Below are 57,095 nucleotides of genomic sequence, written 5' to 3'. Positions count from 1 at the left end.
TCGGTAAGATCCTGCTAAAAGTGAACGCTGACGGTTCACAAGTTCGTTTGCGAGACGTGTCGAAGATTGAACTGGGCGGCGAAAGCTATGACGTAGTCGCGCGCTATAATGGCCAACCGGCTGCGGGTCTCGGTATCAAGCTGGCAACCAGCGCGAATGCGCTCGATACCGCCAAAGCGGTACGCGATACCATTGCCAAACTGGAGCCGTACTTCCCGCATGGCCTGAAGGTGGTTTATCCGTATGACACCACTCCATTCGTTAAGATCTCGATTAACGAAGTGGTGAAAACATTGGTTGAAGCGATCATACTGGTATTCCTGGTTATGTACCTGTTCCTGCAAAACTTCCGCGCAACGCTGATCCCAACGATCGCAGTGCCGGTGGTACTGCTCGGGACGTTCGCGATACTCGCCGCCTTTGGCTACTCCATCAACACCCTCACCATGTTCGGTATGGTGTTGGCGATAGGTCTATTGGTGGACGACGCCATCGTGGTGGTGGAAAACGTCGAACGTGTGATGATGGAAGAAGGCCTGCCGCCAAAAGAGGCGACGCGCCGTTCCATGGGGCAGATTCAGGGAGCGCTGGTTGGTATCGCGTTAGTTCTGTCGGCAGTATTCATACCGATGGCCTTCTTCGGCGGTTCAACCGGGGTAATCTATCGCCAGTTCTCCATTACTATCGTTTCTGCGATGGTGCTGTCTGTGCTGGTCGCATTGATCCTGACGCCAGCGCTGTGCGCCACGATTCTGAAGCCAGTTGCCAAAGGCGATCACGGTGAAGGCAAAAAAGGCTTCTTCGGCTGGTTCAACCGCATGTTTGAGAAGAGCACGCATCACTACACTGACAGCGTGGGTAACATTCTGCGCAGTACCGGTCGTTACTTGCTGCTCTATATCGTTATCGTTGCGGGTATGGCGGTGCTGTTCGTGCGTCTGCCAAGTTCGTTCCTGCCGGACGAAGACCAGGGCGTACTTCTCACTATGGCCCAGTTGCCTGCGGGCGCGACGCAAGAGCGTACGCAGAAAGTGCTGGATCAAGTGACAAAATACTATCTGGAAAATGAGAAAAACAACGTTAACTCCGTCTTTACCGTTAACGGCTTTGGCTTCTCTGGTCGCGGTCAGAACACAGGTCTGGCATTCGTATCGCTGAAAAACTGGGACGAACGTCCTGGTGAAACGAATAAAGTAGCGGCAATCGCAGGCCGTGCGAGCGGGTACTTTGCATCGATCAAAGATGCGATGGTCTTCGCTTTCAACCTGCCAGCGATTGTTGAACTCGGTACGGCAACCGGCTTCGACTTCCAGTTAATTGACCAGGCGAACCTGGGGCATGAGAAATTAACCCAGGCGCGTAACCAACTGTTTGGTGAAATCGCTCAGCATCCGGATCTGCTGGTGGGCGTGCGTCCTAACGGCATGGAAGATACGCCACAGTTCAAGATCGATATCGATCAGGAAAAAGCACAGGCGCTGGGCGTGTCGATTAGCGACATCAACACCACACTGGGTGCAGCCTGGGGCGGCAGCTACGTTAACGACTTTATCGACCGTGGTCGCGTGAAGAAAGTGTACGTTATGTCACAGGCTAAATACCGTATGTTGCCAAGCGATATTGGTGACTGGTATGTGCGGGCGAGTGATGGAAAGATGGTGCCATTCTCCGCCTTCTCCAGCACACACTGGGAATACGGTTCACCGCGTCTGGAGCGTTACAATGGGCTGCCGTCAATGGAAATCCTCGGCCAGGCAGCACCGGGTAAAAGTACCGGTGAAGCGATGACGATGATGGAACAACTGGCCAGTAAGCTGCCGACCGGTATCGGTTATGACTGGACGGGGATGTCCTATCAGGAACGTCTCTCCGGCAACCAGGCGCCGGCGTTGTATGCTATCTCGCTGATCGTGGTATTCCTCTGTCTCGCAGCGCTGTATGAAAGCTGGTCGATTCCGTTCTCGGTCATGCTGGTTGTACCGCTGGGTGTTGTGGGCGCATTGCTGGCTGCCACCTCTCGCGGTCTGAGCAATGACGTTTACTTCCAGGTGGGCCTGCTGACAACCATCGGCTTGTCGGCGAAGAACGCGATACTTATCGTCGAATTCGCCAAAGATCTGATGGATAAAGAAGGTAAAGGTCTGGTAGAGGCGACGTTGGATGCGGTTCGTATGCGTCTGCGTCCCATTCTGATGACCTCACTGGCATTTATCCTTGGGGTACTGCCATTGGTTATCAGCACTGGCGCGGGTTCTGGCGCGCAGAACGCAGTAGGTACTGGCGTAATGGGCGGGATGATCACCGCAACCATTCTGGCTATCTTCTTTGTTCCGGTGTTCTTCGTGGTGGTGCGCCGCCGCTTTAGCAGCCGTACTGAGGATATTGAGCACAGCCATAAGATTGAGGAACATTGATCGTTTCTCTACAGAAAAGGCCGCACTTAGCGGCCTTTTTCATATCAACACATCCACAATTAAAAGCATTTATTGCCTGTTCGCTAATTTTGAACCGCCGATATAAGGCTTATAATAACTATGTATTTTGAAATCAGCGATCCTCTGCCGTTTATAAACTTTAATTATCTGGTACAATCAGTTTCACTAAGACGATTCCTGGTATAAAAATACCTTTCAGGCTGGAATAATCTCTTCCATGCTAACTTAATGAATCTCAAGGGTGAACAAGCAATAATGCACACAGGCGTAACAGGCCCCATCCCGACGTTATGTTCCTATTTTGTGCATTTTTCTCAAAAAAAACATTATTTGTAATTTTTCGTGATAGCACAATGAAATCCCATTCAGACTAGCTTATAGTTATATTGGCAAACATAAAGCAGCGTCAGTCTCTGGTCAGAGCAGAAGTTCCCATCCTGAAACAGCAGTCGGTCAGTAAAAAAATTACCACTCAGAAGGGGATGCGTTATGGACGAATACTCGCCAAAAAGGCATGATATCGCGCAACTCAAGTTTCTCTGCGAAACGCTGTACCATGACTGCCTTGTTAATCTCGAAGAGAGCCATCATGGGTGGGTTAATGATCCTACATCAGCGGTCAATTTGCAGTTAAATGAGCTGATTGAACACATAGCGACCTTCGCACTTAATTATAAAATTAAGTATAATGAAGACAATAAACTGATTGAACAGATCGACGAATATCTTGACGATACGTTTATGTTGTTCAGTAGCTATGGCATAAATACACATGACTTACAGAAATGGCAAAAAACAGGCAACAAGCTGTTCCGCTGCTTCGTCAATGTAAGCAAGGCTAATCCAGTCAGCCAATCTTGTTAATTTTTCAACACTAAGGTGAAGGTATGTCCGAAAAACCATTAACAAAAGTTGATTATTTGATGCGTCTCAGACGTTGTCAGACAATTGATACCCTTGAACGCGTAATTGAAAAAAATAAATACGAACTTCCGGATGAGGAACTCGCGGTCTTTTATTCAGCAGCCGACCATCGTCTGGCAGAGCTGACCATGAATAAGCTGTATGACAAAATCCCCTCCTCCGTATGGAAATTTGTACGATAATTTTGCTAACTATTTTCCTACGCAAACAGAACCTTCAGATTCCGTGACGAGTGTCTTCGAATCAGATGAATGATGAAAAGCAAAACATGATTGCCGGATTGCCCTATCTTTCGGCAGATGAAACCTTGCGCGCCGATCGTCTACGAGCCAGGCAGTTGCTGCATCGTTACAATCATTCGGCGCCGGAAGAAAAAGCCGAGCGTAAAGATATTCTCGCCAACCTTCTCGGCCGGGGTGAAGGGGCCTATATCGAACCCAATTTTCGCTGTGATTATGGCTACAATATTTTTCTTGGCTGCAATTTCTACGCGAATTTCGACTGCGTCCTGCTCGATGTTTGTCCAATTCATATCGGCGATAACTGCATGCTGGCACCCGGCGTCCATATCTACACCGCAACGCATCAGCGGCGTAGAATATGGCAAACCTGTCACCATTGGTCACAACGTCTGGATAGGTGGCCGCGCCATTATCAACCCGGGCGTAACGATTGGCGATAACGCCGTCATCGCCTCCGGCGCGGTCGTCGTGAAAGATGTTCCGGCGAATGTTGTGGTCGGCGGCAACCCAGCGCGTATCATCAAATCCCTGACTGACATCTAACTGTTATTATTTTTTGCGGCAAAACTGTTACTTTTCTCATACAAAATGGCAACTTAAAATAGCCTGTCTACCTGCAAAACAGTATCAGTAAAGGCGTAAGATGACAGAGATACAGAGGCTGCTCAGCGAAACGATTGAAGAGATCAACCAGCGCGAGAAACGGGATAACCGCCCACGATTCAGCATCAGTTTCATTCGCAAACACCCCGGCCTGTTTGTCGGCATGTATCTGGCCTTGCTTGCTACGCTGGCGGTGATGCTTCAGTCCGAAACCCTCTCCGGCTCCGTCTGGCTATTGATTGTGCTCTTCGTGGTTCTGAACGGTTTCTTCTTTTTTGATGTTTATCCTCGCTACCACTATGAAGATATCGATGTGCTCGATTTCCGGGTCTGCTATAACGGTGAGTGGTACAACACACGATTTGTTCCATCAGGTTTGATTAACGCGATCCTGCAATCCCCGCTGGTTGAGGAAGAGAGTAAGTCCCGGTTGGAAAAAATGGTAGCGCGCAAGGGCGAACTCTCGTTTTACGACGTCTTCACCCTCACCCGCCCCGAGACTGCTCAATCAGTCGGTTAATCGTACGTACCGCAGCCGTAAACCGGCTGGCGGACGTGTTGCCGTAACCCAGAACCAACCCGCTGGATGCAGTACTCTTATGCAGCCAGAAACGGCTTAATGCATGGGGTGCCAATTGCCATTGCCTCGCAGCGTGGGCTACCGCTTCATCATCAATCCCCGGGATCGCCAGCGTTAAGTGCAGCCCACCGCCGCCGCCATAGACCTGATGCGCAACATGCAGCTCGTTGTGAACGGCTTCCAGCAAATGCGCTTGCCGCTTACGATACAGCCGACCCATCGCGGCGAGATGACGTGCATAGTGCCCATCTTCAATAAAACGCGCCAACGTCAGTTGCTCAGCACGATGACCGCCACGTAACAAACTACCGATTGCCGGTCCTGCAGCCAGGGCCAATGCGGGCGGCATTACCATAAAACCGATACGCAACGATGGAAACAAGGTTTTACTAAAAGTACCAAGATAAACCACGGGTGGATTCGCCACCATACCTGACATCGCCGGAATAGGCTCGCCCGGATAGCGAAACTCGCTATCGTAATCATCTTCCACAATCCAGCTTCCCATTTGCCGGGCATAGTCCAGCAGCGCCAGCCGCCGGGCAGCGCTCATCACCTTGCCCAGCGGATATTGATGTGACGGTGAGGTGTAAATCATACGCGGCGGCCGGGCCGCAGAGTTCAGCACCATCCCTTCGTCGTCGATCGGCATTCCCACCACTTCCAGACCTGCCGCCAGAAAAGCGCTTTTAGCACCACCGTAACCCGGCTCTTCCACCCATGCATGGTCGCCCACGTCACTGAGCAAGTGCACACAAAGCATCAACGCTTCCTGCGCACCTTCGGTGATCACTATCTGTTCAGCGTCGCAATCCATGCCGCGAGATATAGCCAGATGGCGGGCTATCGCTACGCGTAACCGCCATTCACCAGCGGATTCACCATAATTCAATAACAGACTGCCTTCATCGCGCCACACTCGTTCAGCCAGCCGTCGCCAGACAGCCAGCGGGAAGTAATTTGCCGCCGGAATTCCCGGCGTCAGCGCCAGTGCTGGCGAATGACGTAAAACCCCACCAGGCAGTTGCTGTACGCGCTGAGCGAGCGTTACCGACGGTGCAGGATCCGTTCGCTCAACTGTAGCCAATTTTGCTACCCGTGTTCCCTGCCGATCGCGCAACACATACCCTTCAACGGCCAGTTGTTCCAGCGCGGCATTCACGGTATTACGCGAAATATGCAACATTTCCGCCAGTACGCGCGATCCCGGTAACAGGCTACCGTGCTTTAACCTCCCCTGCCGTACCGCATCGCGCAGCGCCACATAGAGCGTGCGCTGGCGCGTCAGGCTGGCGCGGTCCTCCAGCGCCCGTCGCAGCAGAGCGTATAGTCCATCCTCAGGAATATTCATTATTTTCTCCACGTGGATCCATAAGACTATACCTCTATGGTTCTTTTTATGGAACCAGTGCTGCGTTACGCTGCCCCGCATACACAAGGAGGCACAATGAGCCAATTCAATCAATATCAACAACCCATCGGCGATGCGCTGCCCGACTGGCAGCCGCGTCCTTACCCGCAGCGCGTTACGCTAGAAGGCCGTTATTGCCGTCTTGAGCCGCTGGACACTCAGCACGCGAGTGCGCTGTTCCAGGCACATCAACACGCAGGCGATAACAGGAGCTGGACATGGTTGCTGCGGGAGCCGGAAAAAAATGAAGCAGCGTTTCGCGACTGGATAGCGAGCATCTGCACACGACGCGATCCGCTGTATTTTGCCGTCATAGACAACAAAACTTTACAGCCGGTCGGTAGCCTCGCATTAATGCGCATTGATGAGAAAAACGGTGTCATGGAAGTGGGGAGCGTACATTTCTCGCCGTTACTGGCGCGTACGCCCGCCTCGACAGAGGCACAATGGTTATTGATGAAGTATGCCTTTACAGTACTGGGATACCGACGCTACGAGTGGAAGTGTAACAGTCTGAATGAACCGTCACGCCAAGCGGCACTCCGTCTCGGTTTTCAGTATGAAGGGCGTTTTCGCCAGGCGCTGGTACTCAAAGGCCATAATCGCGATACCGACTGGTTTTCAATTATTGACAGTGAATGGCAGCACATTGATCGCGCACTGCAACGCTGGCTTGCCGCCGACAACTTTACGGCCGATGGCAAGCAGCGCCGATCCCTGGCATCACTTCGCGCTTAACGTTTTTTCTTTTTACCTTGCACCGCCTTGAATCGCGGATTGGATTTACAGATCACATATAAACGCCCCTTGCGCCGGACAACCTGGCAGTCAGGGTGGCGTTGTTTCGCACTACGCAATGAATTCAGCACCTGCATCACTTACTCCTTTTTATCGCTAAAAAAGCGACCATAACGTTGCTGGAAACGTGCTGCGCTGCCTTCGTTAGCAATCACTTTTTGTTTACCGGTGTAATAAGGATGCGATGCCGACGAAACGTCGATGATGATATACGGATAGGTCACGCCTTCCAGTTCGATTTCGCGTTCCGTTTTAATGGTTGAACCCACTTTAAAGTATTCGTTGGCACTGGTGTCGTGGAATACCACTGTACGATAGTGAGGATGGATATCAGGTTTCATGTTTCACTCATATGTTTTGTTATAACATAACAAAAGTCTATCGAAGTTATTTCTTCATTTCAAGCGATCTGCGTTATGCGTTTTTCGCAAATGCACGTGATCCTGTGCGGACATAAATTAGAAAGGAACGTTATTGGTTGAATTATTGCTGTTAAGGCAAGCTGTCATCACACCTGACGAAGAGGAAAAAGAAAATGCGCTGTTGTTGTCCCCGAACACTGAACCTGACCAGAACACGATTATTGACTGCCTTCGGAGAACACAATGAACGCAACGACGTTACCGATCCTCGATCTTTCCCGTTACACGCACGGCGCTGAACGCGAACACTTTCTTGCCGATCTGCGCCACGCTGCGCGCGATATCGGCTTCTTTTACCTGATTAACCACGGCATCGACGATGCACTGCAACACGCTGTCCAGCAAGAGTCCCGACGTTTTTTCGCCCTCACTGATGAGCAAAAACAGCAAGTCGCGATGATCCACTCTCCCCATTTTCGTGGCTATAACCGTGCCGCTTCAGAGATAACCCGCGGACAGCCGGACTGGCGTGAGCAGTTCGATATTGGTGCGGAACGCCCGGCGCTGCTGCTCAGCGACAGCGATCCCGGCTGGCGGCGTTTACAAGGCCCGAATCTTTGGCCGCGAGCCTTGCCAACGCTGAAAGCCGCCCTCCTCGCCTGGCAAAAGGCGATGACAGGTATGGCCATTACCCTGCTGCGGGCGTTTGCCGAAGCACTGCAACTGCCTGCAGACGCCTTTGACGCGCTCTATGGCAATAAACCAAATGAGCACATCAAGCTGATCCGCTACCCAGGCCAGCACTCTACCCAAAGCGCACAAGGCGTAGGCGCCCATAAAGATTCCGGCTTTCTCAGTTTTCTCCTGCAGGATGAGCAAAAAGGACTGCAGGTGGAAGTCGAACCTGACCACTGGATCGATGCCGCGCCGCTGGCGGGCAGTTTTGTTGTCAACATTGGCGAACTGCTGGAACTGGCCACCAACGGCTATCTGCGCGCCACCATTCACCGCGTGGTATCACCCCCTGCGGAACAGCAGCGTTTGTCGATTGCTTTCTTCCTCGGCGCCCAGCTTGATGCTGTGGTTCCGTTGTACACCCTGCCACCGAAGCTGGCGCAAGAGGCGCGCGGGCCGGAGAGCGATCCGCACAATCCACTGCTGCGCGACGTCGGCTGGAACTACCTGAAAGGCCGCCTGCGCTCCCATCCGGACGTGGCGGAACGTTATTACCGCGATGTGCTGCGCGAACGTACTGAACAATTGATCGTCTGACCATAACAACACAGGAACACACATCATGAAACATGCCGCTTTTACTCTGGCAGGGGTAGCACTGTCTCTTTCTCTGGTATGGACTTCCGCTCAGGCAGAAGCACTGCGTGTCGCTGCCGACCCGGTGCCGCACGCGGAGATCCTCAACTACATCAAAAAAATCGATCCGAAACTGGATCTGAAAGTCATTGAATTAACCAACGGCGCCAATGCTAACGAGCTACTGGCGAACGGCGATGTCGATGCCAACTACTTCCAGCATGTGCCTTACTTGAAGGATCAGGAAAAGGCGCTAGGCAAGACTTTTGCCATCGCCGCGACAGTGCACATTGAACCGCTCGGCATCTATTCACATAAATACAAGGATCTCAAATCGCTGCCGAATAACACCAAAGTGGCCGTACCGAACAATGCCACGAACCTGAGCCGGGCCCTGTTCCTGCTGCAAGCCCAGGGATTGATCAAACTCGACAGTAAGTTCACCGATCCGGCCACCACGCTGGCGACACCGAAAGACATCGTGCAAAACCCGAAACATTTGCAGATCCTTGAGATAGAATCGCCGCAAATCCCGCGCTCGCTGGATGATGTCGATCTGGCGGTGATCAATGGCAATTACGCGCTGGAAGCAGGGCTGAGCCCGGCAAAAGATGCGCTAGGTCTGGAGAGCGCCAGGCACAACCCCTATGCCAATATTCTGGTCACTAACACGCAACTGGCCAACGATCCGCGCATCAAAGAACTGGTCAAAGACCTGACATCACCGCAGGTCGCGGAGTTTATCCGCAAACAATATAACGGTTCCGTGATCCCGGTGGTACCGCAGTCATGATTGAGATTGAAGGGCTGAGTAAAATCTACGCGGGAGCAGGCCGACCGGCGTTAAAAGAGGTATCGCTAAGCGTACCAAAAGGCGCGATTTACGGCATCCTTGGACGCAGTGGCGCAGGGAAAAGTACGCTGATCCGTTGCCTTAATCTACTGGAGCGGCCCACTGCGGGCCGCATTATCGTTAACGGTAATGACATTACCCAACTGGATAAGGCCGGTCTTCGCGAGCACCGCCTGCGCACCGGCATGATTTTCCAGCACTTCAATTTACTGCATGCGCGTACGGTCGCCGATAATGTCACCGTGCCATTGGAAATCGCCGGTGTAGCGAAAGCTCAGCGTCAGGCGCGCGTGGAAGAACTGCTGTGGCTGGTGGGATTAAGCGAAAAAGCGCACGCCTTCCCGTCACAGCTTTCAGGCGGGCAAAAGCAGCGTGTCGGCATTGCCAGAGCGCTGGCGGCCCATCCGGATGTGCTACTGTGCGACGAAGCCACCAGCGCACTGGATCCAGAAACTACCGCGTCCGTGCTGGAGTTACTGGCGGACATCAACCAAAAACTGCAACTCACCATTGTGTTGATCACCCATGAACTGGAAGTGGTCAAAACGCTATGTGATCACGCGGCGCTGCTGGAAAATGGTGAAGTCATCGAGAGCGGTAAAATCGCTGATTTGCTGGTCGCTCCGTGGTCGCGGCTACGCCAGGCGCTGTTGCACGATCCCAAGGCAGAGCAGGCATTTCTTGCTCGTCATGGTTTTACCGGGGGGCCGTTATGTGGGGTCGCATGAACTGGGAAGATCTCTGGCCGCTGCTGTTAAACGGCTCGCTGGAGACCATTTATATGGTCGGTCTTTCAGCACTCTTTACCGTGCTGATTGGTCTGCCGCTGGGCGTACTGCTATTTATTTCCCGCAACAATGGCTTAGCGCCGATGCCAAAGCTGAATGTTCTGCTCGGTACGATTATCAACGTTGGCCGCTCACTGCCATTTATTGTGCTGTTGATTGCACTGATCCCATTTACCCGTTTACTGATAGGAACCACGCTGGGTAGTACTGCCGCCGTCGTGCCGGTAACAATTGGCGCATTTCCCTTCTTCGCGCGCCTGACGGAAACCGCGTTGGACGAGGTAGATTACGGGCGCATTGAAGCCATTTTATCCATGGGTGGTAACCTCTGGCATGTGATTGCGAAAGCACTGTTGCCAGAAGCGCTTCCCACGCTGCTGGCGGGGATCACCCTAACGGTGGTGATGCTGATTGGCTTCTCATCAATGGCGGGCGTAATTGGCGGTGGCGGGCTGGGCGATTTAGCCATTCGTTACGGCTACCAACGCTTTAACAACCAGGTCATGTTCGGCACAGTGATTATCCTGGTGGTGATGGTACAAGGCGTGCAGATGATAGGAGATCGCCTGGTTCGCAGACTGGCACACCGCCGATAATCTATTCCGCCGTTTCTTTGCCCATAAACCGGGAGCCCCTTCCTGGTAAGGGTTATTGCAGCCTGAGCTACCTGCATACCCTCGGTCGATACTATTAAAATCGATAAATCGTTTGTCGAGGTGCTGGAGCACAAAACCGTGACGCCGCACATTATCAAGATGGCAAAAGCCTTAAAACTGGCAAGCGTTACCGACGGTATCAAAACCGACGCTCAGCGCAAGTAGCCAGAACAGTGTGACGAGGAATAGAGACAAGGCTGGCTTTACAGTAAAACGCTACCGGCGGAGGCGTTTATTCGCCGGGAGGAAAAGAACCTCCATGAGAAATCACTCTGCTACTGTTAAAAGGGTTTTAACAACGCGGAGGAAGCACAATGAAAAAGCAATCCTGGCCGCTGCACGATGTCCGGCACTGGCTGGAACCTGGTCCGGTGGTACTGCTAAGCAGCCACTGGCAAGGGCGGAATAATATTATGACCTTAGGCTGGCACACGATTCTGGAGTTTTCTCCTTCGCTGGTCGGCTGCATGATTTCCGGTGGCAATGCCAGCTTCGAACGCATCCGACAAAGCGGAGAGTGTGTCATTAATCTGCCTGAAGCCAGCATGATCGACACCGTTTCCCGTATTGGTAACTGTACAGGCGATGAAGTCGATAAGTTTGCTCAATTTGGCCTGACGGCAGAAAAAAGTGAATATGTGGCCGCGCCATCCATTAAAGAGTGCTACGGCCAGTTCGAATGCCGCCTTTATGACGACGCGATGGTAGATACCTATAACTTCTTTATTTTTGAAGTCGTTGCTGCGCGGGTAAACCGCGAACCAACGTGGCCACAGACGCTGCATTACACCGGTGACGGCGTGTTCCGTACTGATGGTGATGTACTTGAGCGCAAAGCGCTTTTCACCAAAGTCTCCTGAGTTTCGCTACTCATCGAGCACCGGCACAAAGCCGCCGTATATCATGCGCTTACCGTCAAAAGGCATCGCATTGCCCAGTTCTCTCATACGGGGATCGGCCATCATCTTTTGATTCGCGGCATCGCGTACCTCTTTGGAGGGGTATTCAATCCAGCTGAAGACGACTGCTTCGTGGTCTTCAGCTTTTACTGCCATGCGAAAATCGGTGAGTTTGCCATCCGGTACGTCCTCAGCCCAACATTCGACAATGCGCGTTGCGCCGAACTCTTTAAAGATGAGTGCCGCTTTCGCCGCGAGCTGGCAATACACCTCTTTTTCATCCTCTGGCACTGCGACCACAAAACCATCGACATATTTCATGCATCGGCCCCCGCATGACTGCGCAGCGGGACAGCCCCGCTGCATCAGGCCCGATAAGTTTAGTTCTGCCGCCAACAAAAAGCGTAACGCACCGTCTCATCTTGCAGGATAAACTCCGGCGACACACTCGGGCTCCAGGAATCATCGCCGCCAACGCCCATGTGGAAAGCATCGAGATGCAGCCAACAACCGGCTTCTTCACGCAATAAGTGGTGGTGCGTAGTTTCCCGTAGTTGGTCATCGCTGTAGCAGCCGAGGGAAAAATGGAAATCCCCATGCCACTGGTGCGCGCCGTACCATACTGCGCGCGTGTTGCAGCGCAAGCCATTTTCACCGGGAAAAATATAAGGCGTATGCAGCGCCGACAGCGGCTGCGTCCACCGCCCCTGACGAGCTGCCAACCGGCGATCCGGGTAATTTTCATGTGGCCCCAGTCCCAACCAGCTTACCTGCGGATACCGCTCCGTCAGTTGACAGACCAGGCCCACCCGCGCGGGAGGTGGAATATCGCGTGCAACCTGAACCGTGACATCGCCATGCAGTGCGCCGTCACCATCAATTTGCCAGCATTTATGGCTGATAAACGCGGTTTTCCCTGCGCCCTGCCAGCACTGACCTGTGCTTACAACAATTCCCGTGCTGCGTTCCTCAACATCACAATAAAGCAGCTCAGCCGACAGCTCGTACATGCCAGCCGCCTTCCAGCGTTCCACCCACGCGTTAGGATCGATGCGCGTCACCTCGCTGATACCAATGTCATTATCCAGCGGCGCACGGGCAAAACAGTCGCTCAGCGGGGTAAGCAGCGTTGGCTGTTCATCACGCCACCACTGTTGCAGGTTTCCGCTGCGGCGACAGAAGTGCCAACGTTGTGACTGATGCGTGATGACGAATTCCTGCTCGCTGACCTGCAATGTCGGGCGCGAGTTTTGCGTCACGTGCGGAGTGATATACAACGGCGCGGGTAGACGCCATTGATCCCAGGCGCAGTGATGATCCGCCCCCGACCAGCGCGTCGCCGTGCGCTGGAAAACATCCACATTCAGCCAGACTTCACCTGCCGCGGCTTCCAGATTTGGTATGTTCAGTTCAATACACTGTTTGCCTTGTGGGGCAATATCCAGAGGAATTTCTCCCTGCGCCAACACATCACCATCACGGGCAACAGACCAGCGCAGGTATTCATTATCCGTCGCGCGGAACAGATATTCGCTCTCAACCTCCAGCACCAGCGGCGTGGTACTAAGCAGGCTGAACTGGAAAAATTGCTGCGCGCGCTGCGCTTCATACAGCGCCGGATGCGGTGTGCGATCAGGAAACACCAGACCATTCATACAGAACTGGCGGTCATTCGGCGTATCGCCAAAATCGCCGCCGTAGGCCCAGAATGGCTGCCCGTCGTCACCGGTTTTGGTTAATGCCTGGTCAACCCAATCCCAGACAAAACCGCCCTGCAAACGCGGGAAAGCGCGGAACGCTTCCCAGTATTTAGCAAAACCGCCAAAACTGTTGCCCATCGCATGCGCGTATTCGCAAAGAATGAGCGGTCGATTTTCGCCAGGCAAACCGATCCACTTTTTAATCGACCACTTTGGCACAGCCGGGAAGGACTGATCCTGGTCGACGCGGGCATACATCGGACAGACAATATCGGTGGCTGCGGTGTTCGCGCCGCCGCCTTCATACTGTACTGGACGCGTCGGATCGGTCGTTTTCAGCCAGCGATATAGCGCATCGTGGTTCGCACCGTGACCGGATTCGTTGCCCAGCGACCAGATAATGATCGATGGATGGTTGCGATCGCGCTGCACCATTCGCGTCACACGTTCGCTCATGGCTGGCAGCCAGCACGGATCGTCCGCCAGGCGGCTCATAGGCATCATGCCGTGGGTTTCAATGTTGGCCTCATCCACGACATATAAGCCATACTGATCGCACAGGCGATACCACAGCGGATGATTCGGATAGTGAGAACAGCGCACAGCATTGAAGTTGTGCTGTTTCATTAGCTCAATGTCGCGACGCATAGTGGCTTCATCAATGGCTTGTCCGTTTTGCGGATGATGCTCGTGACGGTTCACGCCACGAATCAGCAGGGGTTTGCCATTAAGCAGTAGCAAACCATCACGAATTTCCACCATACGGAACCCCACGTCGCAGGCTTCCGCTTCCAGTACATAGCCTTGTGCATCGATCAAGGTTAATGTCAGGCGATAGAGGTTCGGTGTTTCCGCGCTCCACAGCGCAGGCGCGGCAACCGGCAGCGTCACGCACAGGCGTTCTGCCCACGCACCGCGCTCATCCACTACGACGCTGCCCGGCGACTGCTGCGCGGCGGCAACGCTTTCTCCATCGCGCCACAGAGCAACGGCAACACGACACCCTGCAAACGCCCCGGCCAACTGCACATTAACCTGCAATTGCGCGTGGGTCAGATCCGCATTCAGTTCGCTGATATAGTGGAAATCGGCGATATGCGTCTGCGGTTTATGTTGCAGGGAGACATCGCGAAAAATCCCGCTCATCCGCCACATATCCTGGTCTTCCAGGTAGCTGCCATCACACCAGCGCAGCACCATCACCGCCAGCCGGTTTTCGCCTGCTTTTAGCGCCTTACTGAGGTCAAACTCAGCGGGAAGACGGCTGTCCTGTGAATAGCCGATCCATTGGCCGTTACACCAAAGAAAAAATGCCGCATTGACACCATCAAAAACAATCCGCGTCTGCCCCTGCGCCAGCTCCCCTTCTTTCATGGTAAATGTGAGCGAATAACAACCAGTCGGGTTTTGTTGCGGAACAAACGGAGGCGTTACCGGAATCGGATAGGTAACATTGGTATAAATGGGCGTGTCAAATCCCTGCATCTGCCAGTTCGATGGCACCGGCATCGCCACTGCATCAGCGCAATCCTCTGTTATCCAGCGTTCCGGCACGGCTTCCGGCGAATCAAACAGACTGAAACGCCATTCGCCATTCAGCAGGCGCCGCGCAGATGAATCGGCATCATCGCGCGCCGCTGTTTCATCGCGCCAGCTACGCATGGGCGCATGAGCCGGTAAACGGTGCCAGTGGGTGATCGCCGGGTTTTCCCAGTCGCGACGGGAAATCAGTGAACTTAATGCGGTAGCAGACATAAAACCTCTTTTTTTGCGAAGCGCTCACAATTTAAGGAACAATGACGCATTTTTAATTGCGGGTAAAGCCCGGGATCAGCTGAAGGCGAAAAGGATCACAAAAGCATTAGCGACGATCCAGCATAGCAACCTGCTGCGCCAGTTCATTGAGTTGCCGGGCAAGGGCTTCACCGCAGCGGATCTTCCGTTCGTGCGCCGGAGCAGTTGAGAGGCGTTCTATCAGCGTGACGGGCAGCCGAATCTGGCTGAGGGCCAATTCCCTGTCGGGCGGATTAAGCAACCAATCCACGCTACGTTCACCAGCATCTTTGAACGCCTGGCGTACCGTGGTCAGAGGTGGAGAAAACCAGGCACTGTCCGCAGTGTCGTCATACCCCACCACTGAAATCTGGCCTGGCACATCAATGCCCTTCTCAGCACAGGCGCGCATCACGCCGAGCGCCATCTGATCGTTGGCCACCAGAATAGCCTGCGGCGGCCGGGGATGCGCCAGCAGCAAATGGGCTTTTTCATACCCCGATGCAGCACTCCAGTCCCCATACTCACTGGCACAGGGGTTCAGTTTCGCCTGCGCTAACGCCGCCAGCCAACCGCTAAAACGGGCGCGGGCTGAAACCGAACTCTGCGGCCCGCCCAGCAGTGCAATGCGCTGGTGGCCTTGCGACAGCACATGTTCCACACTCAGGCGCGCGCCCTGCTCCGCGTCAAATACCAGGCTGTTAACGGCCGCCTTATCACTGACATCCAGAAATAACAGCGGCGTCGGCTGCGCCTGCGCCGCCAACTGCTCGGCCTGCGCATCCTCCAGCGGAACATTGATAAGCACGCCTTCCACACGCTGTGCCAACAACTCCTGCAATGCCGCGCTACAGCTGGCGGCGTCATGCTGCTCAAGCATCGAAATAATGACGCTCGCGGAGGCAAGACCGGCGCGGGATTTCACCGCCGAGGCAATTTGTGACGGTGCATGGAGCGCCAGATCGGTAGTCAGTAACCCCAGCGTTCTACTGCGTTTGCCCGCAAGTTGCTGGGCGCCACGATTGGGAACATAGTGCAGCGCAGCCATAGCGGCGAGCACCTTTTCACGGGTACGAACGGAAACGTGAGCCGCATCATTGATCACCCGGGATACAGTCTGGTAAGAGACGCCAGCCTGGCTGGCAACGTCGTAAAGTGTGATAGTTTTCATGGCGTTCCTGACAGCAAAGGGATCATTAGTATACCCGTTTTGCCCGGACCTGCTTGTGAGCGCTTCGTGAAAAATACCAGGGATGAAGACAACCGGCATGAAATATATTTTGCGGGATAAAAAGAAATATCGGCGAACCACGCAGGCTCGCCGGAAACATCATCCGTAATGTGTTTTGAGATGGATCTGTAGAGTTATTATGAAACAATCATCACAGTTTTTAATGCAATTTAAATGACGTTTTCATGACAACAAGATTACTGCTGGCGAGGAATAGGAAATCCTTTTATTGAAATAATAAAACTGTTTCCCTCTTTTTTGATTTTCGCGCCAGCGTCACACCAGTCCGATGCGATCTGAAAAAACTCATCACTTCCGATATTCCAGTCCAGTCTTACTTGTTTCACAAAGCCTGAACGCAACATCGCACAGGCTTCGCCGTAGTTACTGGCGGTTGATAGCAGTTGTTGGTTCATTTTTTCTTCTTCAGGAGTTTACGTAATGCTTTGATCTCTTTAGGAGTAAACGGAGCAGCACTCTCTTCTTCCGTGTGCTGGTTATCAATGTCATCTTCCGAGACTCCCGCCTCTTCTGCTGTTTCGAACGCCAGCAACAGCAGTTTTTCTGTCGCCGTGCTTAAATTTTCACTATTTACTTCTGCGTAATGACGCAGCTTCTCTTTTAGCGCTTCATCAATTTTGACGTTTAATACTGCACTGGCCATGATTATCCCTTCTTGTGTGAATAAACATGCTAATTAATACACGAACTTACGAAATCGATCCACATTTATATTTCAATATTATAACAGGGCGACAAATCCCCAGAAATAATTTGCCCTATATTTATGACATAAAGATGAAGGTAATATTTCAATTAAATGACATTATAATTAAAACGAATAAATATAATGCTCATCGCGGGAATAAAATCCGCCAGCGCGCCCGCTGGCAGGTTTAGTGGTGCAGTTGGTTCCATTTTTCGCGGGTTATCTCCCACAACTCCGTCTCCAGCGTCCCGGAAACGTATTCACCTTTTTGCAGGCGAACCAAACGCATACCGCTGCGTTGAGAAAGTCTCTTCGAACGATCGTTGGCGACAGCTTTGGGCGCACGCAGTACATCACGTTCGAGTGCATTAAACCAAAAATCCGTTACAACATGGCAGGCTTCCGTCATATACCCCATCCCTTGCCACTCCGGAACCAGCCAGAATCCCCGGTTATTATCCGGGGTATCCATCAGGCAGATCACGCCCATGAGTTCATCGGCATTCTCTTTACGCCGCAACGTCCAGAACCAGCCTTTCCCTGTGCGCATTGCCGCCAGCGCAACATTATCGACATAGTTCTGTGCCGCATTATCCGGATAGGGCCAGGGAACGCTGGCAACCAGATAACGGACAATCTCCCAGCGAGGGAAAATGCGCTGAATTTGCGTGGCATCTTCCGATACCAACGGTTTGAGAATCAGACGTGCCGTTTGAAGCTCAGGTGTTAACACAAGCGATCGCTCCTTATCTTTCTGATAGAAGCAAGTATTGCAGATGTTCCACCAGATCAGGGGGTTTTCGCTGTATTAAAAAAATCAGGCTGCTGGTTCGGTTTGCGGCGTTACGCTTAGCGCCGGTTTCTGACGAAACCACGGCAGAGAAAGCTGAATCAGCGGGCCAATACTTAGCGCGTAAAATACCGTGCCAACGCCAAATGTGCCGCCCAGCAGGCAGCCTGCCAGCAGGACGAAAATCTCAATCGCCGTGCGGATACTGCGCACTGACCAGCCTGTGCGGGCATGGATACCAGTCATCAGGCCATCACGCGGGCCTGCGCCAAACCCGGCGCCAATATACATTCCGGTCGCCAGCGCATTGACAATCACCGCAACCGCCAGCATTACGCTGCGCGCCAGGAGCGTCTCCAGCGGTGACATCCATGCCAACGCAGCATCAGCGGCAAGCCCAAGCACGATCACATTGCTGATGGTTCCCAGCCCCGGACGCTGGCGCAGCGGGATCCAGAACAACAGCACCAGCGCACCGGTTGCGATCATCACCGTACCGATATCCATCGACAGCAGTTTCGCCACACCAAGATGGAAAACGTTCCACGGATCAGCGCCCAAATCGGCACGGACAAACATCGCGGTGGAAACACCGTACAGGACCAAACCAATATAGAGTTGCAGTAATCGACGTAGCATTTTTGTTCTCCGGTTGTTCATGCTTCCATCTTCTCCGCAAATGGCATTATTATTAATGTCCAGTTTTTATATAGTGGACTGCATATGTCATCCCGTCGCTTTGGTAGCCAATCTTTGCAGCGTCTGTTAGGGCACTGGCAACAACCCGAATCCCGTATGCCGCTATGGCGTCAGCTTGCCGATGCCCTGCGTTTGCTGATTCTTGATGGGAGGCTGGTGCTGGACACGCGTCTGCCTGGCGAGCGCGAACTGGCCTCGACACTGGACATCAGCCGCACTACCGTTGCCAGCGCGCTAGCGCACTTGCGCGATGAGGGTTACCTGGAGAGCCGCCACGGCAGCGGATCGCGGGTGATTCTGCCTGATAGCCGTAGCGTTCCAACGCTCGCAACAGCCGCGACGGCACTGGATCTCTCTACGGCGGCGCTGAGCGCCGGGCCGGAGATACACCAAGCCTATACCCACGCGCTGAGCATGATCCCGCACTACCTCACGCGAACCGGCTATGGCCAGCTCGGCTTGCTGCCGCTGCGTGAAGCCATAGCTACACGTTATACCGAGCGCGGGCTGCCAACTCACGCCGATGAAGTGATGGTGGTGAATGGTGCAGTCAGCGCACTGGCGTTGGTACTGCGCATGCTGACCGGTCCGGGCGATCGTGTGGTGGTCGATCATCCAACCTACCCGCTGGCGATTGCTGCGATCCAGGGCGCGTTATGCCGACCCGTTGGTGTATCGCTGCCACAAACTGGCTGGGACAGCGACGGATTTGCTGCCACGCTGGCGCAGACCGCCCCGCGTCTGGCCTATCTGATGCCCGACTTTCACAATCCAACCGGTCGCTGTATGGATATCGCCACCCGCGAAGCCATCGCCGCTATCGCAGCGCGCACGCGCACGACACTGGTGGTCGATGAAACAATGGTGGATTTATGGTACGACGCACCGCCGCCTCCACCGCTGGCAACCTTCGATCCTGCTGGAAACGTGATCACGCTCGGTTCGGCGGGAAAAAGTTTCTGGGGTGGCCTACGCCTAGGATGGATCCGCGCCTCAACGCGCACAATTGCCGCCCTCGCCCAGACCCGTGACACGCTGGATCTGGGTTCCCCGTTACTGGAGCAACTGGCAACGCTGTGGTTAATGCAAAACGCAGAGGCATTTTTGCCCGGCCGTCGCCAAATGCTCACCAACCGCCGTGATGATTGTGCTGCGTTAATGCGCGAGCATTTTCCGGAATGGCGCTTTCAGACACCTCAGGGTGGCCTATCCTATTGGGTAGAACTGCCCGATATGCTGGCAACCCAGTTAGCCGCCCGTGCGGAAACTATCGGCATTCACCTCGGTGCGGGAACACGTTTTGGCCTGTCCGGTGCCTTTGACCGCTATTTACGTATGCCGTTTTCACTGGAATTAACAGAGCTGGAAAACGCATTACTGCGTATCAAACCGCTATGGTTAGCGCTCAACCATTCGCAGCACCCGTTAAAACGCAACATGGTGTAATGCCGGAAATTATTCGCCCACACCCGCACAAGCTTCACGTTAGCCGAGTCGCATAAGAATAATAAAGTAAGGGTATATAACAAGCGCGTTAAGCATTTTCAAATAAACTGCGGGTGTGCTGAAGATGTAAAGGGATAAACGGGAAACAGAGGATTCAAAAGCAGAAATGGGTGGAGGCCCTGCCAGCTACATCCCGGCACACACGTCGTCTGCCCTGGCTGCTTCCTTCCGGACCTGACCTGGTGAACAGAGTAGCGTTGCGGGAGAACCAACAGGGCCCCCATTGAGAGCGTTGCTAATCAACGCGCTGGCGCATTATCCCTGTCCGGGATGGCAATTGCAAGCCGCGCCGGGGCGGATGCTGGTTTATTGCGCAACTGGCCCTTCACAGCATGCTTTATGCTGTTTATTCTGCAAAGTCTTCCCTCAGGATATCAGCATGGATATACAGGATTCTTTCCCGCAGCGAGTCTGGCAAATCGTTGCCGCAATACCGGAAGGTTACGTCACAACTTATGGCGACGTGGCGAAACTGGCGGGATCTCCGCGCGCCGCGCGACAGGTGGGTGGTGTACTGAAACGCTTACCAGAAGGGAGTGCGTTACCGTGGCATCGGGTAGTGAATCGTCATGGCTGCATCTCATTGACCGGGCCGGATTTACAGCGCCAGCGTCAGGCATTACTGGCTGAAGGCGTGGTTGTTTCAGGCAGCGGGCAAATCGATTTACAACGTTACCGTTGGATCTACTAAAACGCTCCTCCCCCGGGGGAGAGGAGCCGTTATTAGTACTGTGTCGGCGCCGGAGTGGCTTCAGACGGGTTCACTTGTGTGGGGGACGTGGAAGGAACGGTCGTAGCTGCGCCACTGCTTTGCTGCAACGGCACGGCTGTTTGCTGCACTGGCACCAACGTCAGATCCGCCTTAGTTCCACCCTGGTTAATAACCGGTTTAACCGTATCGGTGATAAAGACAATTTTATCGTCGATGGTAATGGCCGCACTCAGCAGAATACGGGCATTCGGCTGGATATCAGCCGGGTTAAATGGCAGCACGAAGCTGAACGGAGCCTGTTTACCTTCAGTACGCACGGCTTTCTGCGCCAGCACTTTCGACGGCGCATCCGCCTGGGAAGCATCAGAAACAGTCACGGTTAATACCGCATTTGGCGGCAGTGCCACTTTCTGACGGATCCAGATCGTACCGGAAACATTGGGTTGCGCAATCGCAGCTTTATTGGTTGCCGCAGGTGCGCCGGGATTAGGTGCTGGTGTCGGAATGTCAGCGCCTTTTTGAGCACAGGCAGAGAGCGCAACTGCAACTGCCAAACCACTTAACATGTGCACGAGTTTCATAGATTTCTCCTTATCTTCAATGCACCGGCAGAACGCTTGCCTGCCAGGATGGGTGGTTAAACCATCGTAACGAGAACAAGTCTGGCACATAAGCGCGATATATTCCTGCAAAGCCCCATTTATTCAGATTATTGAACCCATCGGACCACTCACTTTCCCAGGTTATACTTAGCGGATTATTCGCTCAGTCAGCCGTTATTTATTTGAGGAAATTTATGAGTCAGGCACTCTCTAACCTGCTGTCATTGTTGAATCTGGAAAAAATCGAAGAAGGCTTATTTCGCGGCCAGAGCGAAGATTTAGGACTACGCCAGGTCTTTGGCGGCCAGGTTGTCGGCCAGGCGCTGTACGCCGCTAAAGAAACTGTTCCCGCTGAACGTCTGGTGCATTCCTTCCACAGCTACTTTCTGCGTCCTGGCGATAGCCTGAAACCGATTGTGTATGACGTGGAAGTTCTGCGCGATGGCAACAGCTTCAGCGCTCGCCGCGTGGCGGCGATCCAGAACGGGAAGCCCATTTTTTACATGACCGCCTCGTTCCAGGCACCGGAGACGGGTTACGAACATCAAAAACCGATGCCGGATGCACCCGCACCGGATTCACTGAAATCCGAAACCGATATCGCTCATGCCCTCTCCCATTTGTTGCCGCCGCTGGTCAAAGAGAAATTCCTCAGCGATAAACCGCTGGAGATCCGACCGGTAGAATTTCACAACCCGCTGAAAGGACATATTGCCGAACCTGCACGCCAGGTATGGATCCGCGCGAACGGCGTGGTGCCGGAAGACTTTCGCGTCCATCAATACCTACTGGGTTATGCCTCAGACTTCAACTTCCTGCCGGTGGCACTCCAGCCACACGGCGTGGGTTTCCTTGAGCACGGTATGCAGGTTGCCACCATCGACCACTCAATGTGGTTCCATCGCCCATTCAATATGAATGAATGGCTGCTTTATAGCGTGGAAAGTACTTCTGCCTCAGGGGCGCGCGGCTTCGTACGCGGGGAGTTCTACACACAACACGGTGTGCTGGTGGCGTCAACTGTGCAGGAAGGGGTGATACGCAACCGCAACTAAGCCTCTGCAAAAGGTCTCTGCAAAAAGAAAAGCCTCCGAATGGAGGCTTTTTTATGCTAAGGAGATAACTCAACTCAATCAGGCGTTGTAGGCGTTTTCACCATGGCTGTTAACATCCAGACCTTCACGCTCTTGATCTTCCGGTACACGCAGGCCCACAGTCATGTCAGCCAGTTTGTAGCCGATAAAGGCCACGACACCAGACCATACGATGGTGACAGCGATACTTTCCAACTGAACCAGTACCTGCTGGCCCATAGTCACGCCTTGTGCATAACCGACGCCGCCGAGGGAAGTTGCGGCAAAGATGCCGGTCAGGATACAACCAACGATGCCGCAAACGCCATGCACACCAAACACGTCACACGGATCGTCAACACGCAGCATACGTTTCAGTGCAGTAACACCCCACAGACCTGCCAGACCTGACACCAGGCCCACAATCAGCGCGCCGCCAACACCCACATAACCACACGCTGGAGTAATACCAACCAGGCCTGCAATCGCGCCAGAACATGCACCCAGCAGAGACGGTTTGCCACGCAACGCCCACTCACCGAACACCCACGCAAGGATTGCACCAGCTGTAGCCACTACGGTATTCAAGAAGGCCAGCCCGGCGATTTCGTTAGCAGCACTTGCAGAACCGGCGTTGAAACCGAACCAACCCACATAGAGGATAGCGGTGCCGGTAAAGACCATTGGCAGGTTATGCGGTTTGAATGCTTCTTTGCCAAAGCCCACACGTTTGCCAATCAGGTAAGCACCCACCAGGCCTGCAACAGCGGCGTTGATATGCACCACCGTACCACCAGCGAAGTCCAGCGCGCCATGCGTTGCCAGCAGACCGCCGCCCCATACCATGTGTGCAATTGGCACGTAGGAGAGAGTCAGCCATACCACCACGAAAATGAGCACCGCAGAGAAGCGAATACGTTCCGCCAACGCCCCAACAATCAGGCCCACGGTGATACAGGCGAAAGAGCCCTGGAAAGCAACGTGGATATATTGGTAGATACTTCCCATGACCGCAGTCAGTTCGATATTCTTCAGCATTACCCAGTTGAAGCTGCCGAAGAAGCTGTTACCCTCGCTAAAAGCCAGAGAGTAGCCATAAACCACCCACAGAACGCATACCAGCGCGAAGGTGACCGCGACCTGCGTCAGCATGGAGAGCACGTTTTTACCGCGGATCAGGCCGCCGTAAAACAGCGCGATGCCCGGGATGCTCATAAACAGCACCAGCGCAGTAGAAATCATCATAAAGCCGTTGTCTGCTTTATCTGCCACAGCGGGAGCCGCCATCGCCAGACCTGGCAGCAATGCCAGTGAAGCAAGACCTGTTTTTAATGTTGTGTTTTTCATTGTTCCAATCCCTATCACTGTGTGGCCAGCTATTACAGTGCTGCTTCGTCGGCTTCGCCGGTACGAATACGAATTACGCGTTGCAACTCAGCAACGAAAATTTTACCGTCGCCAATTTTTCCGGTGTAGGCCGCTTTGCTGATCACATCGATCACTTCATCGAGTTGATCATCCGCAATTGCCACATCAATTTTCACTTTAGGCAGGAAATTGACGCTATATTCCGCACCGCGGTACAGCTCGGCATGACCTTTCTGACGCCCGAAACCTTTAACTTCAGTCACGGTCAGCCCTTGAATACCAATAGAAGACAGTGCTTCACGAACGTCTTCGAGTTTGAATGGTTTAATCACCACGGTAACCAGCTTCATAGATCCCCCTCCAGTCGAAATTCGATAATGGCCGCAGCTAACACGTAATAGATATTGCAAGCGGTGTGCCAACAATGAAAACGAGGACAATTTCAGATTGTTAGTGCAGACAGGCCGGGAAAAGCGGAAAGGGAAAAATGCTGGCTCGCGATTCGGACTGGTGCCAGAAAAGAAAAACGCACCATAACAGTGCATGGTGCGTTACTTTTTTGCACCAACAGAGAATACTGTCAGTAGCATGCCTAATTTTGGTGCATCACGCGATAAGCGACTCTTCTCGCGCACTGGCCGCCAATTCTTCCCCGGCCAGTTGCAGTTGATACATCTGCCAGTAGCGCCCTTTCGCGGCCAACAATTGCTGGTGCGTTCCGTGTTCCACGGCCTGTCCACGATGTAACACAAGGATGGTTTCGGCCTCAACAATAGTCGATAAACGGTGGGCGATCACCACCAGGGTGGTTTTCTTACGCACCGCCGCCAGCGCATGCTGGATTGCCTGCTCGGTACCGGAGTCGATATTTGCCGTTGCCTCATCAAGGATCAGGATCGGCGGTGTATTGACCAGCACACGCGCCAGCGCCAGCAGCTGTTTTTGCCCAACAGAGAGATTATTTCCCTGCTCGCCGAGCGGGGTATGAATACCCGCACTCATACCGCGCGCCAGTTCCGCAAGTTGTACTGTCTCCAGTGCCTGCCACACCTGCGCTTCACTGATATCGCGCCCCAGTGTCACATTGGTAAAAAAGCTGTCCGCCAGTACCACTGGATCCTGTTGCACCATCGCCACGCCTTTGCGCAGCGCCGTATGGCTGAGCGCAGAGATTGGCCTTCCGTCGAGGCGGATCTCGCCCTGCGTAAGCGGGTAATAACCCATCAAGAGGCTGGCGAGCGTACTTTTTCCGCTGCCAGTATGCCCCACTAAGGCCACAAAACTGCGCGGCGCAACCGACAGCGAAATATCCTGCAGCACCAGTTGATCGTCGCGATAGGCGAACGAAACATTCTCAATATCAATGGCGCCACTGCGTAGCGGCGTATCATCGTAACCATAAGACTGGCGCGGCCGATCCATCAGTTCGAACACACGCTCGCCAGCGACAACCGCCTGCTGCAGCATCGATTGCTGCGTTGTCAACTCAATCAGCGGTTCATTCAAACGGCCAAGATAGCTGATAAACGCATACAGCACACCGACCTCTACCGTGCCGACGGAGGAGAAACCAAACAACATCAGCAGCCCACAGAGTACCAGCGCCGAGAAAAGACTTAGCAGCGGGCGCAGCAGAAAACCATCCAGCCGCAGAGTTTGCATGCGCGCAAGATAGTGGGAACGGCTGGCATCGCCCATACGTTCACCAAAGCGTGTCTGCTGGCGGAACTGCTGAATCACACTCATGCCGTTAATAATTTCGTTAAAGCCGTCGTTAATGTCAGCAAGGTAGGCACGCATCCTGCGCACAATCGGTGTGCTGAAGCGCTGATAGATCAGCATAACGATCAGCACTGCCGGGAAAATCGTCATCGCCACCAGCGCCATCCGCCAGTCGAGGCTAAACATGGCGACCAGCATCGCGCCAATCAACGCGGCGCTGCGCAGCACCGTCGCCACCACCGTGACATAAAGATCGCGGATCACTTCGGTGTCATTAGTCACGCGAGAGATAATCTGTCCGACCGGCTGGGTATCAAATTCGCTCAACGGCTGGCGCAGCGCGGCATCCATCACATCGGTACGCAGTTGTTGTACCACGCCGACCGCCGTCTGGTTAAACAGCAGCGACTGACGATAGTGCAGTAGCGCCGCCAGCAGTTGCAGGCCGACATAAACCACTGCCAGACCGGCGACCAGCGCAAGTGGCAGATAGCTTTTGGCCACCATATTATCGATAAAGTAGCTTATCAGCGCCGGACCAGAGACTTCCGCAATCGCCGCAACCCACAGCATCAGCACCGCTTTGATCAACTGCTTGCGCCACGGTTTGCCATACACCAGCAGCCGTTTCAGTGTCGGCCACTGTCGTGAGAAATTACGCATCGGCTGCCTCCTGCGGTACGTCATTCAGGGCGGCTTCCAGTTGCTGGTAGCGATACATATCGCGATACCAGCCCGGTTGGCGAGCAAGCTGCTCATGCTGGCCACGCTGGGCAATATGTCCATGCTGCATGACTAAAATCTCACTGGCTTCTGTCAGCGCCGACAGGCGATGTGCGCTGATAATGACCGTACGTCCTTCGCCCCACTGGCGCAGGTTATGCAAAATTTGATGTTCGGTTCGACCGTCAACGGCCGACAACGCATCATCCAGAATCAGGATCTCAGCATTGAGCAGCAGTGCGCGTGCAATCGAAATGCGCTGTTTTTGGCCACCAGAAAGCATCACGCCGCGCTCGCCCACTTCCGTATCATAGCCCTGCGGCAGACGCAGAATGTCGTCATGCACACTGGCAAGCTTCGCTACGTGTTCAATCTCTTCCTGTGTAGCGCCGGGTTTGCCTAAGGCAATATTATTACCCACCGTATCGGAAAAGAGGAAAGGAGTCTGATTCACTACCGCCAGACGGCTGCGCCAGACATCCAGCTTCAATTGCTGAAGGGGAATATTGTGGAAACGAATATCTCCCTGCCCGACGTCAAAATGGCGCTGAATTAACGCCAGCAAGGTGGTTTTCCCGGCGCCGGTCGGCCCGCAGATACCCAGCATCTGGCCCGGTGTCAGTAGCGCGTTAACATTATTCAGCACGGCGATTTCCATCTGCGGATAGCGAAATTCACGGATAGCAATAGTCAGATTGCCGCGCCCTTCCGGCACCGGCTCACTGCCGTCATTCACTACCGGCGCTTCTGCCAGCATGTCGCGGATTCGGCTGTAAGCCGCACTTCCGCGTTCCACGATGTTAAACATCCATGCCAGCGCCAGCATTGGCCAAATCATTAAACCCAGATACATGGCAAAACTGGTGAGCTGACCGAGCGTCAGCGTACCATGGACAATCATCCAGCTACCGCCACCAATCGCCAGCATGTTCGCCAGTCCAATAGCAATGTAAATGGTTGGATCAAAACGCGCATCAACGCGGGCGACGCGCATATTTTTCGCCCCCGTGTCGGCGGCTTCCGTTGCAAACAGCGCCGACTGGCGATCCTCCAGACCGAAAGCTTTGATCATGCGAATGCTGGTCATGCTCTCCTGCGTACGATCGTTAAGCGCAGAGAATGCCGCCTGCGCTAGCTTAAAACGCTGGTGCAACTGATCGCCGTAACGCTTGATAACCAGCGCCATAATCGGCATCGGCAGCAGCGAGAGCAGTGTGAGTTGCCAACTGATTTGCGTCGACATCACCACCAATACCACGCAGCCCATCACCAACGAATCCACTAACGTCAACACACCTTCACCGGCAGCAAACACAACGCGATCAACGTCATTCGTTGCGCGTGCCATTAAATCACCGGTACGGTGACGCAGGTAAAACTCCGGATGCTGGCGGCTCAGTTGACGATAGAAATCTTCACGCAACTCCACGGCCAGTTGATAAGAAGCGCCAAATAACCAGACGCGCCAGACATAACGCAGCAGATAGGTGACAATGGCGACTGCAACCAGTACGCCAATCCACATCCACACCTGTGACGTACTGTAATGCTGTTCGGTTACGCCATCGACAATCACCCCCACCACTTTGGGCGGAATGAGTTGCAAAATAGCAATGATGATAAGTAAGGCCACTGCACCAAGGTAGCGTTGCCACTCCCGGCGAAAGTACCAGCCTAACTGGGCAAATAATCGCACGCGGTTATATCCTGAAGGTGATTTTCCGGCTATTGGTTTAGCCTAAGCATTATTCAATGGGCAAAGCCGTGGTGTATTTTATCTGCTCCATTGCAAAGCTAGAAGTGACATCTGACAGCCCCGGCACGCTGTTTACTAGCTTCTTATAAAAGTTGTCATAGCGTTTCATGTCTGCCACCTGCACGCGCAGCAGATAATCATACTCCCCCGCCATGCGCCAGAAACCGAGCACTTCCGGCATTTGCGTCACTTCACTGACAAAGCGGCAATACCAGTCGCTACTGTGGTGCTGAGTTTTAATCAGCACGAAGGCCGTCAAATTCAGTCCCAGTTTTTCAGCGTCCAGCACAGCGACACGACCGAGCAAAATTCCATCGTCTTCCAGCCGCTTCAGACGTTTCCAGCAGGGAGTAGTGGTCAGATTAACGGCATCTGCCAGCGCCTGCAAAGAAAGCGAACAATCCTGTTGCAGCAGAGAGAGCAGTTTGCGGTCAACTTGATCTAACATTGTGGAATCCTGGAGAATATTTTTCTCTTTATAGTCTAACACAAAGGCTAAATGGCAACCCTTTTTTCTTTTGCTTTCGCTAGACTGGGCACAAAGAGACAAACGGATAACCGCCATGAATTGCAGTTGGGTCAAATACGCTATCAATGAAATTAATGCCGATGCACAGCGTTCTGCTGATACGCACCTTATTCGCCTGATGCTGCCGGCTTTTCCGGGGATCAATCTCTACCTGAAAGATGAAAGCACGCATCCTACCGGTAGCCTGAAACACCGACTGGCGCGCTCATTGTTCCTGTATGGTTTGTGCAACGGCTGGATCAAAGAAGGCACGACCATTATTGAGGCCTCCTCCGGTTCAACCGCCGTTTCCGAAGCCTGGTTCGCGCGGTTGCTGGGGCTACCCTTTATCGCGGTCATGCCTTACTGCACGGCTAAACGCAAAATCGAGCAGATCGCGTTTTATGGCGGCCGCTGCCACTTTGTTGACAGCGCCTGTGAGATCTATGCGGAATCGGAACGGCTGGCAAAAGAGCTGAACGGACATTACATGGATCAGTTCACGTTTGCTGAACGCGCAACCGACTGGCGCGGCAACAACAATATTGCCGACAGCATCTTCCGTCAGATGAAAAATGAACCGCATCCGGTGCCGGATTACATTGTAATGAGCGCAGGCACAGGCGGCACCTCAGCGACCATTGGTCGCTATATTCGCTGTCAGGGTTATGGTACCCGGTTGATGGTGGTGGATCCGGAAAACTCGGTGTTCCTTGATTACTGGCAGCAACGCGACGCCAGCCTGCGCAACGCGACAGGCAGTAAAATCGAAGGGATTGGCCGTCCACGTGTGGAGCCTTCTTTTATTGCCGATGTGGTGGACGAGATGCTGCGGGTTCCCGATGCCGCCAGTGTGGCAACGGCGCAGTGGCTGGAAACACAAATCGGCCGCAAAGTGGGCGCCTCCACCGGTACCAATATGTGGGGCGCACTACAGCTCGCCGCGCGGATGCGCGGCGAAGGACGCAGCGGTTCTATCGTGACGCTGCTGTGCGACAGCGGCGAGCGGTATCTGGAAACCTACTACAACCCGCAATGGGTGGCGGCAAACATCGGCGATATCGATCTCTGGCGCGCGGAAATCTCCAGTCTGACGGCATAATAACCGACTCAAAGCTGAAAGCTTTACTGCTCCCCCAGCCTGGATGGGGGGTTTTCTGTGCACAAAAAAGCCGGGTAAAAACCCGGCTTGCTGGAAAAATCTTTTTCATTCGGGGGAATAAGGAAGATTGGGTGTGTCCAGCCAGTGCATCAAAAAATGTGATACTGCCTGATTCTGGCAGTGTCCTATAACCGGTAAATGCGGCAGCGCTTCCCGTAACTGCGGCATGGCATTGCCCATGATCATGCCGTGTCCCACGCTTTCAAGCATCTCTCTGTCATTCATCGCGTCGCCAAACGCCATGCAATCCTGCAACGTCAGCCCCAGCGACAGGCTCAGCGTCGCGAGCGCGGAACCTTTGTTACAGCCTGTCGGCAGGATTTCCAGACAATCGGTGGCAGAAAAGCACAAGTGCGCGTGCGCTCCCAACGTCTCATTCAGTTGTATGCGCAGGCGGCAGAGATCATCATGATCGCCGACAAAACAAATCTTGGTCACATCGTGAGCCGACAAGCGCTTAAGATCGGCTAGTTGGTAGGTAAACCCGCTGAGCTGATGAGCTTCCAGCAACTCTGGCAGCGCATTATCCGTCAACCAACCGGCATCATTGAATACGTGAAGGGTCGCGCGGGTATCCCATGTGCTGTGCAGCACAAGTTCCGCCACTTCCGGGTTCAGATCCTGACGGAACAGTAGTTCGCCTTCCTGCGAATGGATGCGTGTCCCGTTACCGGTGATCAAAAAAGCATCCAGCGCCAGGCTACTGATAAGGCTACGCATCTCCAGCGCGTGCCGCCCGGTTGCAAAAGTCAGGGTGATATCCCGTTCGCGCAGACGCTGGAGCACAGTGACCGTTTGTTCACCTAAACGGTGGTCGGGCATTAACAGGGTGCCATCCATGTCAAAGGCAGCCAAACGCGCCATCATCTTTTCTCCGGTTATGTCTCATTCACAGTTGCGTTCCAGTATTACGTGAGATATACGGAAGTAATAGTGAATAGATGACAAATATTGTTCCGGGTTTATGCGACTCCTCAATCGACTTAATCAGTACCAACGCCTGTGGCAGATCTCTGCCGGGAAAACACAATCCACCAGCGTAACGGAGCTGGCGGAGCAATGTTTTTGCAGCGCTCGGCATATGCGCACGCTGTTACACCAGATGCAGGACGCTGGCTGGCTGCGCTGGCAATCGCAATCCGGACGGGGTAAACGCGGCGAGTTGCAGTTGCTGATCGCGCCGGAATCAATACGCAGTCAGATGCTCGAACAGGCTCTCAATAGTGGTCAGCAACAGAACGCGCTGGCGCTGGCACAAATTGCGCCAGATGATCTGCGCACGTTGTTGAATCCGTTTCTCGGCGGTTTGTGGCAAAACGAAACGCCAACCCTGCGCATCCCCTACTATCGGCCGCTTGATCCCCTCGTTCCGGGTTTTCTTCCCGGGCGCGCGGAACAGCATCTTGCCGGGCAGATCTTCAGCGGCCTGACCCGTTTTGTCAGTCACAACATTCAACCGCAGGGCGATTTGGCGCATCACTGGGATGTGAGCGCAGACGGTCTGTGCTGGCGATTCCATTTGCATGTCACGCTGCACTGGCACAACGGTGATACCGTCACAGCAGCGCAGTTGCAGGAGAGCTTGCAACAGTTACTGCAACTGCCTGCGTTGCAAACGTTATTTTCCAGCGTCGCAAGCATTGAAATCACGCATCCCTGGTGTCTAACATTCAAACTGCACCGCCACGATTTCTGGTTGCCGTACCGCCTTGCCAGCTACGGCAGCCGTCTGGCACATCCGCAGCAGCCCATGGTCGGTACCGGGCCGTTTCGCCTGGTAACGTACAGCCGCGAACTGGTCCGGCTGGAAAGTCACGACCATTATCATCTTGGGCACCCATTCCTGAAGGCGGTGGAATTCTGGATCACGCCACAATTGTTTGAGCAGGATTTAGGCACCAGTTGTCGACATCCGGTACAAATTGCCATTGGCGAGCCGGATGAGCTTCATCACCTGCAACCCGTCAGCAACGGTATCAGCCTTGGGTTTTGTTATCTTGCCCAGAGACCTGGCGCACGCCTCAACCCGGCGCAGTCACGCCGCCTGGTACAGATTATCCATCACACCTCACTGGTGCAGACGCTGCCGCTTGACGAGAATTTGATCACGCCCAGCCGTGAGCTGTTACCCGGCTGGCAAATGCCTGAATGGCCAGCCGAGCAGGTTCCTCTGCCAGAAAAACTCACCCTGCTCTACCATTTACCAGTGGAATTGCACATCATGGCGGAGCAACTCAGACTTTATCTCGCCACGATCGGTTGTGAACTGACAGTCATTTTCCACGACAGCAAAAACTGGGATGGCTGCACTCAACTTGCTACTGCCGACCTGATGATGGGAGACAGGCTGATTGGCGAAACGCCGGAATATACCCTTGAGCAGTGGTTACGTTGCGACCCTCTATGGCCCAACCTGCTTAGTGCGCAACAGTTCGCACATTTGCAGGCGACGCTGAATGCAGTGCAGCGCCAGGCAAATGAGCAGGAACGTTACCAGGCGCTGCATGATGTGTTCGATACCCTGATGGATAATGCCACGCTTACACCGCTGTTTAATTACCAGTACCGTATCAGCGCACCGCCAGGCGTGGAAGGGATACATCTGAATACGCGCGGCTGGTTTGACTTTGCCGAAGCGTGGCTTCCTGCCCCGGCGCGGTGAAGACGCTGGTCGCTAACAGCATCACGCGCTACCATAGCGCTTTATTCGCGATTGTCAGGAAGAATTATGAAACGTGCCGTTGTTGTGTTTAGTGGCGGACAAGACTCCACAACTTGCCTGGTGCAGGCATTACAGCAGTATGACGAAGTACATTGCGTCACCTTTGATTACGGCCAGCGCCATCGTGCAGAGATCGATGTTGCCCGCGAACTGGCATTAACGCTGGGCGCCCGTGCGCACAAAGTGCTGGATGTCACCTTGCTTAATGAACTGGCGGTCAGTAGCCTGACGCGCGATAGCATTCCGGTGCCGGACTACGAGCCTGATGCTACCGGTATTCCAAATACTTTCGTGCCGGGACGTAATATTCTGTTTCTGACGCTGGCGGCGGTATATGCATATCAGGTACAGGCAGAAGCCGTGATCACCGGTGTTTGTGAAACCGATTTTTCCGGTTATCCGGATTGCCGCGATGAGTTTGTTACAGCACTTAACCATGCGGTCAATCTTGGCCTGGCGAAAGATATCCGCTTTGAAACCCCGCTGATGTGGATTAATAAAGCCGAAACCTGGGCGCTGGCAGATTACTGGGAAAAACTGGATCTGGTACGCGGCGAAACACTGACCTGCTATAACGGCATTAAAGGCGATGGCTGCGGTCATTGCGCCGCCTGCAATCTGCGCGCCAACGGCCTGCAACATTACCTGGCGGATAAAAGTGGCGTGATGGCAACCATGAAACAGAAAACCGGATTAAAATAAAAGACGCAAACCGGGATCTGGGCCGGACGGGCATTAGCACTCATCCGGTCGCAATATTGTAGGGCAGCGATTTTATCTTTTCCGGTTTTCTCCAGCCCGTTTTTACTATTAATCGCCTGCGCTGATCATCTTCTCCAGTTTTTCCCGCAGTTCCCCTTCTAATGCCAGCGCCTTCTGGTTTTTCAGATCGATGCAGACAAATGTCACCAGCGCATCCGCAACTATCTGACTTTCCGGTTCCAGCGTGACAACCTGGCTTAAGACGCCGCTTTTACCGTTGATCTGCTGTACATGGCTGGTGACGGTAAGCAAATCACCGAGCACCGCCGGACGGCGATAGTTGATATTGATATTCACCACCACGAAAGCAATGTTATTGGCCGTCATCCATTTGAAGCTGTCATTATTCTCAAGCCCGTCCCAGCGAGCCTCTTCGAGAAACTCCAGATAGCGAGCATTGTTCACGTGCTGATAAACATCGAGATGAAAACCACGAACTTTGATTTGTGTCTGCATAGTGCTTTAACCTTTACCGTTTATTGTTATAGTGACAGAGAGATCATAACTGGTATGACCTCTCTATTCTGGCAAAGATTAGCGACTACGCAAGCGCCTTACAGTTTCAGGTGCGGCAGATTACGTTCCACCAGCGTACCGCCCATACCTGGTACCTGCTTGAGATCGTCGAGCGTTTTAAACGGGCCGTACTCATCGCGATAACTGACTATCGCCTGGGCTTTCTTGATGCCGATTCCGCTCATCACCTGCGCGAGTTCTTCGGCACTGGCGCTGTTAATACTTACCCTCGTACCGCCCCCTTCATCAGCGTTGGTTGCCATATCCTGTACTTTTACTTTTCCTGAGGAAGCGTTTTCACTTTTGCTCAGCGAGAGTGGTGCTTTCTCTGCAGTTACCGGGGCGGCCAGCGCGCTGTAGCTCAGCGACGAGCAGGCAACGCCTAAGGTAATAATCAGTGCTTTAATTCCATGTTTCATGCTGTTTTCTCCTTGTTTTTCAATGCAGGGCAACAATAAACAGAAGCAGGAATGTGGGCAAAGGACAAAATGCAGAAATGGAAAAGGCCGCGAAAGCGGCCTTTGTGATTTGCAAAATTTTGCTTTTTTTTGGGAGAGGCTTCGCGCCTTTACCCATTACTGCTGTTCAGCGATCGTGCCGAGTTTGATTTTGGCTTCTTTGCGCAGGTTACTCATCAGCGCCTCAAAAGCGATCTGTGCGTTGTTCTGCGTAATTCCTTTAACCATCGCTTCTTTCTGCGCATCCGGCATGGTACCTGCTTTTACTTCGTCCAGCGCCAGAACCACGACGTTACCCTGCTGATCGGTCGTCGAGCCGAAAGAGGGTTTGTCTTTTTCCGGCAGCGGCAGGTTAAACGCAGACTGGCTTACCGGATCCTGACCTGTACGCATCAGCGTTTTCGCCTCGCCAAAACTTAGCCCTGCGGCTTTCAGCGCATCGTCGCCTTTGCCCGCTTTCAGCTCAGCCACCACTTTTTCCGCATCCAGCTTCGCCTGCTGCTCAGCTTTATTGTGCTTCACAATATCGATAACTTGCGCTTTCACTTCAGCCAGCGGTTTGATGGCTTCCGCTTTGTGATCGGTGATACGCAGTACAAACGCACGATCGCCATCAACGGTGATGATATCGGAGTTGCTGCCTGGCGCGCCGTTCTGCCCCACCAGACCGCCATTGAAAATCGCGTCGATCACAGGTTTGAAGTTCAGATCTTCCGGCAGTGTGTCGCGACTGAACCAGCCCGTTTGCACTGCTTTCGCCCCTGCGGCCTGTTCTGCACCAGCCAGAGATTCATTATCGTTGCTCGCCGCCTCGCTCACTTTCTGTTGCAGAGCATACCAGGCATCCAGCGCTTTTTCCTGTTTCACTTTTGCAGCCAGTTCATCGCGCACTTCGCTGAGCGGTTTCACCTGCGCAGGCTGAATATCGTCAAGACGCGCTACCAGGAAACCCACAGAAGATTTGATAACGCCGGAAAGCTGGCCTTTCTCTTTCAGGCCAGCATTTTTAAGTTCATCCGGCGTGGTGCCCTCTTCCAGCCAGCCCATATCGCCGCCGTTGCGGGCAGAGATAATGTCGGTAGATTTCGCTTTCGCGACGGTGGCAAAATCAGCGCCTTTATTCAGCTCCTCAAGCACAGCTTTAGCGTCGTCTTCCGTTTTCGTCTGGATGACGCTGTAGCGGTTACGCTGCGGCTGGGTGAACTGGTCCTGATGCTGATCGTAGTAAGACTGAATCTCTGCATCGCTGGCATTTTCCTGCATCGCAGTCGCATCAAGTTTGATGTAGCTTACGCGGAACTGCTCCGGTGCGATGAAACGGCTCTTGTTTTGATCGTAGTAGCTGGTAATTTCGTCATCACTGGCTGTCTGTTTCGCTGCCAGTGCGTTCACATTAATCACGGCCTGGCGGACAACGCGCTGCTGGGCAACCAGCGCCGCCAGCTCGTCAGTCTCGCCTTTAAGCATAAAATCAGTACCTGCAACAGCGTTGATGAGTTGCTGAGAGGTTAACTGGTTACGCAGCGCCTGCGCATACTGATCGGCGCTCATGCCCATCTGATTGATGATGGCATTAAAGCGGTTGTTGTCGAATTTACCGTTAGCCTGGAAAGCCTGAGTGGAAAAAATGGCTTTCTTCACCTGCTCGTCGCTAATGCCAAGGTGCAGCTTTTTGGCGTATTGGTCCAGCAACGCTTCATCAATCATGCGATTGAGCACTTGCTGGCGCATGGATTTCATATAGTTTTCGTTGGCAGCCAGTTCAGAGAACTGATCGCCCAGCTGCTGTGCCATACGATTGCGCTCGCTGGTCACTGCATTTTCAAACTGCGAACGGCTAATTTCCTGACCGTTAACTTCTGCGGCATAATTATTGTTACCGCCAATCAGGTAGTTACCCACGCCAGTCAAAATGAATGACACGATAATCAAACCCAGAATGATCTTGAGCACGACGTGATTCGCCGCCGCGCGTAAATTGTCCATCATGGTGTAACAACACTCCGCTGTAGGTGACTTTAGATCTCAGGCAGCAAGAGTTGCCCGCTGCGTGTAAGTGCGTATTTTGACAAGAAACCGGCGCAATTGTTAGCCCACAACGTGCAGAAACTCGTACAAAGTAATAATTCGCAAATAAAAAAGGCACATCTCACGATGCGCCTTGTATTTTCTTACTATCCCCCACATGGGGAAAGTAATCAGTTAACTGCGTCTTTCAGCGCTTTACCTGCACGGAACCCAGGCACTTTAGCTGCGGCGATAGTGATTTCTTTGCCGGTCTGCGGGTTACGGCCAGTACGTGCAGCACGTTCTTTAACCGCGAAGGTACCGAAACCTACCAGTGCTACGTCGTCCCCGGATTTCAAAGATTCAGTAACAGAAGCAATTAAAGCATCTAATGCACGTCCTGCAGCAGCTTTGGAAATATCAGCACCTGCGGCAATCTTGTCAATCAGCTGAGATTTGTTCACTCTTCTCTTCCTCTCTTTATAATTTATATCGCACCTGAATCCTTCACAGCGCGACCGCGCAGCAGTTATATCAGGCCTGTCATGCCCTTACAACACCAGTTGATGATGACATACCTAACCAGCAATCTAAATTAGCTATACAAAAAAAGGCTGGCAAGTAAGAAATCACTCGCCAGCCTTGTTTTTATCAACGCACTTTGCGCAAGGTCACTATTTTGCCGTCACGACTTGCATACCAAAGGGTTCGTTCTGCAATGCAAGGCTGAGAACTTCTTCGATACGCTTAACCGGATGGATATCTAAATCGGCCACAACGTTGTCCGGGATCTCTTCCAGGTCACGCTTGTTTTCGTAAGGAATCAGAACAGTCTTAATACCCCCTCGGTGTGCCGCCAACAGTTTTTCCTTCAAACCACCAATAGGCAACACCTGGCCACGCAGGGTAATTTCGCCCGTCATTGCCACATCTGCGCGAACCGGGTTACCGGTCAGGCAGGAAACCAGCGCGGTACACATCGCGATCCCTGCGCTCGGACCATCTTTCGGCGTCGCACCTTCCGGTACGTGAACGTGGATATCGCGTTTTTCGTAGAAATCGCCATTGATGCCGAGTTTCTCCGCACGGGCGCGAACAACGGTCAGCGCCGCCTGGATAGACTCCTGCATCACTTCGCCGAGCGAACCGGTATACGTCAGCTTACCTTTGCCCGGAACGCAGGCGGTTTCAATGGTCAGCAAATCGCCGCCCACTTCCGTCCACGCCAGGCCTGTCACCTGACCGACACGGTTTTCATCATCCGCACGACCATAATCAAAGCGCTGAACGCCCAGGTAGTCATGCAGGTTATCGCCATTGATCTCAATGTGCTTCAGCGACGGGTCCAGCAGCAGCTGTTTCACCGCTTTGCGGCACAATTTGGAGATTTCGCGCTCCAGACCACGCACGCCCGCTTCACGGGTGTAGTAACGGATGATGCCGACGATTGCGCTGTCATCAACGGTCAATTCGCTCTCTTTCAGCGCGTTACGCTCAATCTGTTTAGTCAACAGGTGACGTTTTGCAATGTTCAGTTTTTCGTCTTCGGTGTAACCGGAAAGACGGATCACTTCCATACGATCCAGCAACGGTGCAGGAATATTCATGGAGTTCGATGTCGCGACAAACATTACATCGCTGAGATCGTAATCCACTTCAAGGTAGTGATCGCTAAAAGCTACGTTCTGTTCTGGATCCAGCACTTCCAGCAGCGCCGAAGCCGGATCGCCGCGCATATCGGACGACATTTTGTCAATCTCATCGAGCAGGAACAGCGGGTTTTTGACTCCCACTTTCGCCATCTTCTGGATCAGTTTACCCGGCATCGAACCGATGTAGGTACGGCGGTGACCGCGAATTTCCGCTTCGTCACGCACACCACCCAGCGCCATGCGGACATATTTACGCCCGGTAGCTTTAGCTATGGATTGACCCAGAGAGGTTTTCCCCACCCCAGGAGGCCCAACCAGGCACAGAATCGGCCCTTTAAGCTTGTTCATACGGCTCTGCACCGCAAGATACTCAAGGATACGATCCTTCACGCGTTCAAGGCCGTAGTGGTCGGTATCAAGGATCTCCTGCGCCTGGCGAAGGTCTTTTTTGACCTTGCTGCGCGCGGTCCACGGCACCTGCACCATCCATTCGATATAGCCGCGCACAACGGTCGCTTCCGCAGACATTGGCGACATCATTTTCAGCTTCTGCAGCTCGGATTCGGCTTTCTCTTTCGCCTCTTTCGGCATTTTTGCCGCATCGATTTTGCGTTTCAGCGCTTCGTTTTCATCCGGCGCATCATCCATTTCACCCAGCTCTTTCTGAATGGCTTTCATTTGCTCATTCAAGTAGTACTCGCGCTGGGATTTTTCCATCTGCTTTTTAACGCGGTTGCGAATGCGTTTCTCAACCTGGAGCAGATCGATTTCGGATTCCATCATCGCCATCAGATATTCCAGACGTTCATTAACGTCGGACATTTCCAGAACAGACTGTTTATCAGCCAGTTTCAGCGGCATATGGGCAGCAATGGTATCGGCCAGACGTGCGGGATCGTCAATGCTGTTCAGCGAAGTCAGCACTTCCGGCGGAATTTTTTTATTCAGTTTGATATAGCCTTCAAACTGGCTGATTGCAGTACGTACCAACACTTCCTGCTCGCGCTCGTCAATAGCCGGCGAGTCGAGATATTCCGCTTTGGCAGAGAAGTGCTCGCCATCATCGGCAAGTGTGGTAATGCGTGCGCGCTGTAGCCCCTCGACCAGCACTTTTACAGTGCCATCTGGCAGCTTCAGCATCTGCAGAATAGACGCCACGGTCCCGACGGTGAAAAGATCGTTTACACCCGGCTCATCCGTTGATGCTTCTTTCTGCGCAACCAGCATGATTTTTTTATCATGGTCCATGGCCGCTTCCAGACAACGGATCGATTTTTCCCGTCCAACAAATAAGGGAATGACCATGTGCGGATAAACCACCACATCGCGCAACGGCAATACGGGGATTTCAATGCGTTCAGAACGCTCAGGATTCATAGAGCTCTCTCTTAGTTTAAAGTCCGCCAGGTAATCAGGTGACGTGACTGTGCAACACGCACCATTAACATGTAAAGCAGTATATGGGGATGTTTCCCACACATTCAACGGCGGGAATAGGGAAAAATAAAAGGGGAGATAAAATCCCCCCTTTTAGGTTAACTGATTGTAAGAATTGGTTAATTATTCGCCAGATGCCTGCTGAGCTTCCGGTTTGCCGTAAATCAGCAGCGGTTTGCTTTGGCCAGCGATAACCGACTCGTCAATGACCACTTTCTCAACATCTTCCATCGACGGCAGATCGTACATGGTATCGAGCAGAGCACCTTCTACAATTGAACGCAGGCCACGCGCACCGGTTTTGCGCACCATGGCTTTCCTGGCGATCGCATCCAGCGCTTCATCGCGGAACTCAAGGTCCACGCCTTCAAGATTGAACAGCGCCTGGTACTGCTTGGTCAGCGCATTTTTCGGCTCTTTCAGGATTTGAATAAGTGCTTCTTCACTCAGTTCGCTCAGCGTCGCCACCACCGGCAGACGACCGATGAATTCAGGAATCAGACCAAATTTGATCAAATCTTCCGGTTCAACCTGCGCCAGCAGTTCACCTTCATTTGCTTTTTCAGATTTGCCTTTCACCGTTGCGCCGAAGCCAATACCCGAGCCGGTTTCAACACGGTGAGAAATCACTTTGTCGAGACCGGCAAATGCACCGCCACAAATGAACAGGATTTTCGAGGTATCAACCTGCAAAAATTCCTGCTGCGGATGCTTACGGCCACCCTGCGGCGGAACCGCAGCCACGGTGCCTTCTATCAGTTTCAGCAACGCCTGCTGCACACCTTCACCGGAAACATCACGCGTAATTGACGGATTATCGGATTTACGGGAGATCTTGTCGATCTCATCGATGTAAACAATCCCGCGCTGCGCCTTCTGCACATCGTAATCGCACTTTTGTAGCAGTTTCTGAATGATGTTTTCGACGTCCTCCCCCACGTAACCGGCTTCGGTCAGCGTAGTGGCATCCGCCATGGTGAATGGAACATCCAGCAAACGCGCCAGCGTTTCAGCCAGCAACGTCTTACCGGAACCGGTCGGCCCAATCAGCAAAATGTTACTTTTGCCCAATTCAACGCCGTTGCTGGTATCGCCATTGCGCAGGCGTTTGTAGTGGTTATAGACCGCTACCGCCAGCACTTTTTTTGCCTGTTCCTGGCCAATAACATAATCATCCAGATGGTGGCGGATTTCATGCGGGGTCGGGAGTGCGCTGCGCTCACGATGTGGCGCAACCTCTTTAATCTCTTCGCGAATAATGTCGTTACACAGATCTACACATTCGTCGCAGATATACACGGACGGCCCGGCGATCAGCTTACGCACTTCATGCTGGCTTTTGCCGCAAAACGAGCAATACAACAGTTTGCCCGAACCATCTTTGCGTTTATCTGTCATGAGTCAAAACCTCTTAATCTGTTCTTTGTGCCGCACATGACGACGCAAATGCCATTCCAGGCGCAAAACGTTACTCAAGCATGATGCCGCTTGTGTATCACATAGTATAGCGGCACATGCAATCTGAGCATTAGTTACGATGGGTTAAAATTGAGTCGACCAGACCGTAATCCACGGCTTCTTGCGCAGCAAGGAAGCGGTCACGCTCGGTATCACGTTCAATTTGCTCTAAAGATTGACCCGTGTGATACGCCATAAGTTCATTCATACGGCCTTTCACTTTCAGGATTTCACGGGCGTGAATTTCGATATCCGTTGCCTGCCCCTGATAGCCACCCAGCGGCTGGTGAATCATCACACGTGAATTTGGCAGGCAGAAACGCTTGCCTTTTGCGCCCGCCGTCAGCAGGAATGCGCCCATCGAGGCGGCCTGTCCCATACAAATGGTGCTGACGTCCGGCTTGATAAACTGCATGGTGTCGTAAATCGACATCCCGGCAGTAATCACGCCGCCCGGAGAGTTAATATACAGGTAAATGTCTTTTTCCGGATTTTCCGCTTCCAGAAAGAGCATTTGAGCCACAATCAGGTTTGCCATATGGTCTTCGACCTGGCCGGTGAGAAAAATCACGCGTTCCTTGAGAAGACGGGAGTAGATATCGAAAGAGCGCTCACCGCGTGAGGTCTGTTCAATAACCATTGGCACCAGAGCCATATGGGGTGCAAAGTTATCTCGTTCGCCGCTGTATGACATTTCCGTCTCCTGGATAAAAAAATAAACTAACCTGCTGCACTGATTGTACTTGAGTGAGTGGGATCTGACTATGACCCCTCACGGACGGATTATCAGCCAGAGCCTTTACTGCCAATACCCTCTTTGTGGGGATGGCCAAGCCTGTTTTCAAGCATAACAATCTTTTGCTGTTACGCTAACACTGAAACGCTCTTTTAGCACACATCTGTAAATGTCAATACGATAAAAAAAGCCCGCCACCAGCAGGTGACGGGCCTATTACATTTTGCTAACGCAGAAGTCGATTAAGCCTGTTGGTTCATCAGTTCGTTAAAGGAAGTGGCTTTCTCTGTCACTTTCGCTTTTTCCAGAACCGCTTCAACCGCTTGTTCTTCCAGTGCTACGTTACGCATGTTGTCCATCAGCTCTTTGTTTTTGCTGTAGAACTCGATCACTTCTTTTGGATCTTCGTAAGCAGACGCCATCTCTTCGATCAAGCCTTTTACGCGTTCTTCGTCAGCTTTCAGCTCGTGGGTGCGAATCACTTCGCCCAGCAGCAGACCAACTACAACACGGCGTTTTGCCTGCTCTTCGAACAGTTCACGCGGCAGTTCCAGAGCCTGTTTCTCGTTACCGCCAAAACGCTGTGCAGCCTGACGACGCAGAACGTCGATTTCGCTGTCGATCAGTGCAGCAGGAACATCAATCTCGTTCGCTTTAACCAGGCCTTCGATCGCCTGAGATTTAACACGGTTACGCACTGCGCCTTTCAGCTCGCGTTCCATATTTTTACGCACTTCAGCGCGCAGACCAGCAACAGAACCATCTTCAACGCCGAAACGTTTGATGAATTCTTCAGTCAGTTCCGGCAGTTCACGCTCTTCAACTTTCTTCAGGTTAATGACGAACTTCGCCGCTTTACCTTTCAGGTTTTCTGCGTGGTATTCTTCCGGGAAGGTCACGTCGATGGTGAACTCTTCACCCGCTTTGTGGCCTTTGATACCGTCTTCAAAACCCGGGATCATACGACCCTGGCCCATCGCCAGTACAAAATCAGTCGCTTTGCCACCTTCGAACTCTTCGCCGTCAACAGAACCGGTGAAATCAACAGTCACGCGATCTTCCGCATCAGCAGCACCGTCTTTGTCTTTCCAGGTTGCCTGCTGCTTACGCAGGGTGTCCAGCATGGTATCAACATCAGCGTCGGTCACTTCAACAACCGGTTTTTCAACTTCGATGGTGTCCAGCGCTTTCAGCTCAACTTCCGGGTACACTTCGAACTCTACCGCGTAGATGAAGTCTTCGCCCAATTTGTATTCGCCCGGAACATAGTTCGGCGCGCCAGCCGGATTGATTTTTTCCTGAATGATCGCGTCGATAAAGTTGCGGCTCATCAGGTCGCCCAGCACGTCCTGGCGAACAGAAGCGCCATAACGCTGAGCAACGACGTTCATCGGTACTTTACCCTTACGGAAGCCGTCAATACGCACTTTCTTCGCTACGTTGACCAGCTCGCTCTTCACAGCGGTCTCGATGCTGTCAGCAGCGATTGTAATCGTTACACGGCGCCCAAGGCCCTGAGTGGTTTCAACTGAAACTTGCATCTTGTTACCTCAAAAAATCACAGTGCTCGGTCAACTCTACTCTGCGAAGCAAACCTTTTCGCTTTGCAGAACCGGGATGTTCTCTTCAATCAGAAAACACATTCCCTGTCGTCAGAAGCATCCCGAAGACATTCCGAAAAATAAGACGCAGCATTATAGCGGCATCACAGATATGAGTCGAGAAGGGGAATGGCGCAATGATGCGTCATTTTTCACACTTCTGAAGCAATTTCGCTCAAAAAATTGCGTTTCCCGCTCAAAATTCAGGCAAAACAAAACGGCCCGCAGGCCGTTTTTACATAATCTGCATGCAACATACTGGAAAAGTTCAGACAGTTGCAACCTGGTTTTCTAAGCGATGCTTCCGGCACCCCGACATGGAGGCGAGTTCAGGAGGGTGTCCTGCAAACCTTCCCACTCTTTGAGCGTGTAAGTATGCAGCGCAAGTGCATGAATTGTTGTTGCCAGTTCGTCAGCCAACGTACCATAAATCATGCGATGGCGATTAAGAAAACGTTCTCCGGTAAAGCAGTCGCTTACCAGCACCACTTTGAAATGGCTTTCGGAGCCCGCAGGAACGTTGTGACGGTAACTTTCATCTACGACTTCAAGTAATACAGGCTCGAATGCCGCTTTCAATTTTGCTTCTATCTGTTCACGCATCATCATGATGTTACGCCTCCGACAACGCTGAGATGCCAGCCATCTCTTTAAATGTTAGCCGCTTTTACCGTTTTCATAACAATAAAACAACAAAAAATTAGCGTTCGTCTGATTTGCTCGTTCAACGCGATGAAGTTCTCTAAAAGACGACGGATTTTTGCCATCCCGCTTCAACAACATGTTTTTTGATGCCGAAAAAAGGCAAAGTGATGAATTTACATACGTTGAGGACTTCCCCTTAACGGCGGCGATGTTATGATGGCGAGAATTTTTCCCCAAACGCTTACGATCCCTTGAGAGCCTGAACATGTTTAAAAAACTACTCTTCCCGTTGGTCGCTTTATTTATGCTGGCCGGGTGCGCTACCTCGCCGACAACTCTCGAAATTTCACCGAAAATCACCCTGCCGCAGCAGGATCCGAGCCTGATGGGCGTGACCGTAAGCATTACCGGTGCCGATCAACGTCAGGATCAGGCCCTGGCGAAAGTAACGCGTGACAATCAGCTGGTCACCTTAACTGCCTCCCGCGATCTGCGTTTCCTGCTGCAGGAAGTGCTGGAGAAACAGATGACGGCGCGCGGCTATATGATCGGGCCGAACGGCGCGGTAAACCTGCAAATCATTGTTAACCAACTGTATGCCGACGTTTCTCAGGGCAACGTGCGTTACAACATCGCCACCAAAGCGGATATCGCCATCATTGCTACCGCAGCTAATGGCAACAAGATGACGAAAAACTACCGTGCCAGCTATAACGTCGAAGGCGCTTTCCAGGCCACTAACGACAAAATCACTACCGCAGTTAACAGCGTGCTGTCCGACACTATCGCGGATATGTCTCAGGACACCAGTATCCACGATTTTATCAAGCAAAACGCTCGCTAATTGCAGCACTGGCCCGGCTTTACGGGCCAGTTTTTAACTTATGTCGAACCACTACTTACGCATCTTCACGCAGCCCAAATCCGCGATTCTGCTTGTTCTGGGTTTTGCCTCCGGTTTACCCCTTGCTCTGACCAGCGGTACGCTTCAGGCGTGGATGACCGTCGAAAACGTCGATCTGAAAACCATCGGTTTCTTCTCTCTGGTAGGGCAGGCCTACGTCTTTAAATTCCTCTGGTCGCCACTGATGGATCGCTACACGCCACCGCTATTGGGAAGGCGTCGCGGTTGGCTACTGCTGACGCAGCTGTTGCTGCTGGCCTCCATCGCCGGAATGGGCTTCCTTGATCCGGCTAACCACTTGAGATGGATGGCGGCACTGGCTGTGCTGATTGCCTTCTGTTCCGCCTCGCAGGATATTGTGTTCGATGCCTGGAAAACGGATGTCCTGCCTTTTGAAGAGCGCGGCGCTGGCGCAGCCATTAGCGTACTCGGCTACCGACTTGGCATGCTGGTTTCCGGCGGGCTGGCGTTGTGGCTCGCCGACCGCTGGCTCGGTTGGCAAGGGATGTACTGGCTGATGGCAGCCCTGCTGCTCCCTTGTATTATTGCCACCCTACTGGCGCCGGAGCCAACAGACACCATTCCGGTGCCGAAAACGCTGGAACAGGCCGTTGTCGAACCGCTGCGTGATTTCTTCGGTCGCAATAATGCGTGGCTGATTTTGCTGCTGATCGTGCTGTATAAACTCGGCGATGCTTTTGCCATGAGCCTTACGACGACTTTTTTGATTCGCGGCGTCGGCTTTGACGCGGGCGAAGTCGGCGTGGTCAACAAAACGCTGGGGCTGGTGGCAACGATTATCGGCGCGTTGTATGGCGGGGTATTAATGCAACGCCTCTCCCTGTTTCGCGCATTAATGATTTTCGGATTTTTACAGGCGGTTTCCAATGCTGGTTACTGGCTGCTGTCCATCACGCAGAAAGATATCGTCAACATGGGTGCCGCCGTGTTCTTCGAGAATCTGTGCGGCGGTATGGGAACGGCGGCGTTTGTCGCGTTATTAATGACGCTTTGCAATAAATCCTTCTCCGCAACCCAGTTCGCTCTACTTTCGGCGCTGTCCGCTGTCGGACGCGTGTACGTCGGCCCGTTGGCGGGTTGGTTTGTAGAAACCTACAGTTGGTCAACGTTTTATCTCTTCTCTATCATTGCCGCGGCACCAGGTTTGCTACTGCTGGCAATGTGTAAGCGAACGCTGGAATTTACCCAGCAGACCGGGCATTTTATGCCGCGCAGCGAATATCCGTCGGCCTACCGTCTGGCTTTGCGCATACTGAGTGTCGGCTGTCTGCTGCTCAGTGGCTGGCTGGTGGTGCTTATTGTTACGGCCAGCGGAATGGCGAACTGGACCATTGGCGCCCATCTTCTCGAAGGCGGCGTGCTGCTGGCGATGGTCGGTATTCTGTTCGGCGGGCTGCTGGATCTGCTGGCACTGCGCAAAACACGGCTGATGTGAACACAGCGCTTACCTGATAAAAAGTAAGCGCTGGCACTATTAATAGAAGAAAAATTGCCCATGAAGAACGTGCATGAAGAGCGCCGGTAAAATAATCACGCCATGGCCATGATTATTGGCGAAAATTGCTGCAGAAACGCGACAGGTAACAGAAACATAAACGCAACCCTTTGGCGTACCACTGATGCCGGTTACGGCTTATCCCCCACCTGGCGGGATAAGCCAGCACGGCTGGTCAGCATCATGACGCGAGAAACACAGTTGTACGCTGGTGAGTAGCTGAAAACCGCTTCCTATAAATGAAACAGCGGATCTCCAGCATAATCCATCCCGCAACCACTAGAGCGGCAGCACTATCCTGGCGATACGCTTTCCTCGCACATAATACGCCAGTAAAAGCGGCACGACCCACAGTTAGATGATGAAGCTCCCCACTATCGCTGCGGCCTGCCATGCGGGTGCGGCACGCACTTGTAACAAGGCCGCTATCTCGCAGAACCGGAGCGTCGCAACCTCTTTCCAGCTCAACGAAAAGTGCGGTAAAGAGAAACACTCCAGCAGTTAGTTACTGATAAAAGTGATGATTTTTATCATGACGATGCCGTTTAAGCTGACGAGCGTAAGCCCGGCGGATGGCGGATTCATCCGGAATCGGCGCGGTATTTCCAGCCATCAGAATGTCATCCCTTCATAATTAACAATTCCCCTGATTTTTTGTTTTTAAAATCAATCGCAAGGATAAAAACCCCACTAAATAATTCATGATGGTTATTATTTCGCACAATTAATAACCGTTATTTTAATCCAGTCCTAATCGGTTATTTGCCATTAAATGTATACATTTTCTTTAATTATTTTGTGCGCTATAAATTAAGGGCTATTCTTTAACGATTCAGCGCTGTTATTAATTATTGGGTTTCACATTAGTTCCAATAATGTACAGAAATTGCTGAACACATGTTAATTATTTGTTTAATTAATTGATTGGTTATACCAATTTACCCTCAGCGCTGATTGTAATGTAACATTTCCGTTATAATCTCAACTTCAGGTGTGCGAATACCCGATTTTACAGTTTGTTGCATTCCGTGTGACATAAACGGCAGAACCCAGTAACACCTTGCTGACACAGAGCCAAGTATGTTTACAGTAACGCAACCTTTCCGTAAAATGCCCGCACACTTTAAGCGCCACCAGATCCCGTGGAATTGAGGTCGTTAAATGAGACTCAGGAAATACAATAAAAGTTTGGGATGGTTGTCATTAATCGCCGGCACTGTGTTACTCAGTGGTTGCGATTCTGCACTTCTTGACCCCAAAGGACAGATTGGACTGGAGCAACGCTCGCTGATACTGACGGCTTTTGGCCTGATGTTGATTGTCGTTATTCCCGCCATCTTGATGGCCGTAGGTTTCGCCTGGAAGTATCGTGCAAGTAATAAAGATGCGAAGTATAGCCCTAACTGGTCGCACTCCAATAAAGTGGAAGCTGTGGTCTGGACGGTGCCGATTCTGATCATCCTGTTCCTTGCTGTACTGACGTGGAAAACCACCCACGCGCTCGAACCGAGCAAACCACTGGCACATGACGGACAGCCAATCACCATTGAAGTGGTTGCCATGGACTGGAAATGGTTCTTCATCTACCCGGAACAGGGCATTGCTACCGTAAATGAAATCGCCTTCCCGGCGAATACACCGGTAGAGTTCAAAGTGACCTCCAACTCCGTGATGAACTCGTTCTTTATCCCGCGTCTGGGCAGCCAGATCTACGCAATGGCTGGCATGCAGACCAAATTGCATCTCATCGCCAACGAAGCAGGTACGTACGATGGCATTTCAGCCAGCTACAGCGGCCCGGGCTTCTCTGGCATGAAGTTTAAAGCTATTGCTACGCCGGACCGCGCCGCATTCGACCAGTGGGTTGCAAAAGCGAAACAATCTTCAAACACCCTGCCAGATATGGCGGCGTATGAGAAAGTTGCTGCGCCAAGCGAATACAACAAGGTTGAATACTTCTCCAGCGTGAAACCCGATTTGTTTAAAGACGTTATCAACAAATTTATGGGCCACGGCAAGAGCATGGACATGACCCAACCGGAAGGCGAGCATAGCGCGCACGAAGGAATGGAAGGCATGGACATGAGCCACGCGGAAACCTCTCACTAAGGGGTCGAGGAAGAAAACGATGTTCGGAAAACTTACACTGGATGCAGTTCCGTATCATGAACCCATTATCATGGTCACGGTTGCTGCGATTATCATCGGCGGTCTGGCGGTAGTTGGCCTGATCTCTTACTTCGGTAAGTGGTCATGGCTGTGGAACGAATGGCTGACCTCTGTCGACCACAAACGCCTTGGTATCATGTACGTCCTCGTGGCCGTTGTGATGCTGGTGCGCGGCTTTGCAGATGCTGTCATGATGCGTAGCCAGCAGGCGCTGGCCTCTGCGGGTGAAGCGGGCTTCCTGCCGCCTCACCACTACGATCAGATCTTCACCGCTCACGGCGTGATCATGATCTTCTTCGTGGCAATGCCATTCGTTATCGGTCTGATGAACCTGGTGGTTCCGTTGCAGATCGGTGCGCGCGACGTTGCATTCCCGTTTCTGAACAACCTGAGCTTCTGGTTCACGGTTGTGGGCGTGATTCTGGTTAACCTCTCTCTGGGCGTCGGTGAGTTCGCACAGACTGGTTGGCTGGCTTATCCGCCGCTTTCGGGAATTGAATACAGCCCTGGTGTCGGGGTCGATTACTGGATCTGGAGCCTCCAGCTCTCGGGTATCGGTACGACGCTGACCGGTATCAACTTCCTGGTGACTATTCTGAAGATGCGTGCGCCAGGCATGACGATGTTCAAAATGCCAGTATTTACTTGGGCATCTTTGTGCGCCAACGTGCTGATTATCGCGTCGTTCCCAATTCTGACTGTTACCATTGCGCTGCTAACCCTGGATCGTTACCTGGGCACCCATTTCTTTACCAACGATATGGGTGGCAACATGATGATGTACATCAACCTGATTTGGGCCTGGGGTCACCCGGAGGTGTACATCCTGGTGTTGCCGGTCTTCGGGGTGTTCTCCGAAATCACCGCCACCTTCTCGCGTAAACGCCTGTTTGGTTACACCTCGCTGGTGTGGGCGACTGTATGTATTACCGTACTGTCGTTCATCGTTTGGCTGCACCACTTCTTCACCATGGGTGCTGGCGCGAACGTAAACGCCTTCTTTGGTATCACCACGATGATTATCGCCATCCCGACCGGGGTGAAGATCTTCAACTGGCTGTTCACCATGTATCAGGGCCGCATTGTGTTCCACTCCTCTATGCTGTGGACCATTGGCTTTATCGTGACGTTCTCCGTAGGTGGGATGACCGGCGTGCTGCTGGCGGTTCCGGGCGCAGACTTCGTACTGCATAACAGCCTGTTCCTGATTGCACACTTCCATAACGTTATCATCGGCGGCGTGGTTTTCGGTTGCTTCGCAGGTCTGACTTACTGGTGGCCGAAAGCCTTCGGTTTCACCCTGAACGAAACCTGGGGTAAACGCGCGTTCTGGTTCTGGATCATCGGCTTCTTCGTTGCATTTATGCCGCTGTACGTACTGGGCTTTATGGGTATGACCCGTCGCCTGAGCCAGCAGATTGATCCACAGTTCCACACCATGCTGGTTATCGCAGCCTGCGGTGCGGCGCTGATTGCTATCGGTATCCTGTGTCTGCTGATTCAGATCTACGTTTCTATTCGCGACCGCGATCAGAACCGTGATCTGACCGGTGACCCGTGGGGTGGCCGTACGCTGGAGTGGGCAACCTCCTCTCCTCCGCCGTTCTACAACTTTGCTCATGTCCCGCACATTCACGAACGTGACGCGTTCTGGGAAATGAAAGAGAAAGGCGAAGCGTACAAAAAACCTGCGCAGTATGAAGAAATTCATATGCCGAAAAACAGCGGTGCCGGCATTGTTATCGCCGCGTTTGCAACCGTGTTTGGTTTCGCCATGATCTGGCATATCTGGTGGATGGCTATTGTTGGTTTCGCTGGCATTATCATCAGCTGGATTGTGAAGAGCTTCGACGAGGACGTGGATTACTACGTACCGGTTGCAGAAATCGAGAAACTGGAAAACCAGCATTTCGATGAGATCACTAAAGCAGGGCTGAAAAATGGCAACTGATACTCTGACCAACGCGCACGCCCACGCGCACGAACACGGGCACCACGATGCAGGACCGACTAAAGTCTTCGGTTTCTGGATCTACCTGATGAGCGACTGCATTCTGTTCTGCTGTTTGTTCGCAACCTATGCCGTTCTGGTGAACGGCACGGCGGGCGGGCCAGCCGGTAAGGACATTTTCGAGCTGCCGTTCGTACTGGTTGAAACCGCGCTGTTGTTGTTCAGCTCCATCACCTACGGCATGGCGGCTATCGCTATGTACAAGAACAACAAAAGCCAGGTTGTTTCCTGGCTGGCGTTGACCTGGTTGTTTGGTGCGGGCTTTATCGGGATGGAGCTCTATGAGTTCCACCACCTGATTACTGAAGGTATGGGTCCGGATCGCAGCGGCTTCCTGTCAGCGTTCTTCGCGCTGGTAGGCACCCACGGTCTGCACGTGACCTCGGGTCTGATCTGGATGGCGGTTCTGATGTTCCAGATTTCCCGTCGCGGCCTGACCAACACTAACCGTACCCGTATCCTGTGTCTGAGTCTGTTCTGGCACTTCCTGGACGTGGTATGGATCTGCGTGTTCTCTGTTGTTTATCTGATGGGGGCGATGTAATGAGTCATTCTAACGATCATGGCGCTTCCCATGGCAGCGTAAAAACCTACATGACAGGTTTCATCCTGTCGATCATCCTGACGGTGATCCCGTTCTGGATGGTGATGAACGGTTCTGCTTCTAAGCCGGTACTTCTGGGCGTTGTCCTGGTCACCGCCGTAGTTCAGATTCTGGTGCATCTGGTTTGCTTCCTGCACATGAACACCAAGTCTGATGAAGGCTGGAACTTTACCGCCTTTGTCTTTACCGTGATTATCATCGCTATCCTGGTAGTCGGTTCCATCTGGATTATGTGGAACCTCAACTACAACATGATGGTTCACTAAGAGCGGCGAGTATGTTTAAGCAATACCTGCAAGTTACGAAACCGGGCATTATTTTTGGCAATCTGATCTCCGTGATTGGGGGGTTCCTGCTGGCTTCCAAAGGCCACATTGACTATCCCCTGTTCATCTACACGCTGATTGGCGTGTCGTTGGTGGTCGCCTCTGGTTGTGTATTTAACAACTACATCGATCGTGACATCGATAAAAAGATGGAACGAACGAAAAACCGGGTGCTGGTCAGAGGGCTGATCTCGCCAAAAGTCTCGCTGGTGTACGCCGCCTTGTTGGGTATTGCTGGCTTTATGCTGCTGTGGTTTGGCGCCAATCCGCTGGCCTGCTGGCTGGGGGTGATGGGGTTCGTGGTTTATGTTGGCGTTTATAGCCTCTACATGAAGCGCAACTCCGTTTACGGCACGCTGATCGGTTCTCTCTCCGGCGCTGCGCCGCCGGTGATTGGCTACTGCGCGGTCACCAACGAGTTCGATAGCGGCGCGGCAATTCTGCTGGCGATTTTCAGCCTGTGGCAAATGCCTCACTCCTATGCCATCGCGATTTTCCGCTTTAAGGATTATCAGGCAGCGAATATTCCGGTACTGCCGGTGGTGAAAGGCATTTCTGTGGCCAAAAACCATATCACGCTGTATATCCTGGCGTTTGCCATTGCCACGCTGATGTTGTCGCTGGGCGGCTATGCCGGGTACAAATACCTGGTCGTTGCCGCTGCGGTAAGCCTCTGGTGGCTGGGCATGGCGTTGCGTGGATACAAAGTGGAAGATGACAAAGTGTGGGCGCGCAAACTGTTTGTGTTCTCCATTGTTGCCATCACGTCTCTTTCGGTGATGATGTCTGTGGACTTTATGGTGCCGGATTCACACAGCTTGCTAACATACGTCTGGTAAGCTTGCTGCACCTGACTGGAAAAACCGGGGAAACCCGGTTTTTTTTCGTCTGGAGTAAACCCTTTTATTGGCCTTGTGACGGAAAAACCAATAACCACATTAAATATATTGTTATGTAATATTTGTTAAATAACCGCATGTTTACCCTACCCTGCCGCCGCACTACACTATGTCCGGTTTTTAAAATGAGGTGGTAATGAACGATTATAAAATGACGCCAGGCGAGTTGCGCGCCACCTGGGGTTTGGGGACTGTATTTTCACTGCGCATGCTCGGCATGTTTATGGTCCTGCCCGTTCTGACCACATACGGTATGGCCTTGCAGGGCGCATCGGAAGCCCTGATTGGGTTAGCGATCGGCATCTACGGCCTGGCCCAGGCGGTATTTCAGATCCCCTTTGGGCTGCTTTCGGATCGCATCGGCCGCAAGCCGCTGATTGTCGGTGGGCTGGTGATCTTTGTGCTGGGCAGCGTGATTGCCGCGCTCACCGACTCCATCTGGGGCATTATTCTGGGCCGTGCTCTGCAAGGCTCCGGGGCGATTGCCGCCGCCGTGATGGCGCTACTGTCGGATCTCACGCGCGAGCAAAATCGCACCAAGGCAATGGCGTTTATCGGCGTCAGCTTCGGCATCACGTTCGCCATAGCCATGGTTTTAGGGCCGGTCATCACACATCTATTAGGCCTGCATGCGCTGTTCTGGATGATTGCCGTGCTGGCGACGATCGGCATTATCCTGACGCTGTGGGTAGTGCCGGACAGCAAACACCATGTACGCAACCGCGAATCGGGAATGGTCAAAGATTGCTTTAGCATGGTGATCGTCAATCCAAAGCTGCTGAAGCTGAATTTTGGCATTATGTGCCTGCATATCCTGCTGATGTCGACGTTTGTGGCGCTGCCTGGTCAGCTTGAATCTGCCGGTTTCCCGGCCTCAGAGCACTGGAAAATCTATCTCGTCACCATGCTTATCTCTTTTGCTTCGGTGGTGCCATTTATTATCTACGCCGAGGTGAAACGCCGGATGAAACGCGTTTTTGTACTCTGCGTTGCGCTGCTGCTGATTGCAGAAATCGTGCTGTGGGGCGCTGGCGCTTACTTCTGGGAAATTGTGATTGGTGTACAGATCTTCTTCCTCGCCTTTAACCTGATGGAGGCGCTGCTGCCGTCGTTAATCAGTAAAGAAGCGCCAGCCGGTTATAAAGGGACGGCAATGGGCATTTACTCCACCAGCCAGTTTCTCGGTGTCGCTATTGGCGGTGCGGTCGGTGGCTGGGTGGATGGTTTATTTGATCCGCAAATGGTGTTCATGTTCGGCGCATTACTGGCCGCGGTCTGGCTGCTGGTTGCCAGTAGTATGCAGGAGCCGCCGTATGTCAGCAGTCTGCGCATCGCCATTCCTGACGATGTGGCTATTGATGACGCGCTACAGCAGCGTCTGCGCGCAACGGCGGGTGTCAGTGAAGTATTGGTCGTGGCGGAAGAGCGTAGCGCCTATGTGAAGATCGACAGCAAAGTGACAAACCGCTTTGAAGTCGAACAAGCCGTCGCGGGTTAAGCGGGCCATTTTCCCCTCCCCGGCAGGAGGGGAAAAGAAATTAATCACGGAAGTTTTTGAACTGAAACGGCTGGCCCAGATTGCCGCCGCGCACCAGCGCCATCACCGCTTGCAGGTCATCACGAGATTTCCCGGTCACGCGGATCTCTTCCCCCTGAATCTGCGCCTGCACTTTCACTTTGCTGTCTTTAATCAGCTTGATGATTTTCTTCGCCGTCGGTGCATCGATCCCTTGCTTCAGCTTTGCTTCCACGAACCAGTTTTTCCCGCTGTGGACGAACTCTTCCGGTACATCCAGCGATGCCCCTTCAATGCCGCGTTTCAGCAACTTGGCACGCAAAATATCCAGCAACTGGTTAACCTGGAAATCAGATTCGCTCAGCACTTTAATGGTCTGTTTTTCTTCATTCAGCTCGAATGTGGCTTCAACGTTGCGAAAATCGAAGCGTGTCGCGACTTCACGGGTCGCATTCTCAACGCCGTTTTGCACTTCGCGCATTTCAACTTCGGAAACGATATCGAAAGATGGCATCTTTTCTTCTCCCTCTCTATTTGTTGCGATGCATAATACCCGCAACGAGGTATAACTCAACTTGTAATACTGGAAGCATAGCCGACAGCACTATAATGGTTGTAGTAACACCTGGCGCAGTTGCAGGTGAGGAGGAACAATGAGAATTACCGTACTCGGTTGCGGTGCTTTAGGGCAATTGTGGTTAACAGCGCTGTGTAAACAGGGACATGAAGTACAGGGCTGGTTACGTGTGCCCCAGCCTTTTTGCAGTGTAAATGTCGTGGAAGAAGACGGCACGGTTTTTAATGAATCCCTGACGGCTAACGATCCTGAATTTTTGGCCCAGAGCGATCTGTTGCTGGTGACGCTGAAAGCCTGGCAAGTTTCTGATGCGGTAAAAAGCCTTGCAACGGTGCTTTCCACCGCGACGCCGGTACTGCTGATTCACAATGGAATGGGTACTGTAGAAGAGCTGAAAACGCTGCCGAATCCCCTGCTGATTGGCACCACGACTCACGCAGCTCGCCGCGATGGTAACGTGATTATACATGTGGCAAGCGGCACTACGCATATTGGCCCGGCGCGTCAGCAGGACGGTGAATTCAGTGCGCTGGCGGATACCCTGCAAGAAGCGCTACCAGATGTGGCCTGGCATAACACCATTCGTCCGGCGCTATGGCGCAAGCTGGCGGTGAACTGCGTGGTCAATCCGCTAACCGCCCTGCACAACTGTAAAAATGGCGATCTACGCGAATGTCCCGACGAGGTGGCCAAAATCACCCGCGAAGTGGCTGCCGTTATCGAACGTGAAGGCCACCATATTTCTGCGGATGATTTGCTGAGTTACGTGAACCAGATTATCGAAAATACTGCGGAAAATATTTCATCGATGCTCCAGGATGTACGCGCCTTACGGCGCACCGAGAGCGATTATATTACTGGCTACCTACTCAGACGCGCCCGCGCGCACGGTATTGCAGTGCCGGAAAACGCCCGTCTGTATGAAATGATTAAACGTAAGGAGAGTGAGTATGAGCGCATCAGCTCTGATATGCCTCGCCCCTGGTAGTGAAGAGACCGAAGCGGTCACCACTATTGATCTGCTGGTCCGCGGCGGCATTGCTGTCACTACCGCCAGCGTAGCCAGCGACGGCAACCTGGTTATCACCTGCTCACGCGGGGTTAAACTGCTGGCCGATGCGCCGCTGGTTGAAGTTGCGGATGGGGACTTCGATGCGATCGTGTTACCGGGCGGGCTGAAAGGCGCAGAGTGCTTTCGCGACAGCCCACTACTTGTCGAAACCGTTCGCCAGTTCCACCTTTCCGGGCGCATTGTTGCTGCTATTTGTGCTGCTGCCGGTACGGTGCTGGTGCCACATCAGCTCTTCCCGTTGGGCAACATGACCGGTTTCCCGGGGCTAAAAGAGACGATTCCGCCCGAGCAATGGCAGGATAAGCGCGTAGTGTGGGACCCGCGCGTAAACTTGTTGACCAGCCAGGGGCCAGGCACGGCCATTGATTTTGGCCTGAAAATTATTGACCTACTGGTCGGGCGCGAAAAAGCCCACGAAGTGGCGTCGCAGTTGGTGATGGCCGCAGGGATTTATAATTACTACGAAGCGTAGGCATTAGCATGCCCGGTGGCGCTGGCTGCCGGATAGTGCTGACGTTTATCAAGCCCACAACCGGGTTCAGGTTCGAACCCTTGCTGCAGGCCGGAGAAGGCGAAGTTGCTATCCGGCATTGTCTTTACGGGCGATAAACTTTCACATTCTGAAAGCCCTGCTCACGCAGATAGAGCGCCTGCAAGCGACTCATTACGCCACGCTCGCACCACAGCAGCCAGGTTTTGCTCTGATCCAGATCGCCAAATTTCGTGCTCAGCTTGTAGAACGGCAGCGACACCACATCAACACCTTCCAGCGTCAGCGGCTTATCGTCCTGTTCGTCAATCGAACGGATATCCAGTACCACATCGTTCGGGCTAAAACCGTTAACCGTTTCAACTTCCACCACCTCTTGCTGGGTTTGCTGAGCGATTTCACGGATATCAATATTGCTGGCTTCCGCCACAACCTGGTCGAGAATAGCAAAATCAAAGTGCGCTTCTTCCGCTTCGATCTTTGCCTTCACCGCCTTGACCGTTGGGCTTTTGGAGATCACGCCGCAATATTCCGGCATCGTGCGGGCAAAATCCTCGGTACCGATCTCACGCGCCAGATCGATAATGTGCTCTTTATCGTGAGAGATAAGCGGGCGCAGGATCAGCGTATCGGAGACGTTATCAATCAGACGCAGGTTAGTCAGCGTCTGGCTGGAAACCTGCCCCAGCGCCTCACCGGTTACCAGTGCCTGCACGCCGTAACGTTCAGCGACTTTCGACGCGGCGCGCACCATCATGCGTTTCAGCACCACCCCCATCTGACCATCATCGACTTTCTCGAGGATCTCGCCGACCACCGGTTCAAAATTGATTGCCACAAAACGCACGCGGTGCGAGCTACCAAAGCGGTTCCACAGATAATGCGCCACCTGGCGAACGCCAATTTCATGGGCTGCGCCGCCAAGGTTAAAAAAACAGTAGTGCACGCGGCAACCTCGGCGCATCAGCATATAGCTGGAAACGCCGGAGTCGAAACCGCCTGAAATCAGCGACAGAACATCTTCCTGGGTGCCAATCGGGAAGCCGCCAATCCCTTCATAACGGCCTTTTACCAGCAGCAGGCGGTCATCTTCGATTTCCAGATTCACCGTCACATCCGGG

Annotated in this window: 55 protein-coding genes, 1 other RNA gene and 1 pseudogene (2 of these 57 running past the window's edge); 27 read left to right on the top strand and 30 right to left on the bottom strand. The window is 52.9% G+C overall.

The window, feature by feature from the left end; all coding sequences use genetic code 11:
- The 5 genes and pseudogenes from acrB to BM427_RS01080 all read left to right on the top strand — a co-directional run.
- Window positions 1-2,414, top strand: partial view of a multidrug efflux RND transporter permease subunit AcrB gene (acrB, locus tag BM427_RS01100; RefSeq protein ID WP_090118429.1) — the 3' portion only. Its footprint begins 736 nt before the window's first position; 2,414 of the gene's 3,150 nt are visible here — the last part of the coding sequence; the start codon falls outside the window, past its left edge; its stop codon occupies window positions 2,412-2,414.
- Between the two features lie 510 nt (window positions 2,415-2,924).
- A complete protein-coding gene (gene tomB / locus BM427_RS01095; protein ID WP_090118428.1) occupies window positions 2,925-3,299 on the top strand; it encodes an Hha toxicity modulator TomB in 375 nt (124 codons plus the stop codon).
- A 23-nt stretch (window positions 3,300-3,322) separates the two neighbouring features.
- Window positions 3,323-3,541: a hemolysin expression-modulating protein Hha gene (gene hha / locus BM427_RS01090; protein WP_007373583.1), complete on the top strand. Its 219-nt coding sequence runs from the start codon at window positions 3,323-3,325 to the stop codon at window positions 3,539-3,541.
- A 65-nt stretch (window positions 3,542-3,606) separates the two neighbouring features.
- Window positions 3,607-4,144 (top strand): annotated as a pseudogene (gene maa / locus BM427_RS01085) (maltose O-acetyltransferase).
- Between the two features lie 100 nt (window positions 4,145-4,244).
- Entirely contained in the window at window positions 4,245-4,724 is a 480-nt protein-coding gene (locus BM427_RS01080; protein WP_090118427.1) for a YlaC family protein, read from the top strand.
- On the opposite strand, the gene pdxR is transcribed toward BM427_RS01080, so the two are convergent.
- The gene (gene pdxR / locus BM427_RS01075; protein WP_090118426.1) at window positions 4,690-6,135 is read right to left on the bottom strand and encodes a MocR-like pyridoxine biosynthesis transcription factor PdxR; all 1,446 of its coding nucleotides are present in this window, start codon (window positions 6,133-6,135) and stop codon (window positions 4,690-4,692) included. The genes BM427_RS01080 and pdxR overlap by 35 nt on opposite strands.
- Before the next feature lie 96 nt (window positions 6,136-6,231).
- On the opposite strand from pdxR, the gene BM427_RS01070 reads away from it, so the two are divergent.
- Complete coding sequence (locus tag BM427_RS01070) at window positions 6,232-6,933, top strand: GNAT family N-acetyltransferase (protein ID WP_090118425.1); 702 nt, start codon at window positions 6,232-6,234, stop codon at window positions 6,931-6,933.
- On the opposite strand, the gene ykgO is transcribed toward BM427_RS01070, so the two are convergent.
- Window positions 6,930-7,070 carry a type B 50S ribosomal protein L36 gene (gene ykgO / locus BM427_RS01065; protein ID WP_090118424.1) on the bottom strand — a complete coding sequence of 47 codons (141 nt, stop codon included), beginning with the start codon at window positions 7,068-7,070 and terminating at the stop codon, window positions 6,930-6,932. The genes BM427_RS01070 and ykgO overlap by 4 nt on opposite strands.
- A 3-nt stretch (window positions 7,071-7,073) precedes the next feature.
- Window positions 7,074-7,334, bottom strand: coding sequence for a type B 50S ribosomal protein L31 (locus BM427_RS01060; protein WP_090118423.1), 261 nt, complete (start codon window positions 7,332-7,334; stop codon window positions 7,074-7,076).
- Window positions 7,335-7,598: 264 nt separating this feature from the next.
- On the opposite strand from BM427_RS01060, the gene BM427_RS01055 reads away from it, so the two are divergent.
- The 5 genes from BM427_RS01055 to BM427_RS01035 all read left to right on the top strand — a co-directional run bounded on the left by BM427_RS01055 (window position 7,599) and on the right by BM427_RS01035 (window position 11,823).
- Window positions 7,599-8,627 (top strand): isopenicillin N synthase family dioxygenase, encoded by a 1,029-nt coding sequence (locus BM427_RS01055; protein WP_090118422.1) that lies wholly within the window; start codon window positions 7,599-7,601, stop codon window positions 8,625-8,627.
- 25 nt (window positions 8,628-8,652) lie between these two features.
- Window positions 8,653-9,459, top strand: a complete 807-nt coding sequence (locus BM427_RS01050) for a MetQ/NlpA family ABC transporter substrate-binding protein (RefSeq protein ID WP_090118421.1) — start codon at window positions 8,653-8,655, stop codon at window positions 9,457-9,459.
- Complete coding sequence (locus BM427_RS01045) at window positions 9,456-10,247, top strand: methionine ABC transporter ATP-binding protein (RefSeq protein ID WP_090118420.1); 792 nt, start codon at window positions 9,456-9,458, stop codon at window positions 10,245-10,247. The genes BM427_RS01050 and BM427_RS01045 overlap by 4 nt, the downstream gene beginning before the upstream one ends.
- Complete coding sequence (locus BM427_RS01040; RefSeq protein WP_167518525.1) at window positions 10,244-10,903, top strand: methionine ABC transporter permease; 660 nt, start codon at window positions 10,244-10,246, stop codon at window positions 10,901-10,903. The genes BM427_RS01045 and BM427_RS01040 overlap by 4 nt, the downstream gene beginning before the upstream one ends.
- A gap of 374 nt (window positions 10,904-11,277) precedes the next feature.
- Complete coding sequence (locus BM427_RS01035) at window positions 11,278-11,823, top strand: flavin reductase family protein (RefSeq protein ID WP_090118418.1); 546 nt, start codon at window positions 11,278-11,280, stop codon at window positions 11,821-11,823.
- Window positions 11,824-11,829: 6 nt separating this feature from the next.
- Here the strand turns inward: BM427_RS01035 and BM427_RS01030 are convergent, their stop codons facing one another.
- The 7 genes from BM427_RS01030 to yczE all read right to left on the bottom strand — a co-directional run bounded on the left by BM427_RS01030 (window position 11,830) and on the right by yczE (window position 18,704).
- Window positions 11,830-12,183, bottom strand: coding sequence for a DUF1428 domain-containing protein (locus tag BM427_RS01030; RefSeq protein WP_090118417.1), 354 nt, complete (start codon window positions 12,181-12,183; stop codon window positions 11,830-11,832).
- A 59-nt stretch (window positions 12,184-12,242) separates the two neighbouring features.
- The gene (locus BM427_RS01025; RefSeq protein WP_090118416.1) at window positions 12,243-15,317 is read right to left on the bottom strand and encodes a beta-galactosidase; all 3,075 of its coding nucleotides are present in this window, start codon (window positions 15,315-15,317) and stop codon (window positions 12,243-12,245) included.
- A gap of 106 nt (window positions 15,318-15,423) precedes the next feature.
- Entirely contained in the window at window positions 15,424-16,506 is a 1,083-nt protein-coding gene (locus BM427_RS01020; protein WP_090118415.1) for a LacI family DNA-binding transcriptional regulator, read from the bottom strand.
- Window positions 16,507-16,763: 257 nt separating this feature from the next.
- Window positions 16,764-16,982, bottom strand: coding sequence for a hypothetical protein (locus BM427_RS01015; protein WP_090118414.1), 219 nt, complete (start codon window positions 16,980-16,982; stop codon window positions 16,764-16,766).
- Window positions 16,979-17,230 (bottom strand): hypothetical protein, encoded by a 252-nt coding sequence (locus BM427_RS01010; RefSeq protein ID WP_090118413.1) that lies wholly within the window; start codon window positions 17,228-17,230, stop codon window positions 16,979-16,981. Before BM427_RS01010 ends, BM427_RS01015 begins: the two co-directional genes overlap by 4 nt.
- 232 nt (window positions 17,231-17,462) lie before the next feature.
- Window positions 17,463-18,008 (bottom strand): GNAT family N-acetyltransferase, encoded by a 546-nt coding sequence (locus BM427_RS01005; protein ID WP_090118412.1) that lies wholly within the window; start codon window positions 18,006-18,008, stop codon window positions 17,463-17,465.
- A gap of 84 nt (window positions 18,009-18,092) precedes the next feature.
- On the bottom strand, window positions 18,093-18,704 hold the full coding sequence (yczE, locus tag BM427_RS01000) for a membrane protein YczE (RefSeq protein ID WP_090118411.1): 612 nt from the start codon (window positions 18,702-18,704) through the stop codon (window positions 18,093-18,095).
- Window positions 18,705-18,788: 84 nt separating this feature from the next.
- On the opposite strand from yczE, the gene yczR reads away from it, so the two are divergent.
- Complete coding sequence (gene yczR, locus BM427_RS00995; RefSeq protein ID WP_090118410.1) at window positions 18,789-20,210, top strand: MocR-like transcription factor YczR; 1,422 nt, start codon at window positions 18,789-18,791, stop codon at window positions 20,208-20,210.
- Window positions 20,211-20,387: 177 nt separating this feature from the next.
- On the opposite strand, the gene ffs is transcribed toward yczR, so the two are convergent.
- Window positions 20,388-20,484: signal recognition particle sRNA small type (gene ffs, locus BM427_RS00990), an RNA gene on the bottom strand.
- A 165-nt stretch (window positions 20,485-20,649) separates the two neighbouring features.
- Between ffs and BM427_RS00985 the strand changes: the two genes are divergently transcribed.
- Window positions 20,650-20,961 (top strand): MGMT family protein, encoded by a 312-nt coding sequence (locus tag BM427_RS00985; protein WP_341874203.1) that lies wholly within the window; start codon window positions 20,650-20,652, stop codon window positions 20,959-20,961.
- A gap of 32 nt (window positions 20,962-20,993) precedes the next feature.
- Here the strand turns inward: BM427_RS00985 and BM427_RS00980 are convergent, their stop codons facing one another.
- Window positions 20,994-21,563 carry a YbaY family lipoprotein gene (locus BM427_RS00980; RefSeq protein ID WP_090118408.1) on the bottom strand — a complete coding sequence of 190 codons (570 nt, stop codon included), beginning with the start codon at window positions 21,561-21,563 and terminating at the stop codon, window positions 20,994-20,996.
- Window positions 21,564-21,778: 215 nt separating this feature from the next.
- Here BM427_RS00980 and tesB point away from each other — a divergent pair, with 215 nt between their 5' ends.
- Window positions 21,779-22,639: an acyl-CoA thioesterase II gene (gene tesB, locus BM427_RS00975; protein ID WP_090118407.1), complete on the top strand. Its 861-nt coding sequence runs from the start codon at window positions 21,779-21,781 to the stop codon at window positions 22,637-22,639.
- Between the two features lie 78 nt (window positions 22,640-22,717).
- Here tesB and amtB read toward each other — a convergent pair whose 3' ends face one another.
- The 5 genes from amtB to BM427_RS00950 all read right to left on the bottom strand — a co-directional run bounded on the left by amtB (window position 22,718) and on the right by BM427_RS00950 (window position 28,674).
- On the bottom strand, window positions 22,718-24,004 hold the full coding sequence (amtB, locus tag BM427_RS00970) for an ammonium transporter AmtB (RefSeq protein ID WP_090118406.1): 1,287 nt from the start codon (window positions 24,002-24,004) through the stop codon (window positions 22,718-22,720).
- A gap of 32 nt (window positions 24,005-24,036) precedes the next feature.
- Window positions 24,037-24,375 (bottom strand): P-II family nitrogen regulator, encoded by a 339-nt coding sequence (glnK, locus tag BM427_RS00965; protein ID WP_002891893.1) that lies wholly within the window; start codon window positions 24,373-24,375, stop codon window positions 24,037-24,039.
- Window positions 24,376-24,631: 256 nt separating this feature from the next.
- On the bottom strand, window positions 24,632-26,410 hold the full coding sequence (locus tag BM427_RS00960) for a SmdB family multidrug efflux ABC transporter permease/ATP-binding protein (RefSeq protein ID WP_090118405.1): 1,779 nt from the start codon (window positions 26,408-26,410) through the stop codon (window positions 24,632-24,634).
- Window positions 26,403-28,166 carry a SmdA family multidrug ABC transporter permease/ATP-binding protein gene (locus tag BM427_RS00955; protein ID WP_090118404.1) on the bottom strand — a complete coding sequence of 588 codons (1,764 nt, stop codon included), beginning with the start codon at window positions 28,164-28,166 and terminating at the stop codon, window positions 26,403-26,405. The genes BM427_RS00960 and BM427_RS00955 overlap by 8 nt, the downstream gene beginning before the upstream one ends.
- 49 nt (window positions 28,167-28,215) lie before the next feature.
- Window positions 28,216-28,674, bottom strand: coding sequence for an Lrp/AsnC family transcriptional regulator (locus BM427_RS00950; protein WP_167518526.1), 459 nt, complete (start codon window positions 28,672-28,674; stop codon window positions 28,216-28,218).
- A 115-nt stretch (window positions 28,675-28,789) separates the two neighbouring features.
- On the opposite strand from BM427_RS00950, the gene BM427_RS00945 reads away from it, so the two are divergent.
- Window positions 28,790-29,836 (top strand): PLP-dependent cysteine synthase family protein, encoded by a 1,047-nt coding sequence (locus BM427_RS00945; RefSeq protein ID WP_090118402.1) that lies wholly within the window; start codon window positions 28,790-28,792, stop codon window positions 29,834-29,836.
- A 105-nt stretch (window positions 29,837-29,941) separates the two neighbouring features.
- Here BM427_RS00945 and cof read toward each other — a convergent pair whose 3' ends face one another.
- Entirely contained in the window at window positions 29,942-30,760 is an 819-nt protein-coding gene (cof, locus tag BM427_RS00940; RefSeq protein WP_090120630.1) for an HMP-PP phosphatase, read from the bottom strand.
- 100 nt (window positions 30,761-30,860) lie between these two features.
- Here cof and BM427_RS00935 point away from each other — a divergent pair, with 100 nt between their 5' ends.
- Both BM427_RS00935 and queC read left to right on the top strand, forming a co-directional pair.
- Window positions 30,861-32,558 carry an SgrR family transcriptional regulator gene (locus BM427_RS00935; RefSeq protein ID WP_090118401.1) on the top strand — a complete coding sequence of 566 codons (1,698 nt, stop codon included), beginning with the start codon at window positions 30,861-30,863 and terminating at the stop codon, window positions 32,556-32,558.
- Window positions 32,559-32,624: 66 nt separating this feature from the next.
- Entirely contained in the window at window positions 32,625-33,320 is a 696-nt protein-coding gene (queC, locus tag BM427_RS00930) for a 7-cyano-7-deazaguanine synthase QueC (protein WP_090118400.1), read from the top strand.
- Window positions 33,321-33,428: 108 nt separating this feature from the next.
- On the opposite strand, the gene BM427_RS00925 is transcribed toward queC, so the two are convergent.
- From BM427_RS00925 to bolA, 9 genes are all read right to left on the bottom strand, one after another.
- Window positions 33,429-33,836, bottom strand: coding sequence for a YbgC/FadM family acyl-CoA thioesterase (locus BM427_RS00925; RefSeq protein ID WP_090118399.1), 408 nt, complete (start codon window positions 33,834-33,836; stop codon window positions 33,429-33,431).
- Between the two features lie 98 nt (window positions 33,837-33,934).
- Window positions 33,935-34,315, bottom strand: a complete 381-nt coding sequence (locus BM427_RS00920) for a helix-hairpin-helix domain-containing protein (RefSeq protein WP_090118398.1) — start codon at window positions 34,313-34,315, stop codon at window positions 33,935-33,937.
- 156 nt (window positions 34,316-34,471) lie between these two features.
- On the bottom strand, window positions 34,472-36,343 hold the full coding sequence (gene ppiD, locus BM427_RS00915) for a peptidylprolyl isomerase (RefSeq protein WP_090118397.1): 1,872 nt from the start codon (window positions 36,341-36,343) through the stop codon (window positions 34,472-34,474).
- A gap of 209 nt (window positions 36,344-36,552) precedes the next feature.
- Window positions 36,553-36,825, bottom strand: coding sequence for a nucleoid-associated protein HU-beta (gene hupB, locus BM427_RS00910; protein WP_007373541.1), 273 nt, complete (start codon window positions 36,823-36,825; stop codon window positions 36,553-36,555).
- 210 nt (window positions 36,826-37,035) lie between these two features.
- Window positions 37,036-39,390 carry an endopeptidase La gene (gene lon / locus BM427_RS00905; RefSeq protein WP_090118396.1) on the bottom strand — a complete coding sequence of 785 codons (2,355 nt, stop codon included), beginning with the start codon at window positions 39,388-39,390 and terminating at the stop codon, window positions 37,036-37,038.
- Window positions 39,391-39,573: 183 nt separating this feature from the next.
- Window positions 39,574-40,848 (bottom strand): ATP-dependent protease ATP-binding subunit ClpX, encoded by a 1,275-nt coding sequence (clpX, locus tag BM427_RS00900; protein ID WP_090118395.1) that lies wholly within the window; start codon window positions 40,846-40,848, stop codon window positions 39,574-39,576.
- A 130-nt stretch (window positions 40,849-40,978) separates the two neighbouring features.
- The gene (gene clpP, locus BM427_RS00895) at window positions 40,979-41,602 is read right to left on the bottom strand and encodes an ATP-dependent Clp endopeptidase proteolytic subunit ClpP (protein ID WP_090118394.1); all 624 of its coding nucleotides are present in this window, start codon (window positions 41,600-41,602) and stop codon (window positions 40,979-40,981) included.
- A 284-nt stretch (window positions 41,603-41,886) separates the two neighbouring features.
- Entirely contained in the window at window positions 41,887-43,185 is a 1,299-nt protein-coding gene (tig, locus tag BM427_RS00890; protein ID WP_090118393.1) for a trigger factor, read from the bottom strand.
- A 351-nt stretch (window positions 43,186-43,536) separates the two neighbouring features.
- Window positions 43,537-43,854, bottom strand: coding sequence for a transcriptional regulator BolA (gene bolA, locus BM427_RS00880; RefSeq protein WP_090118391.1), 318 nt, complete (start codon window positions 43,852-43,854; stop codon window positions 43,537-43,539).
- Between the two features lie 301 nt (window positions 43,855-44,155).
- Here bolA and BM427_RS00875 point away from each other — a divergent pair, with 301 nt between their 5' ends.
- The 8 genes from BM427_RS00875 to BM427_RS00840 all read left to right on the top strand — a co-directional run bounded on the left by BM427_RS00875 (window position 44,156) and on the right by BM427_RS00840 (window position 53,817).
- Window positions 44,156-44,734 carry a lipoprotein gene (locus BM427_RS00875; RefSeq protein ID WP_090118390.1) on the top strand — a complete coding sequence of 193 codons (579 nt, stop codon included), beginning with the start codon at window positions 44,156-44,158 and terminating at the stop codon, window positions 44,732-44,734.
- A gap of 40 nt (window positions 44,735-44,774) precedes the next feature.
- Window positions 44,775-46,250: a muropeptide MFS transporter AmpG gene (ampG, locus tag BM427_RS00870; protein ID WP_090118389.1), complete on the top strand. Its 1,476-nt coding sequence runs from the start codon at window positions 44,775-44,777 to the stop codon at window positions 46,248-46,250.
- Between the two features lie 1,221 nt (window positions 46,251-47,471).
- Window positions 47,472-48,419 (top strand): cytochrome o ubiquinol oxidase subunit II, encoded by a 948-nt coding sequence (gene cyoA / locus BM427_RS00865; protein WP_090118388.1) that lies wholly within the window; start codon window positions 47,472-47,474, stop codon window positions 48,417-48,419.
- 19 nt (window positions 48,420-48,438) lie between these two features.
- Window positions 48,439-50,430 (top strand): cytochrome o ubiquinol oxidase subunit I, encoded by a 1,992-nt coding sequence (gene cyoB, locus BM427_RS00860; protein ID WP_090118387.1) that lies wholly within the window; start codon window positions 48,439-48,441, stop codon window positions 50,428-50,430.
- The gene (locus BM427_RS00855) at window positions 50,420-51,034 is read left to right on the top strand and encodes a cytochrome o ubiquinol oxidase subunit III (RefSeq protein ID WP_090118386.1); all 615 of its coding nucleotides are present in this window, start codon (window positions 50,420-50,422) and stop codon (window positions 51,032-51,034) included. Before cyoB ends, BM427_RS00855 begins: the two co-directional genes overlap by 11 nt.
- On the top strand, window positions 51,034-51,360 hold the full coding sequence (locus BM427_RS00850; RefSeq protein WP_090118385.1) for a cytochrome o ubiquinol oxidase subunit IV: 327 nt from the start codon (window positions 51,034-51,036) through the stop codon (window positions 51,358-51,360). The genes BM427_RS00855 and BM427_RS00850 overlap by 1 nt, the downstream gene beginning before the upstream one ends.
- Before the next feature lie 11 nt (window positions 51,361-51,371).
- Complete coding sequence (gene cyoE, locus BM427_RS00845) at window positions 51,372-52,259, top strand: heme o synthase (RefSeq protein ID WP_090118384.1); 888 nt, start codon at window positions 51,372-51,374, stop codon at window positions 52,257-52,259.
- 196 nt (window positions 52,260-52,455) lie between these two features.
- Entirely contained in the window at window positions 52,456-53,817 is a 1,362-nt protein-coding gene (locus BM427_RS00840) for an MFS transporter (protein WP_090118383.1), read from the top strand.
- A 40-nt stretch (window positions 53,818-53,857) separates the two neighbouring features.
- Here the strand turns inward: BM427_RS00840 and BM427_RS00835 are convergent, their stop codons facing one another.
- Complete coding sequence (locus BM427_RS00835; protein WP_090118382.1) at window positions 53,858-54,349, bottom strand: YajQ family cyclic di-GMP-binding protein; 492 nt, start codon at window positions 54,347-54,349, stop codon at window positions 53,858-53,860.
- Between the two features lie 139 nt (window positions 54,350-54,488).
- On the opposite strand from BM427_RS00835, the gene panE reads away from it, so the two are divergent.
- Both panE and yajL read left to right on the top strand, forming a co-directional pair.
- Window positions 54,489-55,400 carry a 2-dehydropantoate 2-reductase gene (panE, locus tag BM427_RS00830; protein ID WP_090118381.1) on the top strand — a complete coding sequence of 304 codons (912 nt, stop codon included), beginning with the start codon at window positions 54,489-54,491 and terminating at the stop codon, window positions 55,398-55,400.
- Window positions 55,363-55,956 carry a protein deglycase YajL gene (gene yajL, locus BM427_RS00825; RefSeq protein ID WP_090118380.1) on the top strand — a complete coding sequence of 198 codons (594 nt, stop codon included), beginning with the start codon at window positions 55,363-55,365 and terminating at the stop codon, window positions 55,954-55,956. The genes panE and yajL overlap by 38 nt, the downstream gene beginning before the upstream one ends.
- On the opposite strand, the gene BM427_RS26205 is transcribed toward yajL, so the two are convergent.
- On the bottom strand, window positions 55,944-56,075 hold the full coding sequence (locus tag BM427_RS26205; RefSeq protein WP_280116127.1) for a hypothetical protein: 132 nt from the start codon (window positions 56,073-56,075) through the stop codon (window positions 55,944-55,946). The genes yajL and BM427_RS26205 overlap by 13 nt on opposite strands.
- A 5-nt stretch (window positions 56,076-56,080) precedes the next feature.
- On the bottom strand, window positions 56,081-57,095 hold the 3' portion of the coding sequence (thiI, locus tag BM427_RS00820) for a tRNA uracil 4-sulfurtransferase ThiI (RefSeq protein WP_090118379.1). Its footprint extends 434 nt past the window's final position; only the last 1,015 of its 1,449 coding nucleotides appear in the window; its start codon lies beyond the right edge, outside the window; the stop codon is at window positions 56,081-56,083.

Source organism: Kosakonia arachidis (genome assembly GCF_900116535.1).
Classification (GTDB): Bacteria; Pseudomonadota; Gammaproteobacteria; order Enterobacterales; family Enterobacteriaceae; genus Kosakonia; species Kosakonia arachidis.
Note: the sequence above shows the minus strand (reverse complement) of the source record. Positions and strands in the feature narration are given on the sequence as shown.

What these genes read in the sequence shown, in the direction of transcription:
- tomB (WP_090118428.1), top strand. Translation starts at nt 2,925, where the DNA reads ATGGACGAATACTCGCCAAAAAGGCATGATATCGCGCAACTCAAGTTT.
- hha (WP_007373583.1), top strand. Translation starts at nt 3,323, where the DNA reads ATGTCCGAAAAACCATTAACAAAAGTTGATTATTTGATGCGTCTCAGA.
- BM427_RS01080 (WP_090118427.1), top strand. Translation starts at nt 4,245, where the DNA reads ATGACAGAGATACAGAGGCTGCTCAGCGAAACGATTGAAGAGATCAAC.
- pdxR (WP_090118426.1), bottom strand. Translation starts at nt 6,135, where the DNA reads ATGAATATTCCTGAGGATGGACTATACGCTCTGCTGCGACGGGCGCTG.
- BM427_RS01070 (WP_090118425.1), top strand. Translation starts at nt 6,232, where the DNA reads ATGAGCCAATTCAATCAATATCAACAACCCATCGGCGATGCGCTGCCC.
- ykgO (WP_090118424.1), bottom strand. Translation starts at nt 7,070, where the DNA reads ATGCAGGTGCTGAATTCATTGCGTAGTGCGAAACAACGCCACCCTGAC.
- BM427_RS01060 (WP_090118423.1), bottom strand. Translation starts at nt 7,334, where the DNA reads ATGAAACCTGATATCCATCCTCACTATCGTACAGTGGTATTCCACGAC.
- BM427_RS01055 (WP_090118422.1), top strand. Translation starts at nt 7,599, where the DNA reads ATGAACGCAACGACGTTACCGATCCTCGATCTTTCCCGTTACACGCAC.
- BM427_RS01050 (WP_090118421.1), top strand. Translation starts at nt 8,653, where the DNA reads ATGAAACATGCCGCTTTTACTCTGGCAGGGGTAGCACTGTCTCTTTCT.
- BM427_RS01045 (WP_090118420.1), top strand. Translation starts at nt 9,456, where the DNA reads ATGATTGAGATTGAAGGGCTGAGTAAAATCTACGCGGGAGCAGGCCGA.
- BM427_RS01040 (WP_167518525.1), top strand. Translation starts at nt 10,244, where the DNA reads ATGAACTGGGAAGATCTCTGGCCGCTGCTGTTAAACGGCTCGCTGGAG.
- BM427_RS01035 (WP_090118418.1), top strand. Translation starts at nt 11,278, where the DNA reads ATGAAAAAGCAATCCTGGCCGCTGCACGATGTCCGGCACTGGCTGGAA.
- BM427_RS01030 (WP_090118417.1), bottom strand. Translation starts at nt 12,183, where the DNA reads ATGAAATATGTCGATGGTTTTGTGGTCGCAGTGCCAGAGGATGAAAAA.
- BM427_RS01025 (WP_090118416.1), bottom strand. Translation starts at nt 15,317, where the DNA reads ATGTCTGCTACCGCATTAAGTTCACTGATTTCCCGTCGCGACTGGGAA.
- BM427_RS01020 (WP_090118415.1), bottom strand. Translation starts at nt 16,506, where the DNA reads ATGAAAACTATCACACTTTACGACGTTGCCAGCCAGGCTGGCGTCTCT.
- BM427_RS01015 (WP_090118414.1), bottom strand. Translation starts at nt 16,982, where the DNA reads ATGAACCAACAACTGCTATCAACCGCCAGTAACTACGGCGAAGCCTGT.
- BM427_RS01010 (WP_090118413.1), bottom strand. Translation starts at nt 17,230, where the DNA reads ATGGCCAGTGCAGTATTAAACGTCAAAATTGATGAAGCGCTAAAAGAG.
- yczE (WP_090118411.1), bottom strand. Translation starts at nt 18,704, where the DNA reads ATGCTACGTCGATTACTGCAACTCTATATTGGTTTGGTCCTGTACGGT.
- yczR (WP_090118410.1), top strand. Translation starts at nt 18,789, where the DNA reads ATGTCATCCCGTCGCTTTGGTAGCCAATCTTTGCAGCGTCTGTTAGGG.
- BM427_RS00985 (WP_341874203.1), top strand. Translation starts at nt 20,650, where the DNA reads ATGGATATACAGGATTCTTTCCCGCAGCGAGTCTGGCAAATCGTTGCC.
- BM427_RS00980 (WP_090118408.1), bottom strand. Translation starts at nt 21,563, where the DNA reads ATGAAACTCGTGCACATGTTAAGTGGTTTGGCAGTTGCAGTTGCGCTC.
- tesB (WP_090118407.1), top strand. Translation starts at nt 21,779, where the DNA reads ATGAGTCAGGCACTCTCTAACCTGCTGTCATTGTTGAATCTGGAAAAA.
- amtB (WP_090118406.1), bottom strand. Translation starts at nt 24,004, where the DNA reads ATGAAAAACACAACATTAAAAACAGGTCTTGCTTCACTGGCATTGCTG.
- glnK (WP_002891893.1), bottom strand. Translation starts at nt 24,375, where the DNA reads ATGAAGCTGGTTACCGTGGTGATTAAACCATTCAAACTCGAAGACGTT.
- BM427_RS00960 (WP_090118405.1), bottom strand. Translation starts at nt 26,410, where the DNA reads ATGCGTAATTTCTCACGACAGTGGCCGACACTGAAACGGCTGCTGGTG.
- BM427_RS00950 (WP_167518526.1), bottom strand. Translation starts at nt 28,674, where the DNA reads ATGTTAGATCAAGTTGACCGCAAACTGCTCTCTCTGCTGCAACAGGAT.
- BM427_RS00945 (WP_090118402.1), top strand. Translation starts at nt 28,790, where the DNA reads ATGAATTGCAGTTGGGTCAAATACGCTATCAATGAAATTAATGCCGAT.
- cof (WP_090120630.1), bottom strand. Translation starts at nt 30,760, where the DNA reads ATGGCGCGTTTGGCTGCCTTTGACATGGATGGCACCCTGTTAATGCCC.
- BM427_RS00935 (WP_090118401.1), top strand. Translation starts at nt 30,861, where the DNA reads ATGCGACTCCTCAATCGACTTAATCAGTACCAACGCCTGTGGCAGATC.
- queC (WP_090118400.1), top strand. Translation starts at nt 32,625, where the DNA reads ATGAAACGTGCCGTTGTTGTGTTTAGTGGCGGACAAGACTCCACAACT.
- BM427_RS00925 (WP_090118399.1), bottom strand. Translation starts at nt 33,836, where the DNA reads ATGCAGACACAAATCAAAGTTCGTGGTTTTCATCTCGATGTTTATCAG.
- BM427_RS00920 (WP_090118398.1), bottom strand. Translation starts at nt 34,315, where the DNA reads ATGAAACATGGAATTAAAGCACTGATTATTACCTTAGGCGTTGCCTGC.
- ppiD (WP_090118397.1), bottom strand. Translation starts at nt 36,343, where the DNA reads ATGATGGACAATTTACGCGCGGCGGCGAATCACGTCGTGCTCAAGATC.
- lon (WP_090118396.1), bottom strand. Translation starts at nt 39,390, where the DNA reads ATGAATCCTGAGCGTTCTGAACGCATTGAAATCCCCGTATTGCCGTTG.
- clpX (WP_090118395.1), bottom strand. Translation starts at nt 40,848, where the DNA reads ATGACAGATAAACGCAAAGATGGTTCGGGCAAACTGTTGTATTGCTCG.
- clpP (WP_090118394.1), bottom strand. Translation starts at nt 41,602, where the DNA reads ATGTCATACAGCGGCGAACGAGATAACTTTGCACCCCATATGGCTCTG.
- tig (WP_090118393.1), bottom strand. Translation starts at nt 43,185, where the DNA reads ATGCAAGTTTCAGTTGAAACCACTCAGGGCCTTGGGCGCCGTGTAACG.
- bolA (WP_090118391.1), bottom strand. Translation starts at nt 43,854, where the DNA reads ATGATGATGCGTGAACAGATAGAAGCAAAATTGAAAGCGGCATTCGAG.
- BM427_RS00875 (WP_090118390.1), top strand. Translation starts at nt 44,156, where the DNA reads ATGTTTAAAAAACTACTCTTCCCGTTGGTCGCTTTATTTATGCTGGCC.
- ampG (WP_090118389.1), top strand. Translation starts at nt 44,775, where the DNA reads ATGTCGAACCACTACTTACGCATCTTCACGCAGCCCAAATCCGCGATT.
- cyoA (WP_090118388.1), top strand. Translation starts at nt 47,472, where the DNA reads ATGAGACTCAGGAAATACAATAAAAGTTTGGGATGGTTGTCATTAATC.
- cyoB (WP_090118387.1), top strand. Translation starts at nt 48,439, where the DNA reads ATGTTCGGAAAACTTACACTGGATGCAGTTCCGTATCATGAACCCATT.
- BM427_RS00855 (WP_090118386.1), top strand. Translation starts at nt 50,420, where the DNA reads ATGGCAACTGATACTCTGACCAACGCGCACGCCCACGCGCACGAACAC.
- BM427_RS00850 (WP_090118385.1), top strand. Translation starts at nt 51,034, where the DNA reads ATGAGTCATTCTAACGATCATGGCGCTTCCCATGGCAGCGTAAAAACC.
- cyoE (WP_090118384.1), top strand. Translation starts at nt 51,372, where the DNA reads ATGTTTAAGCAATACCTGCAAGTTACGAAACCGGGCATTATTTTTGGC.
- BM427_RS00840 (WP_090118383.1), top strand. Translation starts at nt 52,456, where the DNA reads ATGAACGATTATAAAATGACGCCAGGCGAGTTGCGCGCCACCTGGGGT.
- BM427_RS00835 (WP_090118382.1), bottom strand. Translation starts at nt 54,349, where the DNA reads ATGCCATCTTTCGATATCGTTTCCGAAGTTGAAATGCGCGAAGTGCAA.
- panE (WP_090118381.1), top strand. Translation starts at nt 54,489, where the DNA reads ATGAGAATTACCGTACTCGGTTGCGGTGCTTTAGGGCAATTGTGGTTA.
- yajL (WP_090118380.1), top strand. Translation starts at nt 55,363, where the DNA reads ATGAGCGCATCAGCTCTGATATGCCTCGCCCCTGGTAGTGAAGAGACC.
- BM427_RS26205 (WP_280116127.1), bottom strand. Translation starts at nt 56,075, where the DNA reads ATGCCGGATAGCAACTTCGCCTTCTCCGGCCTGCAGCAAGGGTTCGAA.